The 56,667-nt window shown below is 46.5% G+C and carries 52 protein-coding genes and 2 pseudogenes; 17 read left to right on the forward strand and 37 right to left on the reverse strand.

Annotated elements, in window-relative coordinates:
- Positions 1-37: 37 nt before the first annotated feature.
- Both pafA and F7D20_RS03885 read right to left on the reverse strand, forming a co-directional pair.
- A complete protein-coding gene (gene pafA / locus F7D20_RS03880) occupies positions 38-1,513 on the reverse strand; it encodes an alkaline phosphatase PafA (protein ID WP_158462923.1) in 1,476 nt (491 codons plus the stop codon).
- Positions 1,514-1,804: 291 nt separating this feature from the next.
- Positions 1,805-2,908 (reverse strand): glycosyltransferase family 4 protein, encoded by a 1,104-nt coding sequence (locus F7D20_RS03885; RefSeq protein WP_158462924.1) that lies wholly within the window; start codon positions 2,906-2,908, stop codon positions 1,805-1,807.
- A gap of 72 nt (positions 2,909-2,980) precedes the next feature.
- On the opposite strand from F7D20_RS03885, the gene F7D20_RS03890 reads away from it, so the two are divergent.
- A complete protein-coding gene (locus F7D20_RS03890; RefSeq protein ID WP_158462925.1) occupies positions 2,981-4,420 on the forward strand; it encodes a lipopolysaccharide biosynthesis protein in 1,440 nt (479 codons plus the stop codon).
- A 202-nt stretch (positions 4,421-4,622) separates the two neighbouring features.
- On the opposite strand, the gene F7D20_RS03895 is transcribed toward F7D20_RS03890, so the two are convergent.
- From F7D20_RS03895 to F7D20_RS03950, 12 genes are all read right to left on the reverse strand, one after another.
- On the reverse strand, positions 4,623-5,585 hold the full coding sequence (locus tag F7D20_RS03895) for a glycosyltransferase family 2 protein (RefSeq protein ID WP_158462926.1): 963 nt from the start codon (positions 5,583-5,585) through the stop codon (positions 4,623-4,625).
- 31 nt (positions 5,586-5,616) lie between these two features.
- A complete protein-coding gene (locus tag F7D20_RS03900) occupies positions 5,617-6,957 on the reverse strand; it encodes a DUF6080 domain-containing protein (protein WP_158462927.1) in 1,341 nt (446 codons plus the stop codon).
- Between the two features lie 196 nt (positions 6,958-7,153).
- Complete coding sequence (locus F7D20_RS03905) at positions 7,154-8,590, reverse strand: DUF6080 domain-containing protein (protein ID WP_367383907.1); 1,437 nt, start codon at positions 8,588-8,590, stop codon at positions 7,154-7,156.
- Positions 8,591-8,644: 54 nt separating this feature from the next.
- Positions 8,645-9,088, reverse strand: coding sequence for a GtrA family protein (locus tag F7D20_RS03910; RefSeq protein WP_158462929.1), 444 nt, complete (start codon positions 9,086-9,088; stop codon positions 8,645-8,647).
- Between the two features lie 65 nt (positions 9,089-9,153).
- The gene (locus tag F7D20_RS03915) at positions 9,154-9,825 is read right to left on the reverse strand and encodes an HAD family hydrolase (protein ID WP_158462930.1); all 672 of its coding nucleotides are present in this window, start codon (positions 9,823-9,825) and stop codon (positions 9,154-9,156) included.
- A 1-nt stretch (position 9,826) separates the two neighbouring features.
- Positions 9,827-10,738, reverse strand: a complete 912-nt coding sequence (locus F7D20_RS03920; protein ID WP_228114096.1) for a decaprenyl-phosphate phosphoribosyltransferase — start codon at positions 10,736-10,738, stop codon at positions 9,827-9,829.
- 69 nt (positions 10,739-10,807) lie between these two features.
- Complete coding sequence (locus tag F7D20_RS03925) at positions 10,808-11,818, reverse strand: acyltransferase family protein (protein ID WP_158462931.1); 1,011 nt, start codon at positions 11,816-11,818, stop codon at positions 10,808-10,810.
- Positions 11,819-11,872: 54 nt separating this feature from the next.
- Positions 11,873-12,997 carry an acyltransferase family protein gene (locus F7D20_RS03930; RefSeq protein ID WP_158462932.1) on the reverse strand — a complete coding sequence of 375 codons (1,125 nt, stop codon included), beginning with the start codon at positions 12,995-12,997 and terminating at the stop codon, positions 11,873-11,875.
- A 4-nt stretch (positions 12,998-13,001) separates the two neighbouring features.
- On the reverse strand, positions 13,002-14,900 hold the full coding sequence (locus F7D20_RS03935) for a sulfatase-like hydrolase/transferase (RefSeq protein ID WP_158462933.1): 1,899 nt from the start codon (positions 14,898-14,900) through the stop codon (positions 13,002-13,004).
- Positions 14,901-14,915: 15 nt separating this feature from the next.
- Positions 14,916-15,500 (reverse strand): nicotinate (nicotinamide) nucleotide adenylyltransferase, encoded by a 585-nt coding sequence (gene nadD / locus F7D20_RS03940; protein WP_158462934.1) that lies wholly within the window; start codon positions 15,498-15,500, stop codon positions 14,916-14,918.
- Positions 15,501-15,988: 488 nt separating this feature from the next.
- Positions 15,989-16,564: a guanylate kinase gene (gene gmk / locus F7D20_RS03945; protein WP_158462935.1), complete on the reverse strand. Its 576-nt coding sequence runs from the start codon at positions 16,562-16,564 to the stop codon at positions 15,989-15,991.
- 315 nt (positions 16,565-16,879) lie between these two features.
- Positions 16,880-17,758 carry a YicC/YloC family endoribonuclease gene (locus F7D20_RS03950; protein ID WP_158462936.1) on the reverse strand — a complete coding sequence of 293 codons (879 nt, stop codon included), beginning with the start codon at positions 17,756-17,758 and terminating at the stop codon, positions 16,880-16,882.
- 89 nt (positions 17,759-17,847) lie between these two features.
- On the opposite strand from F7D20_RS03950, the gene tsaB reads away from it, so the two are divergent.
- The 9 genes from tsaB to F7D20_RS03995 all read left to right on the forward strand — a co-directional run bounded on the left by tsaB (position 17,848) and on the right by F7D20_RS03995 (position 25,532).
- The gene (tsaB, locus tag F7D20_RS03955) at positions 17,848-18,540 is read left to right on the forward strand and encodes a tRNA (adenosine(37)-N6)-threonylcarbamoyltransferase complex dimerization subunit type 1 TsaB (RefSeq protein ID WP_022252827.1); all 693 of its coding nucleotides are present in this window, start codon (positions 17,848-17,850) and stop codon (positions 18,538-18,540) included.
- 29 nt (positions 18,541-18,569) lie between these two features.
- The gene (locus F7D20_RS03960; protein WP_158462937.1) at positions 18,570-19,175 is read left to right on the forward strand and encodes a DUF4290 domain-containing protein; all 606 of its coding nucleotides are present in this window, start codon (positions 18,570-18,572) and stop codon (positions 19,173-19,175) included.
- Positions 19,176-19,217: 42 nt separating this feature from the next.
- Positions 19,218-20,528, forward strand: coding sequence for a UDP-N-acetylglucosamine 1-carboxyvinyltransferase (gene murA / locus F7D20_RS03965; RefSeq protein WP_022252829.1), 1,311 nt, complete (start codon positions 19,218-19,220; stop codon positions 20,526-20,528).
- Positions 20,529-20,598: 70 nt separating this feature from the next.
- Positions 20,599-21,123: a ribosome maturation factor RimM gene (gene rimM / locus F7D20_RS03970; RefSeq protein ID WP_022252830.1), complete on the forward strand. Its 525-nt coding sequence runs from the start codon at positions 20,599-20,601 to the stop codon at positions 21,121-21,123.
- Positions 21,124-21,174: 51 nt separating this feature from the next.
- Positions 21,175-22,341, forward strand: coding sequence for a 1-deoxy-D-xylulose-5-phosphate reductoisomerase (locus F7D20_RS03975; RefSeq protein WP_022252831.1), 1,167 nt, complete (start codon positions 21,175-21,177; stop codon positions 22,339-22,341).
- A gap of 156 nt (positions 22,342-22,497) precedes the next feature.
- Complete coding sequence (rseP, locus tag F7D20_RS03980) at positions 22,498-23,880, forward strand: RIP metalloprotease RseP (RefSeq protein WP_158462938.1); 1,383 nt, start codon at positions 22,498-22,500, stop codon at positions 23,878-23,880.
- A 309-nt stretch (positions 23,881-24,189) separates the two neighbouring features.
- Positions 24,190-24,615: a hypothetical protein gene (locus F7D20_RS03985; protein ID WP_158462939.1), complete on the forward strand. Its 426-nt coding sequence runs from the start codon at positions 24,190-24,192 to the stop codon at positions 24,613-24,615.
- Between the two features lie 9 nt (positions 24,616-24,624).
- On the forward strand, positions 24,625-25,101 hold the full coding sequence (locus tag F7D20_RS03990) for an RNA polymerase sigma factor (protein ID WP_158462940.1): 477 nt from the start codon (positions 24,625-24,627) through the stop codon (positions 25,099-25,101).
- Entirely contained in the window at positions 25,098-25,532 is a 435-nt protein-coding gene (locus F7D20_RS03995) for a hypothetical protein (protein ID WP_158462941.1), read from the forward strand. Before F7D20_RS03990 ends, F7D20_RS03995 begins: the two co-directional genes overlap by 4 nt.
- Before the next feature lie 1,061 nt (positions 25,533-26,593).
- Here F7D20_RS03995 and F7D20_RS04005 read toward each other — a convergent pair.
- From F7D20_RS04005 to F7D20_RS04025, 5 genes are read right to left on the reverse strand one after another with little or no spacing between them, the layout of a single operon-like run.
- Complete coding sequence (locus F7D20_RS04005) at positions 26,594-28,765, reverse strand: peptidase domain-containing ABC transporter (protein WP_158462943.1); 2,172 nt, start codon at positions 28,763-28,765, stop codon at positions 26,594-26,596.
- Positions 28,766-28,771: 6 nt separating this feature from the next.
- Positions 28,772-29,926: an HlyD family secretion protein gene (locus F7D20_RS04010; protein WP_158462944.1), complete on the reverse strand. Its 1,155-nt coding sequence runs from the start codon at positions 29,924-29,926 to the stop codon at positions 28,772-28,774.
- A gap of 60 nt (positions 29,927-29,986) precedes the next feature.
- On the reverse strand, positions 29,987-30,157 hold the full coding sequence (locus F7D20_RS04015; protein ID WP_158462945.1) for a hypothetical protein: 171 nt from the start codon (positions 30,155-30,157) through the stop codon (positions 29,987-29,989).
- 2 nt (positions 30,158-30,159) lie between these two features.
- Positions 30,160-30,324, reverse strand: coding sequence for a hypothetical protein (locus tag F7D20_RS04020; protein ID WP_158462946.1), 165 nt, complete (start codon positions 30,322-30,324; stop codon positions 30,160-30,162).
- Entirely contained in the window at positions 30,278-31,078 is an 801-nt protein-coding gene (locus F7D20_RS04025) for a CPBP family intramembrane glutamic endopeptidase (RefSeq protein WP_158462947.1), read from the reverse strand. Before F7D20_RS04025 ends, F7D20_RS04020 begins: the two co-directional genes overlap by 47 nt.
- A gap of 409 nt (positions 31,079-31,487) precedes the next feature.
- On the opposite strand from F7D20_RS04025, the gene F7D20_RS04030 reads away from it, so the two are divergent.
- Positions 31,488-31,652 carry a hypothetical protein gene (locus F7D20_RS04030; RefSeq protein ID WP_158462948.1) on the forward strand — a complete coding sequence of 55 codons (165 nt, stop codon included), beginning with the start codon at positions 31,488-31,490 and terminating at the stop codon, positions 31,650-31,652.
- 34 nt (positions 31,653-31,686) lie between these two features.
- Here F7D20_RS04030 and F7D20_RS04035 read toward each other — a convergent pair whose 3' ends face one another.
- The 3 genes from F7D20_RS04035 to F7D20_RS13145 are packed head-to-tail and all read right to left on the reverse strand — an operon-like array spanning position 31,687 to position 33,350.
- Positions 31,687-33,024 (reverse strand): radical SAM/SPASM domain-containing protein, encoded by a 1,338-nt coding sequence (locus tag F7D20_RS04035; RefSeq protein WP_158462949.1) that lies wholly within the window; start codon positions 33,022-33,024, stop codon positions 31,687-31,689.
- On the reverse strand, positions 33,002-33,178 hold the full coding sequence (locus F7D20_RS04040; protein ID WP_158462950.1) for a hypothetical protein: 177 nt from the start codon (positions 33,176-33,178) through the stop codon (positions 33,002-33,004). Before F7D20_RS04040 ends, F7D20_RS04035 begins: the two co-directional genes overlap by 23 nt.
- Positions 33,179-33,221: 43 nt before the next feature.
- Positions 33,222-33,350, reverse strand: coding sequence for a hypothetical protein (locus F7D20_RS13145; protein ID WP_262884592.1), 129 nt, complete (start codon positions 33,348-33,350; stop codon positions 33,222-33,224).
- A 109-nt stretch (positions 33,351-33,459) separates the two neighbouring features.
- On the opposite strand from F7D20_RS13145, the gene F7D20_RS04045 reads away from it, so the two are divergent.
- On the forward strand, positions 33,460-34,809 hold the full coding sequence (locus tag F7D20_RS04045; protein WP_158462951.1) for a sensor histidine kinase: 1,350 nt from the start codon (positions 33,460-33,462) through the stop codon (positions 34,807-34,809).
- Here the strand turns inward: F7D20_RS04045 and F7D20_RS04050 are convergent.
- The 7 genes from F7D20_RS04050 to F7D20_RS04080 form a co-directional block, all read right to left on the reverse strand.
- Positions 34,789-35,499: a response regulator transcription factor gene (locus F7D20_RS04050; RefSeq protein ID WP_158462952.1), complete on the reverse strand. Its 711-nt coding sequence runs from the start codon at positions 35,497-35,499 to the stop codon at positions 34,789-34,791. The two genes, F7D20_RS04045 and F7D20_RS04050, sit on opposite strands and share 21 nt — an antisense overlap.
- 168 nt (positions 35,500-35,667) lie before the next feature.
- Positions 35,668-36,513, reverse strand: a complete 846-nt coding sequence (locus tag F7D20_RS04055) for a hypothetical protein (protein ID WP_158462953.1) — start codon at positions 36,511-36,513, stop codon at positions 35,668-35,670.
- A 328-nt stretch (positions 36,514-36,841) separates the two neighbouring features.
- The gene (locus F7D20_RS04060; RefSeq protein ID WP_158462954.1) at positions 36,842-37,789 is read right to left on the reverse strand and encodes a M23 family metallopeptidase; all 948 of its coding nucleotides are present in this window, start codon (positions 37,787-37,789) and stop codon (positions 36,842-36,844) included.
- A gap of 335 nt (positions 37,790-38,124) precedes the next feature.
- The gene (locus tag F7D20_RS04065; protein ID WP_158462955.1) at positions 38,125-38,526 is read right to left on the reverse strand and encodes a hypothetical protein; all 402 of its coding nucleotides are present in this window, start codon (positions 38,524-38,526) and stop codon (positions 38,125-38,127) included.
- A 59-nt stretch (positions 38,527-38,585) separates the two neighbouring features.
- Complete coding sequence (gene recG / locus F7D20_RS04070) at positions 38,586-40,682, reverse strand: ATP-dependent DNA helicase RecG (protein WP_158462956.1); 2,097 nt, start codon at positions 40,680-40,682, stop codon at positions 38,586-38,588.
- 76 nt (positions 40,683-40,758) lie between these two features.
- Positions 40,759-41,430 (reverse strand): 2-C-methyl-D-erythritol 4-phosphate cytidylyltransferase, encoded by a 672-nt coding sequence (locus F7D20_RS04075; protein ID WP_158462957.1) that lies wholly within the window; start codon positions 41,428-41,430, stop codon positions 40,759-40,761.
- Between the two features lie 22 nt (positions 41,431-41,452).
- Positions 41,453-42,025 (reverse strand): DJ-1 family glyoxalase III, encoded by a 573-nt coding sequence (locus F7D20_RS04080; protein ID WP_158462958.1) that lies wholly within the window; start codon positions 42,023-42,025, stop codon positions 41,453-41,455.
- 84 nt (positions 42,026-42,109) lie between these two features.
- On the opposite strand from F7D20_RS04080, the gene F7D20_RS04085 reads away from it, so the two are divergent.
- Both F7D20_RS04085 and F7D20_RS04090 read left to right on the forward strand, forming a co-directional pair.
- Positions 42,110-43,000, forward strand: coding sequence for an NAD kinase (locus F7D20_RS04085; RefSeq protein WP_022252140.1), 891 nt, complete (start codon positions 42,110-42,112; stop codon positions 42,998-43,000).
- 52 nt (positions 43,001-43,052) lie between these two features.
- Positions 43,053-44,750 (forward strand): ABC transporter ATP-binding protein, encoded by a 1,698-nt coding sequence (locus tag F7D20_RS04090; RefSeq protein ID WP_158462959.1) that lies wholly within the window; start codon positions 43,053-43,055, stop codon positions 44,748-44,750.
- Between the two features lie 11 nt (positions 44,751-44,761).
- Here the strand turns inward: F7D20_RS04090 and F7D20_RS04095 are convergent, their stop codons facing one another.
- Positions 44,762-45,709, reverse strand: a complete 948-nt coding sequence (locus F7D20_RS04095) for an Rpn family recombination-promoting nuclease/putative transposase (protein ID WP_158462960.1) — start codon at positions 45,707-45,709, stop codon at positions 44,762-44,764.
- Between the two features lie 707 nt (positions 45,710-46,416).
- Between F7D20_RS04095 and F7D20_RS13205 the strand changes: the two are divergent.
- Positions 46,417-46,599, forward strand: a pseudogene (locus F7D20_RS13205) (hypothetical protein); the annotation flags it as partial.
- On the opposite strand, the pseudogene F7D20_RS04100 reads toward F7D20_RS13205, so the two are convergent.
- Positions 46,558-48,000 (reverse strand): annotated as a pseudogene (locus F7D20_RS04100) (alpha-amylase family glycosyl hydrolase); the annotation flags it as partial. The pseudogenes F7D20_RS13205 and F7D20_RS04100 overlap by 42 nt on opposite strands.
- Before the next feature lie 463 nt (positions 48,001-48,463).
- Between F7D20_RS04100 and F7D20_RS04105 the strand changes: the two are divergent.
- Positions 48,464-48,700 carry a hypothetical protein gene (locus F7D20_RS04105; RefSeq protein ID WP_022252115.1) on the forward strand — a complete coding sequence of 79 codons (237 nt, stop codon included), beginning with the start codon at positions 48,464-48,466 and terminating at the stop codon, positions 48,698-48,700.
- A gap of 79 nt (positions 48,701-48,779) precedes the next feature.
- Positions 48,780-49,904, forward strand: a complete 1,125-nt coding sequence (locus tag F7D20_RS04110; RefSeq protein WP_158462962.1) for an AAA family ATPase — start codon at positions 48,780-48,782, stop codon at positions 49,902-49,904.
- Positions 49,905-50,029: 125 nt separating this feature from the next.
- Here F7D20_RS04110 and F7D20_RS04115 read toward each other — a convergent pair whose 3' ends face one another.
- From F7D20_RS04115 to susD, 6 genes are all read right to left on the reverse strand, one after another.
- A complete protein-coding gene (locus F7D20_RS04115; protein WP_158462963.1) occupies positions 50,030-51,145 on the reverse strand; it encodes a PDDEXK nuclease domain-containing protein in 1,116 nt (371 codons plus the stop codon).
- A gap of 191 nt (positions 51,146-51,336) precedes the next feature.
- Entirely contained in the window at positions 51,337-51,549 is a 213-nt protein-coding gene (locus F7D20_RS04120; protein WP_158462964.1) for a hypothetical protein, read from the reverse strand.
- Between the two features lie 25 nt (positions 51,550-51,574).
- Complete coding sequence (locus F7D20_RS04125) at positions 51,575-52,135, reverse strand: ORF6N domain-containing protein (protein ID WP_158462965.1); 561 nt, start codon at positions 52,133-52,135, stop codon at positions 51,575-51,577.
- Positions 52,136-52,300: 165 nt separating this feature from the next.
- On the reverse strand, positions 52,301-53,668 hold the full coding sequence (locus F7D20_RS04130) for an Outer membrane protein SusF domain-containing protein (protein ID WP_158462966.1): 1,368 nt from the start codon (positions 53,666-53,668) through the stop codon (positions 52,301-52,303).
- Positions 53,669-53,685: 17 nt separating this feature from the next.
- On the reverse strand, positions 53,686-54,879 hold the full coding sequence (locus F7D20_RS04135) for a SusF/SusE family outer membrane protein (protein ID WP_158462967.1): 1,194 nt from the start codon (positions 54,877-54,879) through the stop codon (positions 53,686-53,688).
- A 37-nt stretch (positions 54,880-54,916) separates the two neighbouring features.
- Positions 54,917-56,596 (reverse strand): starch-binding outer membrane lipoprotein SusD, encoded by a 1,680-nt coding sequence (gene susD / locus F7D20_RS04140; protein ID WP_158462968.1) that lies wholly within the window; start codon positions 56,594-56,596, stop codon positions 54,917-54,919.
- Positions 56,597-56,667: the final 71 nt, after the last annotated feature.

A 56,667-nucleotide genomic window follows, 5' to 3' on the forward strand; every position in this document is an offset into this window, starting at 1 on the left:
ATATTTGTGAGACTACCAACTTTTTTATGAACTATTCTTATCCCGAACTGGGGTAAGGATTCCAAGCGCCGTGGCTGGTACCCTTCGCTACATCGTACTCATAATGGGCAGGCTTCAGAACAATCTGCACGCCTCCGCTGCGCTCGCGGTTGTAGCCGTTGATGGCACGGAACTTCAACTGCTCGGGAATGCTTTCGGTCGAGGTCTTCTCCATGTCGAAGGCATAGTGCACAATCTTCTCTTTCTTCAGACGGTTGACTACCACCTGCTTTACGGCAGCATAGTCGAGACCAGCCTCCTCGATGGTGGCGGTGTTGAAGAACACCTGATAGTTCATGATTGTCATCACGAGGTCTTTGTCGGTGTTGAACTTAGCCTTGAGCTCTTGGTTAAGTTCCTTGACCATAGATTTTCCGTTCCAGATGCCGGCAGGTATGCGCTGGTCTTGCAGGAAGGCGGCATTGTTGACAGCACCATGGTCGGCAGTGAGGAAGGTGAGATAGTTGCCCTTGCCGATGGTCTTGTCGAGATAGGCGAAGAAGTCGGCAAGTGCCTGGTCGAGGCGCAGATAGCAGTCTTCGGTCTCAACGGCGTTGACTCCCACCTGATGGCCGATGTAGTCGGTGCTCGAGCAGCTGATGGTGAGCAGGTCGGTGTCGGTGTTTTTGCCTAAGTTCTCGCCCTCGATGGCAGCCTTGGCAATATCGAAGGTGAGGTTGCAGCCGAAGGGCGTGTTGCGGATGATCTTGTAGCCATGCTTCTTGTAGAGAGCAGCGAGGTCGAGAGGCAACTGTGCCTTCTCGCCGTCGACGATGCCGTTCTCGTAGTTGTTGGCGTCGGCTGTGCTCTGCTGATAGGTGTCGATAGGGTAGAGGGTTTCCCACTTCTGCGAGAGATATTTCTCTGCCAGCTTACGCTTGTTGAACTTGTTGACCCACTCGGGCAGTTTGTCCATATAGAAGGTGCTGGTGATGAATCGTCCTGCCTTGTCGTCGAACCAATAGGCACCGTTGGCATGATGTCCGGCAGGAAGGATGGCGGCGCGGTCTTTCAGCGCCACGCCAACGACCTTGGAGCGGTTGTTGGTGGCAAGGCGCAGCTCGTCGCCGATGGTTGTCACCCACAGATTGCGTGGCGACATGTAGCCTGCCTTTCCATCGGAGCCTACGGGTTTCACGGTGTTGTCGCCCACGCAGTTGACAATCTTTCCGTCTTTCACAAAGGCGTTGCCGGCAATGCCGTGTATTGAGGGCACGGAGCCTGTCCAGACGCAAGAGTGTCCGATGGCAGTAACGGATGGGATGTAAGGTATCTGGCAGTTTTCTACGCTGAAGCCTTCGCCGAGCATTCGCTTGAATCCGCCCTCACCATAGCGCGCATAATAACGATAGAGATAGTCCCATCTCATCTGGTCGATCACAATGCCCACCACGAGCTTGGGGCGTTCGGGTTGTGCCTGAGCTATTCCGCAGAAGGCACAGAGAATGAAAATCAGTCGATAAATTCTGTTCATGTTTTATAGGGTTACTGGTTAATCTTCTGCAAAGATTGTACAAACGAGCGCAATGAAAACTTGTTTTCAAATTGCCGAGTGCAGTCAATCTTCTGCAAAGATTGTACAAACGAGCGTAATGAAAACTTGTTTTCAAATTGCCGAGTGCAGTCAATCTTCTGCAAAGTTACATAAAAAAACTGATTAAGCGAAGAGAATGATTTTTTATTTCTAAAATCGAAGGCTATCCCAAAGAAAATGCGTAATTTTGTTGCCGAAACTAATTTAACTCCAGAAACAGCGGATAAATCCTCAATCTTCTCCCCGGTAAACTCTTTCGTAAGCCTCTTGCATCTGTTGCAGCGAAAAGTGGCTCATGGCATACTGTCGGGCTTGTTCTGCCCAAAGAGCTCTCTCGCCTTGAGGAATGGTATGGGTGAAGAGGCGCATGTAGGCATCGATGTCGTTGTGCTCCACCTTGAGCGGCCAGTCGGTGGGCAGCGTGTCGGAGAGCCCCTTGGCATCATTGATGATGACGGGCGTGCCCTCCATGCTTGCCTCGATGGACAGCAGCGCCAGACCCTCGTGCTCTGAAGGCATGAGCAGATAGTCGAACGAACCGAGATAAGCCGACAGGCCGAAGAGTGGCGGATGGATGCTGGCATTGGGCGCATCGCCTATTCTGTGGATGAGCATGTCCTTGAGTCTGCCGTTGCCGAAGATGTGGAAGAAGTAGCGGTCGTTGCAGCTCAGCCTCTCCACGATGTCGGCCAGATGGCTGATGCCTTTCTGCTCCTCCATGCGTCCGGCAAAGAGGATGTTGACTTTTCCCTCCATAAGCCCGGGATACGTCTTCCGCTCCTGGCAGGGCGCAATGCCATTATATATAATAGGTGGCAGGGCGTGGTAAGCTTTCTGATAAGTATCGAGCACCGAGGTGGAGATGGCGATGTTGGCATTCTTCGACTGCAGCCAAGCTTCCACCTTGCTGCCCGTCTTCTGCATGCCGTGCCACAGAGACGTGTTGTGAATGGTGCGCACCACGCGGCAATGGCGGGCGAGACGGGGAAAGAGATGGAAAAACCGATAGACCGCCCATTCGGGAATCTCGCTGTGGCAGTGGACGACTGTAGGACGATACTTCAGGAAGAGGAATACAAACCACAACGGAAACAGCAGCGCTGCCGTCTTCTCGAAGAGGTAGTGAAACGGCACTGCGGGAACGGGTGAGCGGTGGAAGGCGATGTGAACCGCTTTCATCTCGCCGATAAACTGCCGTGTGAAGGGCGAACGGCCTCTCACGACCTCGACAATATGATACTCGAAGTCGGGATTCTCGGACAGAGCAATGTTGAGTGCCACGCGCTCGGCTCCGCCCATGTCGAAGTGGGATATGATATGGAATATTCGTTTCATACGACAAAAATAAGCAAAATGTTTTGAACTTCAAACAAATAGTGCTAATTTTGCAGAAAATATAATAGAAAAATGGCAGAAACATTAAAGGAGAAAACGGCTAAAGGATTGTTTTGGGGAGCTATGAACAGTGGCTCCACACAGGTGCTCAACATCTTGTTCGGCATCTTCCTGGCACGCTTGCTCTCGCCTGCCGACTATGGAATCATCGGCATACTCACCATCTTTACACTCATTGCTGGCAACCTGCAGAGCAGCGGATTCACGCAGGCTTTGGTCAACCTGAAACATCCCACCGACCGCGACTACAACTCGGTGTTCTGGTTCAATGTCATCGTGAGTTTTGCGCTCTATGTGGTGCTCTTCTTCAGCGCTCCGCTGATAGCGGCTTTTTTCCATCAGCCCTGCCTTGTATGGCTGTCGCGCTTCGTGTTTCTGGCTTTTTTCATCTCCTCGTTTGGCATCGTGCAGAATGCCTACATGACCAAGAATATGATGAACAAGGAGATAGCCATCGTGAGCTTCGTGGCGCTCATATCATCGAATGTGGTGGGCGTGTGCCTCGCCTTCAGCGGCATGGCCTACTGGAGCCTCGCATGGCAGCAGGTAATTTTTATTACGGTGCTCAACTTTGGCAGATTCTATTACACAGGCTGGCGGCCACAGCTGCATATCGACTTCGGACCGGTGAGGCAGATGTTCGCCTTCAGCGTGAAGCTGCTCATCACCAATATCATCAACACTGTGAGCAACAATGTGCTGACCTTTATCTTCGGTCGTTTCTATCCTATTGACGATGTGGGCAACTACTCGCAGGCTTACAACTGGAACACCAAGGCCAATTCGTTTATCTCCAACACGGTGGGGCAGATAGCGCAGCCCGTGCTCTCGTCGGTGAAAGACGACCGGGGCAAGGAACAGCAGGTGTTTCGCAAGATGTTCCGCTTCACCTCCTTTCTCTCCTTCCCGCTGATGTTCGGACTGGCACTGGTCTCGCACGAGTTCATCCTCATCACCATCAGCGACAAGTGGATAGCGAGTGTGCCCCTGCTGCAGATTCTCAGCGTGAGCGGAGCCTTCGTTCCGCTGTACACACTCTATCAGAACCTCGCCATCAGCAACGGACGCTCGGATGTTTACATGTGGTGCAATCTGGGGCAGGTGGTAGGATTGCTGGCGTTGGTGCTTTGCTGTCACAGCTACGGCATCTACTGGATGGTTGTGGCTTACACAGCCTTTATGATATTGTGGCTGTTGGTGTGGCAGGGCGCCATCAGACACATCACAGGCTTGCGCTTCAGGGATGTCTGTCTCGACACACTTCCCTTCCTGTTCTGTGCGGCAGGCTGTATGGTGGCAACTTATTATCTCACCTGCTGGCTGTCGAACATCTACCTGCTCTTGCTGGTAAGAATCATCCTGGCTTCTTCGTTCTATTTTGCAGTCATGAAGCTTCTTCGCGTCAAGATACTCGAAGAATGTCTCACATTCATGAAGAAAAAGAAAAAATAGTGTGCAGAAATCTCCGTTCCGTAGTTCGGAATGTCCGTTCCGTGATTCGGAATGGCCGTTCCGTGATTTGGAATGTCCGTTCCGTGATTTGGAACGGAGAATTTGATAAGTGAGAAGAAACAATTCACTCACTTCCTCCCAACATTCCCTTAACTTTCTCCCAAACTTTTCTTAACTTTCTCCCAAACTTTTCTTAACTTCTCTACCTTCTGAATATCTGTAAATTATAAATTCTTCTGAACAACAGATACAAGAGATTGACGTGTTTCACCTTCCAGCCACGGCGCAGCAGGGCGATACAGAGGCGGCAGACGGGATGGGTGACGCGATAGGTGCAGATGCTGTCTACCTTTTCGAGAGGCAGATGCTGTTCGGCTGCTACGCGATAGGCATTCACCATGCCGATGTCGGTGGCTGTGCGGTAAATACCCTTGTTGTCATGCTGCTCGATGAACGATGCCACAAGCTGGCAGGCCTTGAAGTGCGAGGTGAGGTTTTTCTCCGAGATGTCGTGGGTGTAGGAGGTGATGTTGTCTTTGCGATAATAGTACACCACATCGTCGATGAAATAGCGCTTGGCAAAGTACATGACTCGTGCCACCACGGCGTAGTCCTCGCTGTAGTCTATGCCCTCGACGCTGTATATGCCGTGGTTTTCGAGCAGATCCCTGCGATAGATTCTTCCCCAGATGCGGTTGGAGGTGATGTTCTGGCAGAGCAGTTTGCGCTGATAGGTGCGATGGCTGTCATGGGCGGCAGGATGAAACAGAGTGGCTTGTCCGTTCTCCCAGTCGGCAAAGCCTCCGTCTACGATGTCGGCACCGCTCTTCTCGGCAGCTTTTACCAGCTTTTCCACTGCATCGAGTGGCAGAAGATCGTCGCTGTCCACATGCATGATGTATCGGCCTCGCGAGGCAGCGAAAGCTGTATGGCGTGCGCCTCCCAAACCCTTGTTGTGCTCGTGCTGAATCAGTTTCACCTGTGACTTTCGCTCAGGAAACCGGTCGATAGTCTGTTGCAGTATTTCCACACTTCTGTCCTTGGTACAGTCGTTTACAAATACATACTCTATGTCGGCAAAAGACTGCTGGAACAGAGTCTCGGCACATTGTTCTATGTATTTCTCTACACCGTAGATGGGGACGAGGATGGATACTGTGGGCATGATGGTGAAAGGTTTGGATGGGTGAAGTAATTTACAATAGATACTGGGCAATGAGCAGCCCGTTGTAGAAGAATAGGAATACAGCAAGCACCATGACGATGAGGCGCAGATGTGACTGGTTCCTGGCGCTGAGACCTTTGAGCAGATAGCCTATGGCGATGGGGATGATGAAAGCCCAGTGGGCTGTCATGATGTACACCTCGTTGAGGCCGAAGCCCAATCCTAAGTGTATGAATGCGTCGAACGCCACCCATGCACCTATCATCCACAGGAACTTCGACCTGCGTCCCATCCACAGACCTGCGGCAAAGAGCACCACGAGGATGGCTTCGAGAACATAGGGCAGAGGCGTGCGGTAACGTACAAAAATGGGGCGGCGGGTGCCGACGTCCTGCAGCAGATGATCTTTGTGAAGGATGAGCGATTCGCCAAAGACATTCTCTACCAGCGACTGTGGACGCGACACGCTAAGGTCGGCCCAAGAGAGGATGCCTTTCTCCTTGATGGCGGTTCCGTGAATCTCTCGCTTGCGCTTCTGGTCGGCTTCCACCTGTGCCTTGAACACGCTGTCGCGCTGTTCGCGTGCATGCAGAATGCGGAGTCCTTCCTGGCGGTGAGGAATGATGAAAGCCTCGTTCTGCCAGATGGCAGCTGCGATGATGAACAGCGAGGGAATGACGATGCCCATCAGCAGGTGGCGCCATCTGAAGATGTCCTTGCCGTTGGCAAAGAGGGCAGAGAGGAACACCTTGGCTCCGTTGGTGATGGTAATGCCTGCCGTGAAGACGAAGAGCGTGGCTGTCTGCCAGGCCGGCATCTTCTCACGGTTCACGATGTGCTTGCCTGCCACATAGAACGTGAGGGTGAGCATGAACATCGACAGACCGAAATGGTCGGGCACGAAGCTGGAGAGCATGATGTAGGCAAAGGAGAAGAAAAGGGCCGACAGCAGGTTGGAGTCGAGTTTGTCAAGCTGCAGTATCTCACGGAAGGTGCGGCGGATGAAGACAAACGAGTAGGTGGAGAGAATCGTCATCACCACAGCCACGAGGATGATGGCAATGTTCTTGCCCGTGAGCTGCATCTGCCAGTAGTTGAGCAGATAGAACGGATACCAGAGGAATGGCAGCAACGGATGACGGAACTCGGTGTAGTAGGCGTTCCACTTCGACACGGTGAGATAGGTGAACACGTCGAAGCCCGACAGCTGATAGTATCGGGTGAAGAGACTCCAGTAGCCTATGTGGTTTCCGCCCTTGGTAAAGGGTGTGAAGTGATAGCACACCATGAGTGTGTTGAGTGCTGCGAATACAAGGAGCGCCACGATGACTGCCCACTTCTCTTCTTTTCTTATCTTGAAAATATGGTTCATATTTGTTGCTTAATATATTGTTTCTCTTTTACGTCATGGAGGAGTTTCGCTGGGGAGTTAAAGGAGTTAAGAAGTTATCGCTTCCTTCGGTCGCTGAGGAGTTAAGACAACATCCTTGGAGGAAATGTTTAGTGTTTAATTTCAAGTCCACAAAAGCTATTGTCTTAACTCCTTAACTCCTTAACTTCTTAATACCTTAACTCAGCATATAGCGGAAGAGCAGCGCTCCGTTGTAAGTGATGAGATAGAAGGTGAGTCCTATCAGGACAGAACGGCAGAGCGAGAGGCTCTTTCCTCGCAGGTGGCGCAAGAGGAAGGCGATGGCGATGGGCACAAAGAACATGTAGTGTGCCGTCATGATGTAAATCTCGTTGATGCCGAATCCCAAACCGATGTGCAGGGCAATGTCGAAGAGGAAGAAAAGCATCGACAGACAGAAGAACTTAGAGCGCACGCCGAAGAAAATGCCCAAAGCGAAGAGCAGCAGAATGATGCCCTCTACGATGTAGTTGATGGCCGAGTCGTAGCCCACGATGACAGGACGGCTTCGCAGCACGTCCTCCAACAGGTGCTGGCGATGCAGCTGGATGGCTTCGCCAAAGAGGTTTTCCAAAGCCGTCTCTGTGCGCGAGGTCGTGATGTCGGTCCAGCCCATAAACTCGCCTTTGGCAATGGGCTTGCCCGTGTTTCTGTTCCATATCTGCTTATGGTCTCTCACGTACTTCGCCTGTGCCTTCTTCTGTATGATGGCTTTCACGGCAGCCTCTACCTGTGCCGAGTCTTTCACCTGTGCCGTATCGCGATACTGCTTGTAAATCAGCTTTTTGGCCTCTTCGCTCTTCTTCATTCTCATCTCGTGGCGTGCCATCTCCTTGGGCCATACAAAGGTGCGGTATTCCACACGTGCCACAGCCCACATCAGGGCGGCTGGCAGGATGATGCCCAAGAGCAGATACTTGGGACGGAAGAATTTCCGGCCGTTGGTAAACAGGGCTGCGAGGAATGTCTTCAGTCCGTTGTTGAGCGATACGCCTGCTGTAAGCACAAAGAGCACTACGGTCTGCCAGGTGGTGAGCCGGCGTCCTTTCTGCATGCAGATGCCGCTGATGTAGAGTGTCATGAGCAGCAGCATCATCGACATGATGAAATGGTCGGGCACCATGGCTGAAACCATCACATAGGCAAAGGAGAAGTAGAAAGCCGACAGCAGGGTGGCATCGCAGTTCTTCAAGCCTATCACTTCGCGGAAGATACGGTAGAGGAAGATGAACGAATAGAAGGAGCAGAACACGAGGATAATGGCCACGATGTACTGCACGCAGTTGATGCCTGTAAGGGCAATGAGTGCCTGGTTGATCAGGTTGGGAATGTACATAAAGAAAGCCAGCAGAGGATGGCGATACACGTTGTACTCTGTGTCCCAACAGGAAACGACAGCATAGGTAAGCGGGTCGAAACCTGCCACATGGAAGGTTTTGACAAAGAGTTTGTGATAGTTGTCGCTGAGCTGTGTGAACTGGCTATTGTACTTGATGATGGTCAGCGCATTGAGCACGATGAACAGGAGCAGTGCCACGAGAGCCTGCCATCTCTCCTCGCGCTTGATCTTGAATATCTCGAAAGCTTTTTTTATCATGATGTTTGCTTTTGATTTTCTTGCTTGTTTGGGAAGACAGATCTTCATCCTTCACTTCTTCAGGAAGAATCTTACTAAGAGGAAGTTGACGGGAATGCAGACACAGAGTGTGGGCAACATGGCTATCTGCTTGGTCAGTCCCATGCCCACGAAGAGATTCAGACAGACCGTCTGCAGGGTATAGTTGATGATGTGAGAGAACGTAAAGCCGGCTCCTCGCTTGGCATTGGCCTTGACACGGAAGGTGTAGCGTGTGCTGGCAATGAAATTGAACACGAAACTGGCGATATAGGCAATGGTGTTGGCCGTGGTGGCCAGTACATGGTCGTTGGCGCCTAACTGGGGAAGACCCCAGGCAAGGCAGGGAATCATGACGAGATAGATGACGTACTGCAGGATGGTGGCTGCCACACCTACGATGCCAAACCTCACCACCTCGCCCAACTTCTCGCGTTTCGAGTCGTCCATCTGCTGTATTCTTTGCTTGATGTTCATGTCTTTGTTAATGATTAGCATGCAAAATTAATCATTTTCCCTTTATCCCGCAAATCTTTCTGCAACTATTCGCTTTTATGGCTGTTTACCAAATGCCCTTCGTCGGCAAAGGCAAGCATTTCCTTGTCGCCACGACTGTCGCCGTAGGCGGTAATGTGGTAACGGCTTCGGTCGAAGGAGAGAGCCGGCTTTTTTGCTTCGCCTGATGGCTTTTCTTCATCTGATTTCGACGAGAGAGCCTTGCTGATACGTCTTACTTTCTCTACGCCATAACAGTTGGCTGTGCTGAAGCACCCGGTCAGACAGCCGTCTTTCTCTTCTACTTTTGTTCCCAACACCTCGACTTCCCCAATGCCCTGTGTGGCGAAGAAGGGGCGAACCCAGTTGTCGATGCTGGCACTCACTATGAAGACTTTCTTTTTGTCCTCGACGGCCCGGCCGACAAGGGCAATCATATCAGGACGAAGAAGGTTGCTGCGTTCTTTGGCGAAGTCCTGGCACAGCAGATTGAAGGCGCGTGTGCTCATGCCGCCGAAGAAATGGGTGAAGATGAGCTGCTTCGCTTTCCAGTTGGGATAGAGGTGAAGTTTCATCAACACCAGGATGGGGCTGTAGAGCAGAAAGCCCCACAGCAGGCGCCATGTGCCAGCTTTGTAACGGATAATCTCCAGGAGCGTGTCCTTGGTGGTGAGTGTTCCGTCGAAGTCGAAACAATATATTCTTTCTTTTTCCTCCATCTTATATAATGTATATAATAATCAGGAATGAGAGGAGCCAGGCCAGGATGATGAACTGTGTGATGTGGTCGTGGAGCATGATACGGGTTGGGTCGCCGCTCTGTTGGTCTACCACAGCTATCTGTATGTAGCGCAGCAATCCTACCAGCACGAAGACACTTGTGAGATAGAGATGCTCGGTGTTGAAATGCTCTATCACCTCCGGACTTACCGTGTACATGATGTAGCACACAAGCGTTACCGAGGCAGTGATGGTGATGGCCTGGTTGATGAAGGTAAGGTTGTAGCGGCTCGTATTCTTGCGTGGCGCCTCGCCCGTCTTCTCCATTCTCAGCACATCGTCGCGTCGCTTGGCAAAACTCATGAAGAGCGTGATGAGGAAAGTCATCAGCACAATCCACTTGCTCAGAGCAATATCGGTGGCCACACCGCCTGCCAACAGGCGAAGCACAAAGCCGAAGGCAACGATGCAGACGTCGATGATGGCGTATTGCTTTAGTTTGGCGCAATAGCAGAGATTGAGCAGCCAATAGAAAAGGATGATTCCCATGGCCTTCCATGAATCGAGTGCAGCGCTGATGACGATAGAAAGGATGAGCATCAGAATCATCAGACAATACGCCGCCTTGACAGAAACGGCTCCCGAGGCAATGGGTCGGTGGCACTTTACGGGATGGCGCCTGTCGGCTTCTGCATCGAAAATGTCGTTGAAGCAATAGATACTCGATGCGGCAAAGCTATAGGCAAAGAAAGTGATGACACCAGCCAGAAGAGCGTCGGTGTGAAACAAAGCTCCGCCAAAGAACAGCGGTACAAAGACGAATCCGTTCTTGATCCATTGTTTGGGGCGTATGAGTCGCATCAGCGCAGAGAAGCCCCGGCTTTCGTTCATTCTATAATCTATTTTTTTCATGATTCTCTGTTTTCTTTAATATTCTCTTGAACTCCCTCCCCCTGCGAAAGTTGAGTATTCTCAATATTCTCAGTATTTGATGATTTTGGATATTTGTCGGCTGATCCATCCTGCTGTCTTGCTGAGAAGCCAGGCTGCAGGAAGCGTGATGGCTATGCAGACGAGGAAGGTGGGCCAGTAGCCCCAGTGATATTTCTCTATGTAGTGGAGCACGAAGTGAATGTGGATGAGGTAAGCCTCTAAGCTCAGCGCTCCTACAAAGATGAAGCCTCGGTTGAACCATTGGGGAGTGCGGCGGAAGATACGGTTGAGCAGCAGAATGCTCGTAATGGTAAGGGGAATATAGAGCATGCGCTCTAAGAAGAGAGGAAACATGCCGTGGCGTTCCTGTTCGAGGAAGATGCTCGAGGTGAGCGTCATCAGAAACATGATCCATATCATCCAGATGCTGGTGCCGTCGAGGCTTTGCCGTTGTCTTACCATCTCGCCCATGTTGATGCCGATGAAGAAGATTGGCACGCGGCTCCAGAAAATCTCCAGATGGCCTACGGCATGGTGGATGGGAGTGACATACTGTACAAGGATGCACCACATGATCATGACCACAGGCAACCAGCGATAGATGGGGTGGCGCTTGATAAGCTCCATGTAGCCTGGTGCAAAGAGATAGAGCATCATGGTGGCGGGAATGTACCAGAAGTTCAACTCGTCGTGAAGCCAGAAATCCCAGTTGATGCTGATGTCGCCCACGAGGTCGACCCATGCCCAGAGGTCTCCTCCCTCAAAACGCGGAATGTAGAACAGGCAGGCTATGATGAGCCAGGCGGGATAGATGCGCAGATAACGGCGCATGAAGAAGTGGCGCACGTCAGGATTCTTAGTCCACGAGAACCACAGACCTATACCGCTGAGGAAGAGAAACATGTCTACTCCCACATTGCCCATGCGACGAAGTCCGAAGAAAGCATCCTCGCGTGGCAGCGCCACATGAAAGAGGATGATGAAAAGCATGGCAGCTCCCATCAGTTCGCCTCTGAATCGGCTTATATTGGCAAGTTCTATATCTTTGATTTTTATCATAATGAAAGGGGTTGAATTGTCTTCACTTTCGAAACTCACACTCTTTACTTCATCTTACTTCATCTTTGGACTCGGAATCTTCTTCATCAGTTCAGAGAAGAGCCATGCTAAGCAGATGCTCGATATGATGTAGAGCAGCAGTCCGGCGTACATGTCGCCCCAACGGCTGATGGGGATGAATATTTTGCGGGTGATAGGATGGCAGACGAAGAGTGCTGCCGATATTCCGCCCATCCAGTCGAGAAATCTGTATGCTCCCTGCAGCCATTTCACTCCGCTCAGCACCTTTGCTACCAGGACGCAGAACAGACAGACGAAGAGAGGCACGAAGGTCCAGCCCAACATGCTTCCGCTGAGACTGTAGATGATGGCTCCGCAGAAGATAATGCCAAAGGCGTTGGTTGTGTTGTGATGGAAAGTCATGAGAATCTTCTCGCCATAGCGGGCATAAAGAATGCCGATGCCGAATGGCAACATGCCGCCCATGAAGTTGTAGCGATAGCGGTTCATCGCCTCACCGTCGGGCGAGAGACACAGTTGAAGCGCCAGGCAGACCACCATCAGCACTATGGTGAAAGCCCAGTGGCGACGGTAGATGAAGAGGCGGTAAATGATGTAGAGCTGCATCATCAGACCGAAGAACCAGAATGGACCGGGCCAGATGATGCGGTCGGGATTGGGCAATACGTTGTTGAACATGCCCAGCATGGCGATGATGTCGAGCGACTGATAGTGATGAGGCCCGGGAGTGAGGTAGTCGAGCATGGTAAATGCGACGAACCCCACAATCATCATCTTGAAGAGCTTGAGGTAGTGATAGCGTACGAATCGCAGTCCTTCACCCAGATTGGGCAGGTGACGGCCTGTGATGCTGAATCGCTCTGCGCCCTGTGTGAGGCGTGGACCAGACTCGTATTTCAGCACCAGTCCGTAGGCGCTGAGGAAGAGAAATACGGGCACTCCATAATGTCCGAAGAATGACAGCAGATGCATGGGCAGCCAGCCGTCGGGCGACGCCATTACCTGGTGCAGCCAGTCTACGTTGCGCTGTATGTACTGGTATTCGTTCTCCTTGACGATGGGGCCCAGCCAGTGGCAGTAGTTGTGCAGAAAGATGCCGATGATGGCAAGTCCTCTCAGGGCGTTGCACTCTGTTCGGTTTAGTGTGGGTGTACTCATAATCTTATTTTCCTTTCTTCTTCTCGTTAGCTTTCTTCTCTTTTGCTATATGTTCATCTCTCAGCTTGTCGTAGTCGGCAGAGTTTTTCAGGATGCGTGGCCGCATCTCGTCGTACTCAGGGCTGAGGATGTTGTATTTGGCCTGGTAGGTTGGCGTTTCGATGCCAGCCAGATAGAGCAGCAGATGGGGCAGGGCGTCGGTCATGTAGCGTCGGTCCTTGGCCTTGCGTATCTGCTTGTAGATGTCGCGATGCTTGCGTATGTATTTGCGCGAGCAGTAAATCCAGAAGGGAATCTCGAACTCGTAGTGGGCAAGGGGCCAGTCGATGGCTGCCGAATGGTTGCGGCAGATAAAGCCTCGGTTCTCCTCGTAGCATTCTTCTCCGTGGTCGGGCATGTAGATGATGATGGCGTCTTCCTTCTCGAATCGCTTCACTATCTGTGCCACGATGGAGTCGTTGTAGAGGGTGGCATTGTCGTAGTGGCTCAACATCTTGCGCTGCTTGGCGTTCAGCTCGGGGCGCTTGTCCTCGTAGTTGCCTGCCCAGAACTCGGTTTGCTCCTTGCGGTAGCGCGACTTGTAGTCTACGTGCTGACCCATGAGGTGGAAGATGATGAGGTTGTGCTCGCCCTGCTTTTGTTTCAGGTGGTTGTCGTAGTCGTCGAGCAGTCCGTCGTCGAGCGGATGAAGCTCGGTGTTGCGGTTGTCAAACTGCAGCTTGCTGAGCTCTGGGTTGTTGAGGAAGAAGCCTCCGCTGAAGTCGTAGACTGCTTCCTTGGCTTGTGGCAGGAACTCGTTGGTGATGAAGGTGACTTGATAGCCTGCCTTGCGGAAGAGCTCGGGGAAGAGCGGATAGTCGCACCAGTCGCCTTTCTCGCCCACAACGTGTGTCGAGAAGACGTTCTTGAAGACGAAGCTGGTGAGGTTCCAACAAGTCACGACATCGGTAAACTTGGTGAGCTTGCGCGACTTTTCGAGCGCTGCCTGGCGTGGTGTCGTCTTCATGAAGTAGCCATACTGCTGGGAGTGATGTCGGCCGTAGCTCTCGCCTATGATGAGCACGATGTTCGACGAGCGGTAGCTGCAACTGTCTACCCGTACGTCTTTGGCGGCATGTATGAGCTGTGTGATCTGTTTGGCGGCCAGCTTGTTGGCGTAGATGCTGAAAGCCAGTCGGTTGATAGGAATATAGAGTTCGGCGTGTCCCTTATTGGTGAGCTCGTGCTCCACTTCGCCTATGTTCTTGCCTCCGAAGAGCTTGAATGTCGCCATCTTGTTGTGCCAAGAGGTGCAGGCTCCTGTGATGAAGATGATGATGCCTATCACGGTCAGGGCGTAGGGTGTGGCACGGGTAACGCGCGTCACCCAGTTCCATCTCTTCTTGAGCGACAGCAGCTCGATGAAGGTAACGGCAAAGCCCAGACTCTTGATGATGGGCTTGCGGAAGGCTGCCACAAAGGCCTGTACGAGGATGAGCAGCAGAATCCATCCCACGGCGCTGAAGATGACGGTAGGCGAGAGGCAGGCTGATATGAAGTTGCTTGCCTCGTCGGGATTGGTCTCACCCACGAGCATCAGCATCGAGGGGTTGAGCGTGGAGTCGAAGTTGACGAAGCAGTAGGTGTCGGCAAGTGCTGTGACATATAATATAATGTACAGCAGGCTCCTTACGCAGAAGCGTATCTTCCGCTTCTTGGGCACGAGCATCAGCAGGGCGCAAACCACGTAGACGTCGACAAACAGTTCCAGCGCCAGGTTGTCGTACACGACTCCCCAGCGTGGAGTTGTCACTACGGCACAGATAATGCCGAGCAGATACATAAAGATGAAGAAGTTGGCGTTGCCGCGGATGGGGGCGAAGGCTAACTTCAGAAAACTCTTGGTCTTTGTTTTCCAGTTCATTTGTTGTTGCTCTTGTTAGGGGTGTTGGTTGGAGTAGTATTGCATGACCAGTGGCTCTATGCAGTCGGGCACCATGCCGTGTATGCTTTTGCCTTCCTTGATGCGTTGACGGATCTCGGTGCTGCTGATGTTGAGCAGAGGCGTTTCCACTATGGTTACGCCCGATGGCACTTTTCCTATGTCGCACCCTTTTCGCGGATAGACGACGATGGGGTAGTGGCTCAGGATGTCTTCGTGGTGAAACCATTTGTCGAAGGAAGCCCAGTTGTCGCCTCCTATGAGGAGGGTGAAGCTGACGTGGGGGAAGTCTTGGCTCAGCGCCTGCAGCGTGTGCCAGGTGTAGGAAGGCTTGGGCATGTGGAACTCATAGTCGCATGCCTTGAGTTTTGGCTCGTCGGCAATGGCTTGTTCTGCCATCTCGAGCCGCAGTTTGTCTGTCAGTAGGTCGGTGGCTTCTTTCTTGAATGGGTTCATGGGCGAAACCATCAGCCACACTTCATCCAGCCCTGCCTGCTGGCAGAGGCTCTTGGCAAGGGCGATGTGCCCTGTGTGTATGGGGTTGAAACTCCCGCCGAATATGCCCACTTTCTTCTTTTGCATCTTTCGCTCTTGTTTTATGTTTGACTTGAGGCATCTGTGACGGCTTTGTTCGGTTGTCTATTGTGACCAAGCCCGGTCGTCTATTGTGACCAAGTCCGGTCGTCTATTATGACCAAGTCCGGTCGTCTATTGTGACTAACTCTACTTTCGCCAGTATGTTCCACACGCCCTGAAGGGGCAGAAGCTCTTAGCCCAGGGCAACGCCCTGGGTTATTTTGGACGCAAACCTGTCGCCCTGTAAGGGCAAAAGCTTTAAAACTCCTGGCAATTTATAAAGCTGTTGCCCCTACAGGGCGCCTTGCTGATTGCCATTATACCCAGGGCGTTGCCCTGGGCTAAGAGCTTCTGCCCTTTCAGGGCGTGCTGCTTATAGGAGCTTCTGGGCCTTCAGCCCGTACTTGAACCACTTGTGAAACTTCAATGACTAATTCCTGCCTTATCCGACGACTCGACCCGGACTTTTCCTTGAAACCTCAGCCCGGCTTGTCTTACTCTTGATTCAGAAAGTCGGAAACGAGCTTGTAAACTTCCTGTTCAGCCTTCTCCAGCTTGTCGTTCACCACGATGTGGTCGAACTGTGGAGCGAAGGTCAGCTCGTAGTTAGCCTTTGCCAGTCGCTGTTCGATAACTTCGGGAGCATCGGTGCCACGACCGTTCAGACGGCGGCGAAGCTCTTCTACCGATGGCGGCTGTACGAAGATGCTGAGGGCGCGCCCGCCATAGAACTTCTTGATGTTGACGCCTCCTTTCACGTCTACATCGAAGACTACAGAGTCGCCAGCCTCAAGCTGGTTTTCCACTTGCGATTTCAGCGTGCCGTAGAATCGGTCTTGGTACACTTCCTCGTATTCCAGGAATTCGTCGGCTTCTATCTTGGCTTTGAATTCCTCGGGTGTGAGGAAGAAGTATTCCACTCCGTTCTGTTCGGTTCCACGTGGTGCACGCGATGTGCAGCTGATGGAGAAAGCCAGTTTCAGTTCGGGGTGTTCCTTCATCAGCCAGTTTACGATGGTGCTTTTTCCGCTGCCCGATGGGGCGCTGAATATTAACAGTCCATTCTTCATTTTGCTTTGAATATTATACATTGAATTGAACTTTCGCAAGACGCCCTGAAAGGGCAGAAGCTCTTAGCCCAGGGCAGCGCCCTGGGTAATCAAGGACGCAAGTTTGTCGCCCTGTAAGGGCAAAAGCCTCAAAAGAATCAGGCAATTTACAAAGCTTTTGCCCTTACAGGGCGCCTTGTTGACTGCCATTATACCCAGGGCGCTGCCCTGGGCTATGAGCTTCTGCCCTTTCAGGGCGTGTGGAGCTTACATGCGAAACTTCAGCATTGAACTTTATGATTAGTAAAGCCGTTGAATTCTTCGTTCTTCACTCTATTACAGAGCATTGAGCACTTGTTCCTTGATCTGCTCCAGCTCGTCCTTCATCTTCACCACGATGTTCTGCATCTCAGCCTGGTTGCTCTTCGAGCCAGTGGTGTTGATTTCGCGTCCCATTTCCTGTGCGATGAAGCCCAGCTTTTTGCCCACGCCGTGTCCTTCCTCGTTCATTGTCTCGCGGAAGTACTTCAGGTGATTGCTGAGTCGCTGCTTCTCCTCGCTGATGTCGAGTTTCTCGATGTAGTAGATCAGTTCCTGCTCCAGTCTGTTCTTGTCGTATTCGACATTAGGAATCTGCTGCAGTCCGTTCACGATGTTGGTCTTGATCTTCTCCACGCGCGATTTCTCGTAAGGCTCTATGCTGGCGAGCAATGCCTGGATGTTGTCCACTTTCTCGGTGAACTTCTTCTGCAGTGCAGCTCCCTCCTGGCGGCGGAACTCGATGAGGTGGTTCACAGCCTCGTCGATGGCTTGCTGTGCAGCCTTCCATTCCTCGTCGGTCAGTTCTTCCACATCGGTCTTGGTCGTCACGTCGGGCAGGCGCAACAGCGTAGCATACCAGTCGGCAGGCTCAGGAATGCCTGTCTGTGCCGAAATCTTCTTGATTTGCTGGTAATAGTTCTCCACCAGCGCCATGTTGATGGGCGTGGCGTCAGCCACAACGTCCTTTTCTATCCAGATAGAGAAATCAATCTTGCCTCTTTCCAGATTCTTGGCGATGAACTGACGTATCTCCATTTCCTTCTCTCTATACAGAGGAGTAATACGTGTGGAGAGGTCGAGAGCCTTGCTGTTCAGCGACTTAACCTCTACGTTGATCTTCTTTTCTTTGTAGGCTACGGTAGCTTTTCCGAAGCCTGTCATTGACTGTATCATATATTCTTCACGTTAAATTTCTGCAAAAGTACAAAAAAATGCGAGAAAAAGCGTAAATTTGCACCTTATTTAAGAATATATTTATTTTTATGGCTTGTATTTTAAGTATTGAGACGAGTACCGACGTGTGCTCGGTGGCAGTTAGTGATAATGGAGCCGTGATTTTCAACAAGGAAGATCACAGCGGTCCCAACCATGCAGTTAAGTTGGGCGTGTTCGTCGATGAGGCTATCAGTTACATTGATTCCCGCAATATTCCGCTCGAGGCTGTGGCAGTAAGTTGCGGTCCTGGTTCTTATACGGGTCTTCGCATAGGAGTGAGTATGGCCAAGGGCCTTTGCTATGGCCGTGGCGCAAAGCTCATCGCCGTGCCTACACTCGAGTTGCTGGCTGTGCCCGTGCTCCTTGGCGAGCATCCTGCCGAGGAAGATGCGCTCATTGTGCCTATGCTCGACGCCCGCCGAATGGAAGTGTATGCGCAGGTCTTCGACCGCGCCCTCCGCGAGGTGCGCCCTATACAGGCCGACATTGTGGACGCAGAAACCTACAAGGAGTATCTCGACCGTGGTGCTGTCTATTTCTTCGGAAACGGAGCAGCCAAGTGTATGGAAGTCATCAATCATCCCAACGCCCATCTCGTGAAGAACATCGAGCCGCTGGCAAAGAATATGGCGCCATTGGCCGAGAAGCGCTTCGTGGAAGGCAAGTTTGAGGATGTGGCTTACTTCGTGCCTTTCTATCTGAAGGACTTCGTGGCCAAGATGCCTAAGAAACTTATTTGATATTTACACCTATTATTATATATATATTAATGAACATAGACGGATTAGACTATAACACCCAGCGAGAGCAGATCGTGCTGCCTGAGTATGGACGAGAGATACAGCAGATGGTTGACTATGCAGTCGGCCTGCCCGACCGTGAGGAGCGTCAGCGATGCGCCAGGGCCATCATTGCCATCATGGACCGAATGTTCCCCGAGAGCAAGAATGTGGAGGGACATGAGCGCAAGCTCTGGGATCAGCTCGCCATCATGAGCCGTTTCCAGCTCGACATCGACTATCCTTTCGATGTGACAAGTGCCTCGCAGATAGCACAGAAGCCCGAGCCCATGCCTTATCCGATGAAGAAGATTCCCGTGCGCCACTATGGTGCCATGCTCTTCGAGGCTTTCGAGATTCTGAAGACCATGGAGCCTGGCAGGGAGCGCGACGAACTGGTGAAACTCACTGCCAACCAGATGCATCGCAACCTGATGCAGTGGAGCCATGGTTCGAGCGACGGCGAGAAGGTGGCTTCCGACCTGGCCCGCTTTACCGACGGAAAGATTCAGCTCGACTTGAACACTTTCAAGTTCGAGAGAATTGTAGACCGTGAGCAGTCGCAAGGACGCAATGGCAAGAAAAAGAACAAGTAACTTATATTCCCCTTATCATTCATAAACCCCAAAGAATAGTCTATGGAGTCATTTATCATAGAAGGCGGTCATCCGCTCACAGGAACCATCATTCCGCAGGGTGCCAAGAACGAGGCACTCGAAGTGATTTGCACTACTATCCTTACCGACGAGCCTGTGCGCATCAAGAATGTGCCAGACATCCTCGACGTGAACAACCTCATCAAGTTGCTCAGGGAGATAGGCGTGAAGGTAACTCAGAACAGTCGCAACGACTATACATTCCAGAGCGACGAGCTGAAGCTCGACTATCTCGACAGCCTGGAGTTTGTGGCTAAGTGCTCCTCGCTGCGTGGAAGCGTGCTGATGATTGGTCCGCTGTTGGGACGCTGTGGCAAGGCAACCATCGCCAAGCCGGGTGGCGACAAGATAGGCCGCCGTCGTCTCGACACCCACTTCCTGGGATTCAAGTATCTGGGTGCCAAGTTCGTGCACGACGACGAGCGCAATGTCTATCAGATAGAAGCCAGAAAACTGAAGGGCTGCTATATGTTGCTCGATGAGGCTTCGGTTACGGGTACTGCCAACATCATCATGGCTTCGGTGCTTGCCGAGGGAACCACCACCATCTATAATGCAGCCTGCGAGCCTTATATCCAGCAGCTCTGCCATCTGCTCAACGCCATGGGCGCTCAGATCAGCGGCATAGGCAGCAACCTTCTTACTATCGTGGGCGTGAAGTCGCTTCACGGAGCCGAGCATCGCATCCTGCCCGATATGATCGAGGTGGGCTCGTTCATCGGTATGGCTGCCATGTGTGGAGCCGGTGTACGCATCAAGGACGTGTCGGTCCGCAACCTGGGAATCATTCCCGAGGCTTTCCGCCGACTGGGTGTGAAGATAAAGATTGAGGGCGACGACCTCTTTATTCCTGAACAGAAGCACTACGTCATAGATTCCTTTATCGATGGAACCATCATGACGCTTGCCGATGCCCCATGGCCAGGACTTACCCCCGACCTCCTGTCGGTTCTCCTCGTTGTGGCGACACAGGCACGTGGCAGCGTGCTCTTCCATCAGAAGATGTTCGAGAGCCGACTGTTCTTCGTCGACAAGCTCATCGATATGGGTGCACAGATTATTCTCTGCGACCCGCACCGTGCTGTGGTGGTGGGCCACGACCATAAGATCCGACTCCGTGCCGGCAGAATGACAAGTCCTGATATCCGTGCCGGTATTGCCCTGCTCATTGCAGCGATGAGTGCCAACGGTACAAGCCGTATAGAGAATATCGCACAGATCGACCGTGGCTACGAGGACATAGAGTTCCGACTCAATCAGCTCGGAGCCAAGATTACGCGTGTCACGGATTGAGTAAGCGAAGAGTGAAGAGTGAAGAATTCAATGGCTTTACTGATCATGATTTTCAAAGATTCTATGCGATATGATAAGACGAGACGACGTTTATAAGATAGGCAAGTTGGGAAAGCCCCACGGCGTGAAGGGAGAAATCACCTTTGCCATTACCGACGATGTGTTCGACCGTGTGGATGCCGATTATCTCATTCTCGACATTGACGGCATCCTGGTGCCTTTCTATATAGAGGAATACCGGTTTAAGAACGACGAGAATGTGCTGGTGAAGTTCGAGGACATCGATACGCAGGAACAGGTGCGTGCCTATACGGGCTGCGAGGTGTTCTTTCCCCGTCATCTCTCCGACAGCGATGAGGAGAATATGTCGTGGGCAGAAATTATCGGCTTCCAGCTTGTTGATGCCACTACCGGTCTGGTGATAGGCACGATCGACCATGTGGACGACAGCACCATCAACTTGCTCTTCGAGATAACGACACCTGCGGGAAAGGAACTGCTGATTCCTGCCAGCAACGACTTCATTCACGAGGTGGATGCCGGGCAGCGTGTCATCAAGATGCAGTTGCCCGAGGGAATCCTCGAGTTGGATTAAATGGCGGCGAAAAGTTGCGAAGGCTTGCAAATTAGAATAAGATAAGAGAAAATGAAGAAACAACAAATATGTATCCTTGGCTCCACGGGAAGCATCGGCACACAGGCGCTCGACGTGATAGAGCAGCACAGCGACTTGTATGAGGTGTACTGTCTTACAGCCAACAACCGTGTAAAGGAGCTGGCACAGCAGGCTCGTAAGTTCAAGCCTGCTGCCGTGGTGATAGCCAACGAGGCACATTATGACGAGTTGAAAAACCTGTTGAGCGATGAGCCAGACATCAAAGTCTATGCCGGTGCTCAGGCGCTTTGCGACATCGTGGAGGCCGACCCTATCGACATGGTGCTTGCCTCTATGGTGGGCTTCTCAGGACTTGAGCCGACAATCCATGCCATCAAGGCCCGCAAGAAGATCTGTCTTGCCAACAAGGAGACCCTCGTCGTGGCTGGCGAACTGATATGCGGTTTGGCCCAGCAGTATCATGCGCCCATCCTGCCGGTCGACAGCGAGCACAGTGCCATCTTCCAGAGTCTGGTGGGCGAGGACGACAACGAGATAGACAAGATATTACTCACCTGCTCGGGCGGACCTTTCCGCCATCACACCATGGAGCAGTTGGCTAAGGTGACTGCTGCTGATGCGCTCCGCCATCCTACATGGGACATGGGAGCCAAGATCACCATCGACTCGGCTTCGCTCATGAACAAGGGTTTCGAGGTGACTGAGGCCAAATGGCTCTTCGGCGTTCCTGCCGACAAGATAGAGGTGCTCATCCATCCGCAGAGTGTCGTGCACAGCGCAGTGCAGTTTGTCGATGGAGCAGTGAAGGCTCAGTTGGGTGTGCCCGATATGCGTCTGCCCATACAGTATGCCTTCTCCTTCCCCAAGCGCCTGCCTCTGCAGGGCGACCGTCTCGACTTGTTCAAGACCAAGGACTTGCAGTTCTTTGAGCCCGACTACGAGAAGTTCAAATGTCTGCGCTTGGCTTTCGAGGCTATCAGGAAAGGTGGCAACATGTCGTGCATCGTCAATGCAGCCAACGAGGTGGTCAATGCCGGCTTCCGCCGTGGCGAGTGTGGATTCTTGCAGATGGGCGACATCATAGAGCAGGTAATGGCGAAAGCCACCTTCGACAGTCAGCCCGATCTCGACGTCTATCTGCAGACCGATGCCGAGGCCCGACGCATCGCTGCAGAACTGATGAAGAGTGCGTCATAATATAATGAAGGTGTGAGAGACGCTATATATATAATAAGGTGTGCACACTGTCAATCACGAATTATCAATAAAGTTTATCAATCATAATCATGGTGAACGGCGGGAGGAGCCTCACAAAAGTCTCAGTTTTCTGCCTTCACAGTTCAAAGTAAAACAATGGAAATATTCTTGATCAAGGCGCTTCAGCTCATGTTGGCGCTTTCCATATTGGTGTTGCTCCACGAGGGCGGTCACTTTTTCTTCTCCAAGCTCTTCGGAGTTAGGGTAGAGAAGTTCTATCTCTTCTTCGACCCTTGGTTCCATCTCTTCGAGTTCAAGCCCAAGAATTCGGACACTACCTACGGAATGGGTTGGTTGCCATTAGGCGGTTACTGCAAGATTTCGGGTATGATCGACGAGAGTTTCGATACCGAGCAGATGAAACAGCCCGAGCAACCCTGGGAGTTCCGTTCCAAGCCTGCCTGGCAGCGACTGCTCATCATGATAGGTGGTGTGCTGGTCAACTTCGTGCTGGCGCTCTTCATCTACTCGATGATTCTCTTCCACTGGGGCGACGACTACGTGGCTACCAAGGACATGAAGCAGGGCATGGCGTTCAACAGCGAGGCCAAGGCCTTGGGTTTCCAGGATCATGACATCCTTGTAGGTACTGAGGAAGGTGCTTTCAAGACCTACGATGGCGATATGTTCCGTGCGCTCTCTACTGCCCACAGAGTCGACATTATCCGTAATGGCAAGCCTATGAGCCTGCAGTTGCCCGGCGACATCAACATGCTGAGCATGTTCAAGGCTACTCCCCGTTTTGTGGAAATCTATCAGCCTCTTCGTATCGACAGTGTGGCAAAGGGCACACCTGCCGCCAAGATTGGTCTTACTCCTGCCGATAAGATTCTGAGCATCAACGGTCAGAAGGTGGAGACTTTCAATGCCTTCACCAACGAGATGGGCCGCATCGACGACCAGCTGGCTGCTGCCACTACTGCCAAGGACAGCGCAGCCATCCTCAATGCCCAGTTGACGGTGCTGAAAGCCAATGGCGACACGCTTACCACATCTGTTCAGCTCGATGCCTCAGCGGGATACACCCGCATGGGATTCGTCAACTACAATATTGTACGCGACTATAAGGTGACTCACATCCGTTACGGATTCTTCGAGAGCTTCCCTGCCGGCATCAAGTATGGCTGGAATGTCTTGTCGGGCTATGTGGGCGACATGAAATACGTCTTCTCCAAGGAGGGAGCCAAGAGTCTGGGTGGCTTTGGCGCACTGGGAAGCCTCTTCCCACCCATGTGGGACTGGCACGCTTTCTGGTTGATGACAGCCTTCCTGAGCATCATCCTTGCCTTCATGAACATCCTGCCCATCCCCGCACTCGATGGCGGACACGTGTTCTTCCTCCTCTACGAGATGATAACAGGACGCAAGCCTGGCGACAAGTTCCTTACTTATGCTGAGTATGCGGGCTTCACCATCCTCTTGCTCCTTCTCATCGTTGCCAACCTCAACGACGTGTTGCGTCTCTTCGGCATCATTTAAGGAATAATCCGTAAATTAGCTGAGTCCACTTAAAAAAATACCCTTATGTTTTGATGGTTCTTTTTTAAGTGGACTCTTAAATTATAGTGTTGCGGAATTAAGGTTAAACAATTTCAAAATACTCCTTACTACAAGAATCAGCGCTGTTTTCAAATAAAATCAATTATTTTTGTTCCAGCAATGTCACCTTTCGCCCGTGCCGCTTGTTATATAAATGAACTGGTTCTGCAAGAAGCAACAAACGCACCGCTTCTGCACACAACGATGTGACAAACAACAAGTATAACAATTTAAAAACGAAAGAAAAATATGGATAATTTAGTAGAAATCTTGGTTCCGTTAGGAGTGGCAGTAGTGCTCCCTATCACTATTGTAGCAATCGTGTTCAAGAGTGCTTTGGCATCTGAGCGCAACCGCAAGGAGATAATCCTCGCTGCGTTAGAGAAGAACCCCAACCTCGACGTCGAAGACCTCGTGAAGCGCATGAAGAAGTCGGAGAAGCTTATCAAGGAGAAGCTGCTCGCCAGACTTGAGCGCGGCTGCCTCTGCTGTCTTATGGGCGTGGCGTTCATATTGCTCTACTTCTTCTGCGAAGTGATCAGAACAGATATGCTCCTTATCGTAGGTGTAGCGCTGATACCTATCGGCATCGCCTTCCTCATAAGCTACTTCGTAGGTCGCCGTATGCTCGCCAAGGAGATGGAGGCAGAGCAGCAGAACATGAACAAAGAGTAAAAACAGCGTATGACGAGAGAACAATTCATAGCACTTGTGAAGAGCGAGCAGGAGGCATTGCGAGGCTTTCTGCTCGCCCTCTGCTGCGGTAAGCGCGACGATGCCGACGACATAGCTCAGGAGACGCTGGTGAAGGCTTACCTCTCTTCGTCGGCCTATCGAGACAAGGGCAAGTTTCGCGCGTGGCTGTTCACGATAGCACGCAACACCTTCCTCAACCACAAGGCAAGCAAGCGCACGTTCGACGACATCTCTGCAGCGCGCAGCGTGGCGTCAGCAACGTCAGCCGACTCCGCCTTCCGCCATCAGGAGCTGTACATGGCGCTCGCCACACTCTCGCCCAAGGAGCGCTCTGCAGTGGTGATGTTCTACATGAGCGGCTACTCGGTGAAGGAGATAGCCGACATCACCGACTGCACCATAGACGCCGTGAAGAAGCAACTCTCGCGCGGCAGAGACAACCTTAAAACAATATTGAACGTATGAAGAAAGATAAAGCACTTGAGGAACTCTTCCTCGCAGCCCGACCCACCTTTGACGATGGCGACGCATTCATTGCCAGACTCGAGAAACGCCTCGACGCCGTTGAGTATCTGAAGCAGCACGAAGAAGCCTGCCTCAGACGCTACCGCTATGCCATGCTCGCAGCCTTCGTGCTTGGAGTTATCTTGGGAGGAGGCGTCATAGCCGTTATGCTCGCCATGCCAGCCGAACAGCCACTCTTTTCGTTCGGCGTGGAGAACGCCCTGCTCGTAACGCTCGGACGGTATTCGCGATATGCAGTGCTCGTGCTCGTCTCGGGCCTTGTATGCTTCACAATAGTTAGTATAGTGAACATCGTAGTAGATTTGTTGAGTCTGCGCGACCAAACACGGGGTAATTACTCAGCACCCTATTGTCATGAGTTGTTACGTTAATGTGAGTCAACGTGTATTATCAATAAAACTTAAAGTGGTCAACTAAAATCGTTAAACCACAATTATGCACTTTGCCCAATACGATGGGCAAGTTTACCCACAGCATTGGGCAAGTTTGCCCATCCTTATGGGCAAAGTTGCCCAACGCCTTGGGCAGATGTTAACAACGCCCTTTGTTGACTTTTCTTGATGGTAAGCTTTAACTGCTTACGAAGCCGCTTTCATTGCTCTACGAAATAGGCTTCATTGACTATCGAAGCCGCTTTCATATTTCGACTTTTCTATTCAAGGGATGCTGAGTTGTTACTTCTATATGGATGCTGAGTAGTTACGTTTTTAGTTAATTTGAAAAAACGATCAGGACTTGAAACACGCTCTCATTTTTATACTATAAAAGAATATATGTAACTCCATTCAGTAATATGTGTGCGAATATACTTGCGTAAATTCCCAAGTTCAACCTGAAATAAGTAAACAATATTCCAGCACTAAATTGTGGCAAACAAGCAATGATGAGATAAGGTAAGTAATACATTTCTACATTGTAATTATTTATATGCATTAGGGAAAACCATAAGATAGAAAACCAGATGAATGATCTATATAGATATTTATTACTTTTGATACTATCATACCTTGCTTGCGGTATCTTGTAAAAAAGATATCCCATCACAAATGCAATTGCTAACTTTGTAAGAATTCTAATATATTTGTCGTCTATGTGATATAATTCTCCTAAAATGAAAAAAGAGATACAAGTTACACTGATAATGATTTCTGTCTTGTGGAATGACAACCATAGTCTGTGTATTGTTTCTTCTATGATCGGCCCAATTACTATTAACATTAGTATTGTGTCTTTTGTCATATTTTCTTTTGGCTTAAGTTCATGAGGCCATCCTATATGATGTGCATAGCTGATAACAAGAATAGAGACTATTAATAAAATAAGATAAATAACAGCCCCCTTTATAAGTATCACTATCGGTTTCTCTCCTTTATTCTTATCAGAAAGATAATGATTAATATCTAAATTTAATTTCATCTGAATATTCATGTTTTTACAAATCAATTTCATCAAATTGTTCTTTCCATAGTCTATGGTAGATTCCATTTTTAGATAGAAGGGACTGATGATTGCCTGATTCTGCCACTTTGCCTTGGTCTAAAACCACAATGTTGTCCGCCGTTTTTACCGTACTGAGACGATGGGCGATAACAATGATGGTTTTGCCTTGCTTTGAAAGAGAATCAAGCGCCTTTTTAACATATCGCTCGGAGATAGAGTCGAGCGAAGAGGTAGCTTCGTCAAAGATAAGAATCATCGGGTCTTTGTACATCATTCTTGCAATGGCAATACGTTGACGCTCTCCACCCGAAAGACTGGTGCCATGCTCACCAATTATAGTATTGTATCCATTAGGCAACCTATCGATGAACTCTTTTAGTCCTAATTGCTCTATGATGTTTGTTATCTTTTGCATATCTGGATTAAAGTCTCCCAAAGCAATATTCTCTATGATTGTACCGGCAAACAGTTCTATCTGTTGTGGAACAGAACCTACATAACGGCGCAAGCTTCTATTACTCAGATTCTTTATCTGATAACTGCCTATACGTATTTCTCCATCTTGTATTGGATAGATATGCTGCAGCAGGGATACCAATGTTGTTTTGCCCGACCCACTTTCTCCCACAATAGCTGTTGTTTTTCCTGTCTCTATTTTCAAGTTAAGTTTCTCAAAGACTTGCTTTCTCGAACCATATCTGAAATATACATTTTCAAAGACAATACCATTTATCATATCAGGCTCAAGGTCGAAGCACAACATACTCTCTTCCTCTACCTCCAAATCCATGATTTGGAATAGGCGGTCGGCAGCTATAAGTGCATCTTGTATGGTCTGGTTTGAGGTTATTATCGAACCGATAGGAGAAATGACATATCCTACCAACGAGTAGAACAGCATCAGAGTACCAGGTGTAATGGATTTGTCGATGACCAAGGTACTACCAACCCATAATACCACAATGGTTATACCTGTAGATATGAATTGCACTCCGTTATTTGCCAAGATAGATCCATAGATGCTGCGAAAAGTATTCTTCAATAATACCACAAATCGATTTTCTGTTTTCAGATTGGCAAAATCTTCCACACCAAATCTCTTGATGGTGGCAATAGAGTTAAGAGACTCTACAAGCTGCGACTCCAAGTCGGCACTGCTCTCCATGATTTTTCGTTGATACTTACGATTCAGTTTATTGAATCCCCAGAATACCAACAAGAACAATGGAGCCGAAGCAAGCGTTATCAGAGCTAACTCCCAAGAGTAAACAAACATAAGGAACACGGAGAATATCAATATCATCATGTTTACTATCAAGTCGAGAGAAACATTATTGATAAAGTTTCTTATCTTGACAGCATCATTGACACGAGAGATAATCTCACCCACACGCATGGTATCAAAGAATTGTTGTGGCAAATGCAGCAAATGTTTGTAATAACCAAGGATAAGGGCTGCGTCAATACGTTGGCCTGTTTTTAGGGCAAGAATACTCTTCATCGAACCGATGAAAGTGCGCAATACGAGTAACACAATCATTATGACACTCATCAGATTGAGTAAGTTGAGATTTTCATCGACCAACACATAGTCGGTTATCTTGCCTACATATACTGATACAGAAAGTCCTAATACACTATATATCAAAGCCCCAAACAAAGCCTGCGTCATCATGCTTTTATGTGGAGCAAGTAGTTGTAAGAACTTCATGGTCATACTAACTTTTTCGTTGCCTTTCTCGAAAGTTTCGTTTGGCTCCAATATAACCAGAATCCCAGTCCACATTTTCTCAAATTCTTGCCTTGTTGCCTTATGCATTTCTCCATCAGCAGGATCCATGTAGACAACCCCCTTCTTACTTATCTTGTAGAGCACGACAAAATGGTGAAGTACTTCTTTTATCACCACATGAGCAATAGCTGGGATAGGTATCATGCAGAGTGCGTCATACACGCCTCTTACACCTTTGGCAGAAAAGCCTAATTTCTGTGCAGCCTCCACCATGCCCAGAATGTTGGTACCCTTCTGGTCGGTATAGGCATATTGGCGTATTCTGGCCACAGGCACTTTAAGCCCGTAGTGTGCGCATACCGAGGCGAGACATGCAGCCCCGCAATCTGTCACATCGTGTTGTTTTATCTTAATGCTTCTTTTCATCATCATTACTGTTTATTCGGTAATATATTGGGTAGGATTAATCCATTCGTCTATATTTTGATATAGAATGTCAAACAGTGAGCGCTTGGTTATCATAAATCTCACATTTGCCACCATTCCTTTTTTGAGGTATCCTTTCATGCCAGTTTTCTTCATGACGAGAAACTTTTGTTGCAATTTGCATTTTACTTTAAAGTAAGTATTTCCTTTTTCATCCGACATATAATCGGACGACACATAAATGACAGAACCCATGACCGTGCCCCACTCATTATAATTGAATGAGGTGATTTGGACCTTGACAGGCATACCTACAGAGATATAGCCAATATCATTGGGCGACACGTATGCCTCTACATATATAGTGGAATCAGGACTGACGCCACAGATAGATTGCCCTGTCTGTACGCTGCTTCCACGATAGATTCCTGAAAATTGCTCTATGGTGCCATCTACCGGGCTACGCAATTCATACATATTTTTAACCTCAGCCTTTTCTTGATTTTGGGCGGATTGCATTTCCTTAAATTGGTTTTGATAATTGTTCAGTTCCGTTTGCCAAGTGCTTAACTGAGACTCTATAAGAGATGACAATTCCTCCTTTTTGCTTTGATAAGTAAAGAGATACTTTTCATATTCTTCCTCGGAGACAAGAAACTTGTCGAAGAGTATCTTTTCTCTGTTATATTCTCTTTTGGCTTGTTCTATAGCTACCTGTAATTCTTGTTTTTTGCTAACATACAGTTGGTATTCCTGTAGGCGAGTTGGTGATCGAAAAACAGAAGGCTTACCACCAATAGATAAGGTCTTCAAGTCAGATATATGGTCTTCAAAATCTTTTAACCGATTGTCTTGATAGGCTATTTTTTCATGAGAAGAAGAGGCTCGAAAGCGAAGAAGGATATCTCCTTTCTTCACTTTCTGCCCTTCATAAACATATACATCATTTATTATTCCAGAGATCGTTGCTTTGATGTCAGTTTTCTCAATGGCTGGTCTTACCACACCATTACTTAGGATGGAAATATCAACATATACGAATGGCAACAGTACGAATGCCAGAACTATGGTTGCCAATACCACCCAATAAATGACTTGAGACTTTGTCGTGTGCTGATAGATGTAGGTCTCAATACTATTCTCTATCCAAGCAGGAGGTAAAATCATTGAAGATGACTTGTTTTTTACAAGGTCAAGATTAGTTGATAATCTTGACCTTGCTGTAAATTAATGCAAAGACATAACTAAGGCGTCACCGAAACCGGGATTGTGCTGATGTGTATACACTAATTCACCAGCAATTCTTCCTAACCAATAAAGCAATGAGCCTTTTTCACCTGCGTTGATAGACTTGAGCTCTTGCTCATCTAACTCTTTTAAATAATTGTTACATTTCATAGTTATTTTCTTTTTAATCCGTCATTATAACCTTGCTTAAGATCGTCAGGAGTACCAACTAAATAATCTGCAAGCAAACCAAAGAGATATTTAACAATTTTATCTTTCATTCCTCCTCCATTAATTTCCATTAGTTGAGAAGCTGACAATTCTATGATCTTTTCCATATTTATTTCTTTTGAATATAACACATATTTTTTTTATTGTAAGTGATAGTACGACAATACATATTATGACTAAAAGTATATGAATAATCAATAATTGTTCTTTTGTCATCCCATATGTGATTGTTGAAAGAGATGTAAAACTCCATACACAACATGATAGATTGTTCGTAGTATGGATGATGATAGAAGGCCATAGACTTCTTGTTTTATAGAATAACCATCCCGCAATCATACTAAATATAGCAGCACCTATCATTTGGGTGAGATTTAAGTGAATAATGCTAAATATAAAAGTCGAGATTCCTATTGCAATCCATGGATTAGTCTTCCCTTTTAACAAACATCCTAAAACAACGCCCCTAAACAACATTTCTTCTGCCACAGGTTGTAGCAAACCTATAGTTATTGTACACAGCAGAGTATTTTGCGTAATGGAGGTTAATGCATTCTCAAACAAATTTGGTATATATATATATGTACCAAAAACAGAGAGCAATACCAAATTCGAAATAGCGATAATAGGACAATATAAAGCAATTTTTATTGGACATTTCTTTAGATAGTTCTTTATGGAATATCTATATAAAATCCATGTGATAATTGCAATGACAAAAACAGAATGAGAAAGCACGTAATTGTTTCTATTTGCAAAATTACCAATGGCTGAGAATAATTGGAATATACAAACTACAGCCATAGCAACCATCAAAGTAGTTACCAGTCCTTTCGTTCCTGCTAATAGTTCTTTCTTCATATTACTTGTGATTATATTGTTTCTAACCTTCTAATTTTGTGATGTTCTCTGTAAGTGAGCCAGGGCCATCCCTTATATATGCCGATTTCCTCTTCTGTAAGAGTGGCAAGATAAGCCTTAAGTTTATCTTGTAATCATATTTGTTGGATGATTTACAAGTTGGCTTACAGCCGTTGGTTGTAAACTTGTTCATACTTGCTTATTAAAAACTTTATGTGAACCTCTAATATTTAATAAGTTACTCATGTCAAAATACCTGAGTAACATGAAAGGTTAATCACTAAGTTTCTAATTTAAATTCATCGTTTTAACGACAAAATATTTTTCTAAACTTTTTCATTTTTCAAATAATTTAAAATATAAACAATATAAGAAAAAACAAATTAACCCTCCTATTAGAATCATTGCTATGAAACTAATTGCAGAGGTTAAAAACTGCAAGGCGAATAATGATACAAAAGTATCGATGATAAGCAATGCTGTAATTAACCACCATTTCGGAGTTGTTGATTTCAAAGGTGCCCAAAAAGATGCCATAATTAAATATTATATTTTGTATTTAGAATCTCCATAAGTGGTAGATTAAACCACATAAAAAGAAGTCTTTTTCAGAATTTCTTTATTTTAATGTATGCCGCTAATATTTGTTCCCATTCTAAAAGATGAATTTTGCAATGCATCATAAATGAAGGAGCATTATGAATGCGTTCTGTTTGACAACCGCCACCACAAAGATAACGAGCCCAGCATTGCTGGCATTTTTCTAAGTTCAAAATGAACTGGGACTTGTAGATGTCTTGCTTTGATAATAAGATACCTCTTTCGATATCTCCTATGGTAATTTGGTATGGCAACATATTTTGACATGCGAAATATCGTCCTTGCTCATCTACAAGAAAGTTTGCTCTGCCAGCTTCACATCCATGCATCCTTATCGTCTTTTGAGACAGGGTAGATAGCTTCTGCTTGAAGTCCATACAGAACACTTCCTCCTTACGAAGAAGTTTATCTGTTAGGAAATTGAATACTTGCAGATAATCCACTTGCATTCTTTCCCAAGTTCTTTTGTCTATCTTTGTTTCTGACTCATCCTTTTCATTAGCACTTATGGTAAAGGCGTAGGCATAAGGAATTGCGAGGTTTTCAAAGAACTGAAACGTACCAAGTAAGTTCTGGTTTCTTGGGCTTATTGTAGCTCTGAGATTAAACTTAATGTTTGCCTGTCTCAATAGTTCTATGTTTGCCATTATTCGTTTAAATGAGCCTTGACCAGAAACCAACAAACGATTTTGGTCATTTACTTCTTGTGGCCCATCAAGACTTATAGTAATGGTAAAGTCTTTTTCCTTGAAAAGCGCTAACAAGTCTTTGTCATTGAGTAGTAATCCATTTGTATTGAGCAGAAACGCAAAATCTTTGCCTGGATACTCCTTAAACCTTTCCTCTATTCTTCTTACAGTTTCTCTTATGAAGTCCTTACATAATAAGGGCTCTCCACCAAAGAAATAGAAGAGATAACGTTTGGTATTTGGAAAATCCTTCAACAAGTTTTTTGTCGCCTTTTCTGCAACGTGGATAGACATCGGCTCAATATGCTTTTCCTTCGTAAAAGCAAAACAATATCGACAAGCCATGTTGCAAGCATGAGTCGTATTGAATGTCAACATCACCTGTTGTGGAACAGTTTCGGTTTCTTCTCGAATATGCACATTATCTCTCATTGCGATAAGAGCAGAGGTAAGCTTATCGAACTTCTCCTCATGTGTGGCATTCTCATTCCAACTACAAGTCGAGTCAAAGTATTCTTCCAATAAAGGATTTTGGATTTCCAACACTTCTTGACTTCCTGTTAGGAATACGTATTGTTTATCCTTAACTTTGACCAACTTGTAGTCTTTTGTTTCCAACTTTTTCATTAATAGATTAGCCAATACCAAATATTCCATCCCCAGGTAATTTCACAGGAGGAATATTGATGCAACATACGATGACATCGTCAGCCGTAATACCCTTGAAGACAGGCTTGTCATTGCCACCATCGTGTTCAACACACTCTTTCTTGTTTAAAGGGACAAGTCCCATTTCTTCCAACTTCTTCATAATTTTAAGTTTTTAATTTAATTATTACATTAATAGTATACATTTAATCATGGTAATAAAATGGATAAAGTTTTCCATTTATTAACTTATAGTATACTTTTCTCTCACCACCAGCACCACCAAGTGAAGATAAACACTCTTCTATGGTCAAATTTCTTATTTCTGTTCTCATTATTTTTGTTGTTTGTTATTTTCGATTGCAAATGTATAAAGTTTTAAAAATATTAAATGTTAGATGTTTCTTAGGTTTATGTTAGATTTTATTTGTATTTTTGCAAAAAATGAAAGTTGACGGCTATAAAAATATTACTATTGCCACTATATTTGCTGTGTTTTTATTGCAAACGATATGGTTGTATAATTCTTTCAGTGTGGCTGTAAATAAGTTGACAGCGGATGTAAACGCTTTTTTTATTCAATGTCTCTTTAAGGAGTTAGACGGCAGATTTGCAAATATCCCACCAGATGCTCAAATTCAAGGTTCTAATAACCCGAATCCGAAATACGATAATTATGAATACATCAATAATGGCATATTCAACTTGTGCCATAAAGATGTCAATTTTCATCAATTAACAAAGATACTCAGTCGAAATATCAAGCAAACTAACATGCCTAATACTTATATACTATATAAAGTAACTAATAAGAAAAAGTCAATAGTATATAAAAATAATAGCTTTTATACAACTAAGATTGGAGCTATAAAATCAGAAATTATCCCGACAAGGATAGATGGTTCACAAGGCATTCAAATAGAATTTGCAAATCCTATTTCCTTATACTTTCATGAACTTGGACTTCTAATTTTTATAAGCTTCATTCTCTGCATTTTAGCATTTACATGTATTATGAAGCAAGTTGCAATTATTCGAACCCAACAAAAAAATGCAAGAATACAAAAGGATTTTAGTTATGCTATGATACATGATATGAAAACTCCATTGTCAACTATTAGTATGGGGATTAATACTCTTACTGTTCCTTCTGTTGGAGAAAATAAAAAGTTGAGAACAAAATATCTAACAGTTATAAGAAATGAGAATAAACATTTGTATCAATTAATAAATAGAATCCTTACTATTTCTAAGTTTGAATCAGGAAAACTTATATTAAATAAGACTATTATAAACTTAGAACAACTATTAAATAATATAGAAGGAAATTTTGAAGTAAACTCACAGAAAAATATTACATTCAAAAATATTATAAATGAATCACTGGTGTTTGCAGACGAAGAATATTTAAATGAAGTCTTTTATAACCTAATAGACAACTCTATAAAATATTCTAAAAGCACAGTTTATATAGAAATTACTTCTTATAGAGTAGAAAATGGTGTAAATATCCGGGTGAAGGATAATGGCATGGGCATATCCAGAGAAGACCAACAAATTATCTTTGATAAATTTGAACGAGCTTCCGCTTCTAAACGCACATTTACTAAAGGTGGTGCTTCTGGATTTGGGTTAGGTCTAAACTATGTTCTTCATGTATTAGAGGCACATCACGGTATGGTAACTGTAGATAGTGAACTCGGAAAATATACCGAGTTCACCATATTCTTGCCAGATCAAGATGCAAGCAATGGGGGGGGTGAAGAAGAAGGATTAGATGGACTCTATCAATGAAAAGCCTACACCACGTGTGGTCTCTATTTGCACAAACGGGTCTATTTGAAGATCTTTTCGAAGGTTTGTTATGACAACATCAAGTCGTCGGGCAAGATAGAATTCTTTCTCGTCACTTCCCCAAAGGATATTCTGTATGGTCTCCCGCTTGATGATTGCATTTTTGTTCTTGGCAAGAAGTTCTAATGTCTTTGATTCTTGTCGTCCCAATTTCAAGCAGATTTTTCCATCTTCATCCTTTAAACATGTGTGTTCTGGATCCAATATGTGTTTGCCAATCTTGACGCAATTCGAGACGTTGCGCCTTTCTATTCCTCCTTTGAGTTTTAGCAATGCCTTGACATGACAATCAAGTTCCTCTGGCACAAAAGGTTTCTTGATATATTCATCAACACCAACATTATACCCTTCTTTCAGTTTGGACGGCGAAGTGAGGTTGGTGGTAAACATAATGATGGTCTCGCCATCTAATTCACGGATATGCTTTACCATGTCAATGCCGTTCATGATAGGCATGTCAATATCTGAGATGATAACATCAGGCTTGAATGTTTCCCAAGCCTTGATACCATCTTTACCGTTGCAGGCAGTTATAATCTCGTAACCACCAACGACATCTTCCAACGTATTTTTCTCGACAAATGCGAGATTCCCGTCATCTTCCACCAGAAGTAATTTTATGTCTGCCATTTGTTAGTCTTTCTATTTGATTGATGATGCCAAAGATACGAAAATAAATCCTGATAGCGGCATCAATCAGAGATTATTTTCGTGAAATATAAGCATTTAAAAACAGACCTTACTTTAAAGTAGACTCTGTTTACGAACTATTGTCTAATCGTTGATAGTTTCTATTTCTTACAATTTGGCTGGGTCATAAAACTGTAGTTTCTTCATTTCTGCTTGTTCTTCGGACGGCAGGAGTGGCAATCCATGGACTGATATATAGTTTTCTATCGCTTGAGTAGCTTCTTGCGGTTGCAGATTAATGCCTGATTCTTTCTTCTTTTCATCTACATATTCTTGTTCCGTAATAAACAATTCTGTAACAACGTGAATTAACTGTTTATGAGAATCCTTTTTATGCCAATAATTGTAACTTTGATCAGTTTTCTGAAAGATCAAGTTTTTAAAGGAATAATAATCCTCATCACTTAATCGGTATGCCTCCGTGAATTTGTCACTTACTATTTCCTGCGAATAACCAAATATATTTTGAGAAAGCTTGTCATATGTAGGCACCATATCCATTTCTATCGTACAGCATTTACGGATAGAATCAGTTGTTATTCTTCCTATAGTTTGGCTCTTCTTTTTAATATATCCAACATTAGCAGAATCTTGAATAGTATACTTTTTACGACATTCCTCTATAAAAGTTGTTCCTTCTGGCCACGGACGAAATGTTGCTTGATCGCTAAGCATAAAGGCCCTTTTCTTATCTTTACTAATAAGCTCTTCATTTCTTAGATAACGACAGCCATATTTTCTTAAATATACTTTTTCATTTTTTAGATTGATATAGTATTCCACGATACCATCCACGTAATACTTAAGCAAAGAATCATTGTGTTGATAACTACGATAATATCCCTTTAATCTTACAAACTTAGGTTGTTTACCACTTATTGTGACATCTTGTAATTTTACCTGCCCTAATACCTTTAGCGGTAGAAGCAATAAAACTAAATACAAATATTTCATAATTTAATAATTGTTGAATTCCGTTGTCGCCTGCAAAGTTACAATAATTTGCGAATACCTTTTGTTAGCTAATTGTTAGATTTATGTTAATTGTGCACACTTTAAAAAGTCAGAACACAATCAATCTGAAGTTCAGAAGTTATAGAATTTAAAGAAGTTATCACTCCCTTCGGTCGTCGGTAAAAGTTATAGCCAATAGCCTTGGAGTGGGAATGTTTAGTGTACGAAAAAGCAGGAATTCCTATTGGGGAACTCCTGCTTTTGTATTTATTGTATGAAAGTTTATTTTGCTATGTTATGCCGGGCAGTCTGTCGGATGATGACAGAATTATGAATATCTGATAATCTGTCCAGGAGTAAGCTTCTTGTCCTTCTTGTAACCATTGAGGCGGCAGATCTTCTCAACACTTACGCCACGCTTCTCGGCAATAGAGTTGAGAGTCTCGCCGTACTTAACCTTGTGGTAAAGCTTCTCGCCACTTGCGCTGGCTTCGTATCTGCCCACAGAGCCTCCGTTGACTTGCTCGCGTGTGTAGCCACCGTTGCCCACTTTTCCACGAACCGAGTTGGCTGCAATGCCCTCGTGCTCGTATGTGTTACGGTTGAAGTCATAGTAGTCGCCCACTACGTCCTGGTTGCGGAAGTCGAACATCAAGGCAGGGTTCAGTGCTACGCCGCAAAGGCGAGTCTCAAAGTGGAGGTGCGAACCTGTGCTTCGACCGGTATTTCCACCGAGTCCTATCACTTCGCCGGCTCTTACGTCCTGATTCTCTTCTACGAGCTGTGCAGAAAGGTGACCGTAGATAGTCTCCAGTCCGTTGTTGTGACGAATAACGATGTATTTGCCGTATCCGCCTCTCTCATATCTTACGATACGTACTTTTCCTGAGAAGGCAGCACGTATGGTGTCGCCGATATATACTTTGATGTCCATACCCTTGTGGCTACGGCCAAATTGCGCACGATAACCGAAGTTGCTGGTTACCACGCGGCTCTGGGTAGGCATACAGAAATGACGAAGGTCTATACGGAAATGCTCAGGCAGCGATGTGGCTTTGTGAGCGTATTTATTGGAGAAATCTTCATAGAGTTCGCTGGCTGGGTTCTCACGCTCTTCCATCTGGCGATAATGAGAGATGGCTAAAGTGTCGAGCGACTTCATTCGATGATCTACCGGTGCCTGACGTGCCAGAAGGTCTTGAGCCTGAGTGGGCACGGCAGCGAGGGACAATAATACTCCTACAAAGATTTTACTTATCTTGCTTTTTAAACTCATAATTCTAAATTAATACTCTTTTAGGTTGGTCGTTTAGCATACAGAACAATAAGAATTCTGTACGGAAAATCGCAATGCAAAGTGCTCTAAGATGCGATTTTGTTATATAGACGTTGCAAATATAACAAAAATAATTCAAATAACCTAATGGATTAACATAAATTATTCGGTCTTTAACATGCTCGTTTTCACTCGGATAGCTTTCGAATGCAGTTTATATATAGGCGAATTGGCATAATTATTGCATGAAAAGTCGAAAGCAGAATTTAACATTTTTTCGGTTTCTCGTTTTTCCTTTTTTTTACTCTTGTTGGATATCGCTGTTCTTTTGTAATTTATCCATTTTTCAGATATCTGAGCAGAGCTACGGCAGGTGAATGTCCCATGAAGATGTACTTCTTTACCTCCGGACTTGTGAAGTGGTTGCACTGTGTATAGGCTTTATAGAGTTCATCGAGATTGATGGTAAATTCCTTGCCCGAGCTTTCTCTTATACCGATGATCATCTTGGCGGTGACGTGCAGTCGGATGTATCTGATGCCTGTTACGCTTTCTATCTCTTTGATGCCTATGAGCTTTTCTCTCATTTCCTCCTTGGTCAGGTCGGGCCGTGGCTCTGGCTCGCGAACCAGTGGTTTGCGACCACACTTCTTGGGTGTGGAGACAGGCACAGTGGCTGGCGTGGTGGGCATGTCGGGGAAGAGGTTTCCTTCAGATGTTTGTTCTTTTATTGCCATTTTTGCTTCTGTTTTACTTGATGTTGATAGCCTGTGTTGTCTGGTTGAGGGGGCTGCCGCTAACTGATGGCAGCCCAGTTGATGTTGGTTTTCTTCAGCTCTCTGAGCCTCGACCATAGTGGTGCGTACTGGGGAAGACTGCATTGCGGATCGGCCTCGATAACAGCTTGCGCCTCCTGTCTTGCCAGTTGCACAAGTTGACCATCGCGTGCTATGTTGGCTATCTTCAGGTCGAAGGCTATTCCGCTTTGCTGCGTTCCCTCCAGGTCGCCAGGGCCTCGAAGCTTCAGGTCGGCTTCAGCTATTCGGAATCCATCATTGGTGTCGCACATGATGTCGATTCGCTTTCTTGTATCCTCGCTCAACTTGTAGTTGGTTACCAGGATGCAGTAGCTTTGGTCGCTTCCTCGTCCTACTCGTCCTCTGAGCTGGTGTAGCTGAGAGAGTCCGAATCGCTGCGCATCCAGAATCACCATGACCGAGGCGTTGGGCACATTGACGCCTACCTCGATGACGGTTGTGGCAACGAGTATCTGGGTTTCGCCCTTCACAAACTTCTCCATCTCAGTTTCCTTCTCTGCAGGTTTCATCTTGCCGTGCACTTTGCTGAGGTTGTAGTCGGGGAAGGCTTCCTTGAGAGTCTCGAAGCCTTCTTCCAGGTTTTTCAGATCGCTCTTCTCGCTCTCTTTGATGAGCGGAAATACGATGTAGACCTGTCGCCCCATGTTGATCTGGCGTCTGATGCTCTGATAGAGAGAGGTCAGTTGGGTGTCGAACTTATGCAGCGTCTGTATGGGTTTTCTGCCAGGCGGCAGTTCGTCGATGACACTTACATCCAGGTCGCCGTATATAGTCATGGCAAGGGTGCGTGGTATAGGGGTTGCCGTCATGACCAATACATGCGGCGGATTCAGGCTCTTGCTCCATAGCTTGGCTCTTTGTGCCACACCGAAGCGATGCTGTTCGTCGATGACAGCCAGTCCTAAGTGTGCAAACTGCACGGTTTCTTCTATGATGGCATGAGTTCCCACCAATATCTGCACCTCTCCGCAAGCCAATGCGTCGAGTATGGCCTGTCGCTTTTTGCCTTTTACGATGCCCGTCAGCAGTTCCACCCTGATGTCCATCCCCTTCAGAAACTCCCTGATGGTTTGCAGATGCTGTTCTGCCAAGATTTCGGTAGGAGCCATCATGCAGGCCTGGAATCCATTGTCGAGTGCGATGAGCATGGTCATCAGTGCCACGAGTGTCTTGCCCGATCCTACATCTCCCTGCAGAAGTCTGTTCATCTGTTTGCCGCTGCACATGTCGGCGCGTATCTCATGCATCACCCGCTTTTGTGCTCCGGTAAGACTGAAAGGCAGGTTGTTCGCATAGAAACTGTTGAATATCTCTCCCACACGGTTGAACACGTATCCCCGGTATTTGCGTCGCTGGTCGCTCGCGTACCTTAATATATTGAGTTGCACGTAGAACAGCTCCTCAAACTTCAGCCGCACCTGTGCCTTCTGCAGTTCCTGATGAGAGTGTGGATAATGTATGTTGCGGAAGGCCTCGTCGCGTGAGACAAGGTGCAGACGATGGGTGATAAAGTCGGGCAGGGTTTCTGGCAGGGCAGGAAGCTTCTCTATCAGCGCCTTGGCTATCTTCTCTATGGCGCGCGATGTAAGCCCCATCTTTTTCATCTTTTCGGTGGTGCCATAGTAGGGCTGCATGCCCATGTCGGAGAGTTGCAGCGACTGTGCGTCGTCGATATCGGGGTGAGCAAACTGGAAACGTCCGCCATAAAGCGTTGGCTTGCCGAAAACAATGTATTCGGTATCGGTCTTGTAAGTCTTGTAGATGTATTGTGCGCCGCGAAACCAAACTAAGTCAGCTACTCCGAATCCGTCGGAGAAGTGGGCTACTACCCGTTTGTTGCGTTTTCCCATGTCGAATTCCTCGAAACAGAGAATCCTTCCCTTTATCTGTACAAAGGGCATTTCCGGTGTCAGCTCGCTGATGTGGAACACCTTGGTGCGGTCTACATATTTATAAGGATAGTATTCCAGCAAGTCACCATACGAGCAGATGCCGAGCTCCTTGCTCAGAATCTCTTTCTTCTTAGGACCTACGCCAGGCAGGTACATGATGTCTTGGTCTAAAATACTACTCATTTTTTTAAGTGAAGAGTGAAGAATGAAGAGTGAAGAATGAAGAGTGAAGAATGAAGAGTGAAGAATTCCCTTGTTCTTATTCTGCTAATAGGGCTTCTGCCACCTTGATGTCGAAGGGGGTTGTAATCTTGATATTTTCGCGGTTGCCTTCCACCATAGCTACCTGGCAACCTAAACTTTCCACCACCGAGGCATCGTCGGTAAACTGGGCCTTGTAACCCTGATTGAAGGCTTGCTTGGCAAGAGCAATGTCGAAAGTCTGAGGAGTCTGTACCACACGATAGTCGTCGCGCATCACGTTTTTGCCTCCTCCACGCTGGTCTATATAGCGCAGTGTGTCGGTCACAGCATATACGGGTATGGCGGCATATTCCTCGCGGGCGGTCTCGTAGCATTCGTCTATGACTGAGGTTGATACGAATGGGCGCACACCGTCGTGTATTCCCACCACTCCGTCGGCATCATCGGGAATAAGCGCCAGTCCGTTCTTTGATGACTGGAAGCGGGTGTCGCCACCATTGGCTATCTGGTGCTTGATGTCGAAATGATGCTCTTCGCAAAGCTGGTGCCAGTATTCCTGCTGGCTCTCGGGCAACACAAGGATGATGTTGATGTCGGGGTTGTATTCGTAGAAGCGCTCTATAGTGCGCATCAGTATGGGCTTGCCGGCTACTGGCAGAAACTGCTTGGGCGTCTCTGTTCCCATGCGCAGTCCTTTGCCTCCGGCAACAATGATTACGTAATCCATAATTTAAGTGAAGAGTTTTGAATTATTTGTTGCTCATCAAGTGTGTGTACCTCATGCCTTTCTGCAGTTCTGCCACAGCCTCGTCGCCTACGAAGTAGCTCAATATCTTGTAGGCATAGGGCAGGGTAGCAGCCGGACCTTCACCTGTTATCACGTTGCCGTCCTCCTCATACAGATGGCCAGTATACTCGGTGTCGGCAGCAAAGTATTGTTCAAAACCAGGATAGCAGGTAGCCTTCTTGCCGTTGAGGATGCCCGTGCTTGCCAATACCATAGGGGCAGCACAGATGGCACCTATGCGCTTGCCGGCCTTGTGATGAGCGATGAGCGCCTGTCTCACGCCCTCGTGCTCGTTGAGATGAGTGCTGCCTGGCATTCCTCCTGGCAGCAAGAGCATGTCGGCATCGCCGAAGTCCTTCACGTCCTCAAAGCGCATGTCGGCTTTCAGTGTTACGCCATGAGAAGTTTCTACCCATTCGCTGCCCGTAATGCTTACGGTCTTGATGTCTACACCACCTCTGCGAAGTATGTCTACCGGAGCCAAACCTTCGATTTCCTCGAAGCCATTGGCAAGAAATTCGTATACCTTTGCCATAATTTTATGTTCTTTTTGTCTGATTATTCGATTTATATTATTACCTTTGCAAAAGTAAGAATAATAATTGAAACAGCAAAATAAATGACACGACAACCATTGAAATTTGCGATATTTGGCAATGAGTACCAGGCCAAGAAGTCTACTTCGATAGAGAAGATCCTGGACTATTTAGCGCAGAAAGGCGCCGAAATCTATGTGGAGAATGCCTATTACGAGTTTCTCACCCGCAGTCAGCACATCGATGTGAAGGCGGCAGGAGTGTTCGAGGATTATAACTTCGATGTGGATTATGTCATCTCCATGGGAGGCGACGGCACCTTCCTCAAGGCTGCCAGCAGAGTGGGAGCCAAGGGAACACCCATCATCGGTGTCAATATGGGGCGACTGGGCTTCCTGGCAGATGTGTTGCCTGGCGAGGTGGAGGCAGCCTTGGACAGCTTGTATGCCGGTGAGTGCCAGATAGAGGAACATGTCGTCATTCAGGTAGAGGCAGAGGGAGGTGTCTTGGCAGGCAATCCTTTTGCCCTTAACGATATTGCCGTGCTGAAGCGTGACGATGCGTCCATGATTTCTATTCGCACGCAGGTGGATGGAGAGTTTCTGGTTAACTACCAGGCTGACGGACTGATCGTGACCACTTCTACGGGCTCTACAGCCTACAACCTGTCGAATGGCGGACCTATCATCATTCCCCAGAGCAGCAGCCTGTGTCTCACGCCCGTGGCTCCTCATAGTTTAAATATTCGTCCCGTCGTCATTAATGACACGGCAGAGATAACACTCGATGTGGAGAGCCGTAGCCACAACTACCTTGTTGCCATCGACGGACGCAGTGAGCGAATGACTGAAGGCACACGTCTCGTTATCCGCAAGGCTGCCCATACCATTAAAATAGTAAAACAGCGCAACCAGCGATACTTCTCCACTCTGAGAGAGAAGTTGATGTGGGGTGCCGATCAGAGAGGAAGATGAATTTAAGTGAAGAGTGAAGAACGAAGCGTGAAAAAATCAAATGAAGAGATGGATGAAGATAATCAAGGTTCCCAAGTTCAAGTATGATGCCAAGACCCTGCTCAAGTGGCTTTGGCGTTCCTGGCGTGGCAACCGTCTGCAGGCTACGCTCAATGCTGTTGTCGGCTTGCTGTCTGTTGCTGTCAGTTTAGGACAGGTGTGGGCGGTGAAGCATGCCATCGATGTGGCTTCGCATGCCGTGCAGGGCAATATCTATTGGGCTGTGGCATTGATGGGTGGACTGATATTATGCGATTTCGCACTCAACATCTCTGGCATCTGGATAAGAAACCTCCTGGGCATCAAGGCGCAGAACCGTATGCAGCAACGTATGCTCGACCGCATCCTTCGCTCGGAGTGGCAGGGCAGGGAGCGCCTTCATTCGGGTGATGTGCTCAACAGGCTTGAGGGGGATGTGTCGCAAGTGGTAGGCTTCCTTACCGAGACTATTCCAAGTACCTTGAGCGTCCTGGCGCTTTTCCTCAGCGCCTTCTTCTATCTCTTCTCCATGGATAAGCTCTTGTCGGTAGTCATCGTCGTTATGATTCCCATCTTCCTGGCTTTCAGCAAGGTGTATATGGGCAAGATGCGATTCCTGACCCGTCAGGTGCGCGATACCGACAGTAAGGTTCAGAGTGTGCTGCAGGAAACCATCCAGCACCGCATGCTTATCAAGACCTTGGAGAGTAACAGCGTCATGGTGGAACGGTTGGAGAACACCCAGTGCGAGCTTCGCTCCAAAGTGGTGCGTAAGACCATATTCAGCGTGTTCAGCAACTTGGTTCTTAACTTTGGCTTTGCCTTGGGCTATCTGGTGGCATTCCTTTGGGCTGCCGTGCGCATGAGTGCAGGCTCGCTTACCTTTGGCGGCATGACTGCCTTTCTGCAGCTTGTCAACAAAATACAGGGTCCGGCACGCAACCTTGCCAAGCTGGTTCCTGCCTTTGTGGGGGTGTTTACTGCTGCCGAACGACTCATGGAGTTGGAGGAAAATCCATTGGAGGAACAGGGTGAGCCAATAGAGATAGACTCGCCTTGCGGCATTCGCCTTGAGGGAGTGAGTTATGCCTATAAGGAAGAGCAGTCTGAGGACGATTCAGCTTCCGATGCCCGCAATGTCATTCATCAGCTCGATTTCGATTTCACACCAGGCAGCTGTACTGCTATCTTGGGTGAGACAGGTGCCGGCAAGACAACTCTTGTTCGCCTTATCCTGGCTCTGCTTCGTCCGCAGCAAGGTCAGCTCTCTATATATAATAAGGTGAAGAGTCAGACGCTCACTCCGCTTCATCGATGCAACTTTGTTTATGTGCCTCAGGGCAACACGCTGATGAGCGGAACTATCCGCGACAATCTGCGGTTGGGTAAGCTCGATGCTACTGATGAGGAGATGGTGGAGGCTCTGCATAAGAGTTGCGCCGACTTTGTGATGGAGTTGCCTGCAGGGTTGGATACTCTTTGCAGCGAACAGGGAGGAGGACTGAGTGAAGGACAGGCGCAGCGTATTGCCATAGCCCGCAGTCTGTTGCGCAATCGCAGCATCATGCTCTTCGATGAGGCTACGAGTGCCCTTGACCCAGAAACCGAGCGCCAGCTGTTGCAGAACATCCTGTCTTCTCACGACAAGACCATTATCTTCATTACCCATCGTCCTGCTGTGGTCGACTATTGCGACCAGGTGCTCAGAATAGAGCGCACCAACAACAGTTGAATATTTCCTCTTCAAGAGTGAGGGTGACATAACCGAATGTCTTCTATGCTCAGTCCTGTGGCTTGGGAAATAATTTCCAAAGGAATGTTCTGTGAAAGCAGGTTGCGGGCTATTGCTTTTTTCTCTTCAGCTCTTCCCTCAGCTCTTCCTTCAACTCTTCCTTCAGCTCTTCCTTCAGCTCTTCCTTCAGCTCTTCCTTCAGCTCTTCCCTCAGCCAATCCTTCTAATTTAGCATTGCCAAGTACGTCATTCTGAATCATGATGGCATTGATATGCTCGTCGTATGCGTGACGTTCTGCATCCGACATCTCGTAGTATTTTAGCTTCTCGCGAGCCTCTTGCAGACCTGGAGCTTTAGTGTCTGGAGAGATAACGCCATTCTTCAGATAGTTTACCCATTCTTCCAATGGTGATTTTGCCACTTTATTGAACTCGTTGACACGCACAAGGATATAGGTAGGGAAAATCTCAGAAGGTGATTTTCTTACGATATTGTTCTTTTCCTTGGCACTTATCACGAGCTGGTCTTTCGTGTGCAGACCTGTAAAATTGTTCTGTCCGATATAGATGTAGTCAGAACCTTTTCCGAGATCGAAGTACAAGATGCTGATAGAATATACCTTTTTCACCTCTTTATAGCTGTTGCCGAGGTTGATATGCTCAGTAATAGCTTTTGCTACTCCATAAAGAACTCGCTCTAAGTAGTACAGCTCACTTGTGTTTTGTATTTCCACAATGATAATTTCTCCCTTGCTGTTTCTGGCTTTTATATCAACGCGGTTGAACTTATCATCTTCTTTCTGCTGATTACTTTCACTTTCCAGTATTTCTATGATTTTTACTTCTTCATTCAGAAATACGGTAAGGAATCCTTCCAAAACGTCAAAATTAGCTTTCTGACGGAGTAATCTTTTGATTGCCCAGTCGAAACGGATGTATCTATCTCTCAGTTCTGCCATAATAAAACCTCCTTTTTGTTTAAATGATAATTGCCGAGTGCAGGATATCTTATGCAAAGATAGCACCAACGAGCGCATTGAAAACTTGTTTTCAGATTGCCGAGTGCAGGATATCTTATGCAAAGATACATTTTTTCTCTTTTGCTTCCAAATGTTTTACCGAAAAAATGATATTTCTTCTTTTTCGGCTATTTTACTCTATACGAAAAACTGGCGACCCTCGCATAACGTGAGCCGCCAGTTGAATAGATGAATTATATGTTAGGTTTTTTTATTTACTTGATAACTACCTTTTTGCCATGGTGGATATAGATGCCAGCCTGGTTAGGTTTCTGGTTCATTTTCATACCGCTGAGAGTGTACCAAGCATTATTGACGTTTTTGCCTGTATTCTCGGTTATAGGCAAGTCGATACCTGTATCTATGTCTTTAGTAACATCCGTAACGATATACTGACCTTTACTATTCTTGTTAGGACCCACTTTGACAAAAATAGTTGAGTTGACTCCAATAAAGTCGACTGACTGAGTTTTCGCAGCCGTTCCTGCAGCATTAGGCTCGCAGAATACAAAGTTTATCAATCCGCCTTTCTGGGTGATGGTAAATTCTTTATAGTACCAATTCTTGTTGTCGATCGTCTTGGTCTGTGTGATGTTTACACCAGGCCACTCTGTACCCTCTGTAAAGTCTGTCATGCTGCTCCAGATGTGGAAGTTTACCTTTTTCCAGTTGGTGTCATCCGTATTAACATATACGGTAATGTTGTAAGGCTCGAAAGACTTGATGCTATAGTTGTAAGTGCGAATACCGCTTACAGTACCATTGATGAGCAGACCCACCTTCAGTGTGCAAGAACTGTTGATGTTGATAGATGTACCGCTTGCTACCTGTGCGCTTTTAGCTGTAGGGTCGATGCCATTGGTGGTGTAAACCAACTTAGCTGCGCTGTTCTGGCTTACTGCAGTGAGAGTCACTTTGAAGCCCTCCTCATATTCGCCTGAAGCCTTGTCTGCCCATGCTGTCTCTGAGTTGTTTGACAGATAGTACATGTAGTTTTTGCCAGAAAGGATGCGGGTGTATTCTGTTTTTGATGGTGTTGCCATCATGCTTGGAATACCTACAACAACCAACAATTTGCGACCATTAGTACCAGATACTGCATTAGCAAAATACTGTGCGTTGTTAGTATAATTGTTATAAGAACTTGTGTTGGTGATGCCTACTAATTTGCGGGCTTCTATCATGCTCTTCAGTTCATGCTCGTATGCTCTCCAGTGAGGCTGGAAGATACAAGGCGTACCAGGCATGGCAATAAGGAATGCGTTGGCAGCAGGAATATATGCTGTAGGGATAGGGTCTGGATTGTTGCTCTTGTCTTCACGTACCTGGATATCGTGGTTTTCTACGAAGGTAACAGCATACTGACGATAAGAAGGATCAGACATCAGACTGCTGTTGTTCAGTTTTCTCCAGTCGTTGTATTTGATAGCATCGGTCATGTTGTAATGGAATTGGAAGTCGAAGGCACCGCTCTTCTTGCCTGTTTTGTTGATCCAGTTCTTGATATTGCCTACACCATCCCAATACTCGCCTACGGAGTACTGAATACCTGTTGCTGTGTTGTAGTCGCCCACATGGCTTGCGTTGAAACCTTTTACCATGTCGTAGCGGAAGCCGATGTAGCCCAAGTCTTCTTTCAAGAATTTCAGATAAGCCTTAACTACTTTCTGTACGTTTGCGCTCTTGTGGTCCAAGTCACGGCAGTCTCCGAAGTCAGAGCCTTCATCGTTGTTGTTGCTGAGGCTGACACCTTCTTTTTGAGCTTGTGTTGCCGTTTTGCCACCATCGTCGTTTTTGCAGATGTCGGTAGGCAGCATCTGGTAGGTCACACCCTTGTATGTTTCAGCAGGGAAAGTGAACCAACCCTCTGTATTCCGGTGGTTGACAACCACGTCGGCAATGGTTCCGATACCATTATCCTTAAATGTCTTGATCATGGAACGCAACTCGTCTTCTGTTCCGAAACTGGAGTTGTGATTGAAATAGTAATAAGGCTTATAGCCCATTACCTGTACGGTTTCAGCACATTTTCCGCTCTGAGGAACCCATACGAGGTCGATGAATCCTTTCAACTCTGAAGTTTGAGCTTCAAGGGTCTTCCATTGTGCATAGTCGTATGCATTCCAAGAGAATCCCTGTAGCATCACTCCTTTGTAGTTTGCCGGCCATCCCTGTGCCGAAGCACTGATTACTGCCAATAGTGCAATAAGTGTCAAGTAAACTTTCTTCATATTCTTCTTGTTTTTTTGTTTTCGGTGGTAAAGTTATGATTTTCTTTTGTAGTGGCAATCTTTTCTTGACCTAAATCAAGCAAACGACTTGCGCAAACGTTTGCATTTTCTGTGCAAATTCATAGTATCTGTCATGACCTCAGTTCAGAATTATGTTGTTTCAGGAGGCGAAAAGCGATAAGCTCCTATTATTGGCGTATTGCTTTTTTACTTAAATTTTGCCCCACACACCCTACCCTTCAGGGCGTGCCAACCGTACAGGTCGAAAGAATGCAGGGCATACAAAAAAGCGGTCTCTGAATAGAAACCGCCTTTTCCTCGTAACCACCAAATGATGGTGCAGAATATGAACAATTAACAGCCAAATCGAGCGTTTTTCCTCCGATTTGGCTAAAGAATCGCTTGCGTTCTCAAATATTTTCCTTAAATTTGCAACACAATAAACAGCTAAAGAATATCAGTTATGGAGCAAATAGTAGGCAGAAAGACAGAAATCACACAGTTGACAGAATATTTTAATTCTGGCAAAGCAGAGTTTGTAGCAGTATATGGAAGAAGACGTGATTTTGTAGAAGAGACTGGTGTTCGGCATGGCATCTTGCCTACACTAATAACTACATTCGGCATCCGCCCCAATGCCCATTCAGCAATTGCACAAGTGCAACTGACAATGGATGACTTGTTTGATGATATGGGATAATTGTTAAAAAACTTGAAAACATTTGGTTGTCTCGATAATTATTGCGTAATTTGCGCAACGTAAAAAGCGCAATAAGATTATGGCAACAATTAACAACCCTTTCGTGATGTATGGATACAAAGGAGCAGAGTACTTTTGTGACCGTGAGAAAGAAACTGAGAAGATGATGACTTCGCTCCATAACGAGCGAAATATCACGCTTGTCGCACCTCGCCGTATGGGCAAAACTGGATTAATCCATCATGTCTTCCAACAGTTGGAAAAGCAATATGATGATGTGAAATGCTTCTACTTAGACATATTTGCCACCAAGAACTTGGAGCAGATGGTGCAACTCATGGCTTCGGAAATCATTGGGAAATTAGATACAATCTCTCAATCCGCCTTGCGTAAAGTACAGGAGTTCTTCAGCAGTTGGCGACCAACGCTAACAATTGACGAACTGACAGGCATTCCAACATTTTCTTTGGATTTGAAACCAAACGAGGGACGAGAAAGCTTGAAGCGAATCTTCGAGTACATGAAGCAATCTGGAAAGCGATGCTACGTGGCAATAGATGAGTTTCAACAAATCATGAACTATCCAGAGGATGGAGTGGAAGCATTGATACGTTCCTACATCCAATTCCTGCCCAATGTATATTTCGTATTTTCTGGCAGTCAACTGCACATGATGGAAGAGATGTTTTTGTCGGCGAATCGCCCATTCTTCCAGAGTTCTCTTGTCATGTCACTACCATGTATCGCCGAGTCAAGATATCTATCATTTGCCAATCGTCTTTTGTCATCACAAAAACGAGAGGTAGATGTAGACACATTCACCTATATCTACTCGCAAGCCGACAGCGTAACTTGGTATGTACAAGCCATCCTACATGGTATTTACGAACATCGTGATGAGCAGATCAATAAGGACTTAGTGGATGAAGTGATTCAAGAGTTGATAGAGGAGCAAGCCATGGCATACCAAAACTATTGTGCATGGCTGACCGAAAACCAGCAGTTACTCTTGTTAGCAATTGCTAAGGAGCAAATAGTTTCCTCCCCACTTAGCCAACAGTTCATCATCACCCACCACCTACCTGCCACCAGCAGCGTAAAGACTGCCCTGAAGGCTCTTGTGGACAAGCAACTGATCAGCAAGACCCCAAAAGGCTTCTTTGTCAGCGACCGCTTCTTTGCGAAATGGCTGGCAAAAGGATAATAAAGCAAAAAATGAGGGTTTCCACAGAACATATAGTTCTTTCTGCCGATGGTTTACGATGAAATACTGGAGGAGAAAACGAAAATAGGCGGCTCCCGATATGTTCGAGAACCGTCTATTGGATGTTATTCTTGATTCCATTCGTTGAGTCCCTTTTCGATTTCTTCAATGGAAGGAAGGTTGCTGCGAAAATCTTTCGGCAGAGCTTGACCTAATTCATAGTCGGATACACCAATTGGCTTATGTATATCACGAAGTGCATATTCTGCTTTTATTCTGTCTTTGGTCTTGCAGAGAAGCAGGCCGATAGTTTTGTTGTCGCCTTCTCTGCAAAGCGTGTCATCTATGGCAGAGCAATAGAAATTGAGCTTACCGATGTATTCGGGCATGAAGTCAGTGGCTTTCAATTCTATAACTAAATACCTGTGCATAAAGGTGTTATACATCAGCATATCGATATAATAGTCATCACCTGAGACCTCAATGTGATATTGTCTTCCCATAAAAGCGAAGCCAGCTCCCATTTCGACCAAGAATTTTTCGATATGTTTGATGAGCCCAATTTCGATGTCTCTTTCGTCATATTGGTCGGTGAAAGTGAGCATGTCGAAAATATAAGGGTCTTTCAACAATGATTTTACCTCTATTGCTTCTGTAGCAGGGAGCGTTGTGTCGAAGTTATTGGCGAGAGCGCCATGCTTGCCATAATAATCGAGCTTGATGGCCTCAGCAAGATAGTCTTTGCTCCAATGCCCTGTAATGCATTGTACCATATACCAATAGCGAGCTTTGAGGTCTTTAACTCGTTGGAGTAAAATTATGTTATGAGTCCAATTTAAGTGCTTGATGGGTAATGTGTTTACATTATTTTTCAATTGCGCAACCGCTGGTTGCGCAATTGAAAAATATCCAACTTTAACCATGGTCAACTCCTTGTTGTACTCATTGTAAAACTGCATCATGCACTGCATGTTTCTTATGGAGAATCCTTTCCTCTCAGGATACTCATTCTTTAGATCTATAGATAGGCGCTGTAGAGTCTTCTTGCCCCAACCATCAGTCTCTTGGCTTTTGGTAAGCATTTCACCGATGTCCCAATTCATACGGAGCAACTCCTCGTTTGCTGCGTACATGGCTTTCTGTTGGGCAAAAGAAACACGATGCTTGATTTGTCTCAACAAAGATGGATAACCTTGGAAGTTTCCCATGCCTAATTCTTTTTGTTCAATTTCTTGTTTCATATAGAAGATTGTTTGTTCCAATCTGCAAAGAAAATGCAAACGAGCGCAAAGAAAGCTTGCTTTCAATTTGCCGAGTGCAGCTTTTCTTCTGCAAAGATATGATTTTTCCTCGTAACTTCCATGGTTTTTGGGGAAAATGTAGAGATGATGATAAAGAAAAATAGGCGGCTCCCAATATGTTTGAGAACCGCTTAGTAATCTCTTCTTATTCCTTCATTTTCTGAATTTCCTCCAGTGGAAGCTCTGTGGCCGTTGCCACTTGCATATATATCACGCATATTCTTGATGTCCTCGTCATAAAGCTCAAGTTCCTCTCGGGAAAGCTTGCGGAGGTCGCCTATCTCTGCCAATTTGCGGAAGACTGGATACTTCTCGCTGAATGGCATCTGCTCAAACATGTTCATATTCATTTCCTCCTTTTTATTTGTTTTATTCTTTAGATTCTCTTGTGGTTTCTATAGAAAATTTCAGAACTCCTAAATTAACCCCAAAAGTCAATTTGCGCATTTTTAATGGCAGATTGTCTACGAAGACTTCGTTCATCGCAGCTTGTATTTTTCCTTCTGTTTCTTTGTTTGGTAAAATACCATGCTCCTCTGCATCCGCATTCACTTTATCTATCGTTCTTGCCAATTTGCGAAGCTTAGTGAAAGTATCAATGATGGCAATGGTGGTGCTGATGGCTAAATCACCTTTCAGAATGGTGGCAAGCATATAAAGTCCTTGCTCGGTAAAAGCATGTGGAGCAACAGTGGAATGCTTGATTTTATTGAACCGATCAAAATTTTTGATCAGTTCATCTTTCTCTCTGTTATTCAACTCAATAACATAGCCTGGAGGAAACTTTTTAGGGTTGTTCCTTAGTGCTTGGTTGATTTCTCTTGTTTCTACTCCATACAATTCAGCAACATCTCTGTCAAGGATGACTTGCGTATCCCTGATGACAATGATTTTACTTTCAGTTTTTACAATATCTTCTTGATGTCCCATAATTCCTTTTTTAGAGCTATTTATGGGCAAAGATACGACTTTTCCTTGTAACTTCCAAAGTTTTAGAGAAAAATGTAGGGATGGGGATAAAGAAAAAAATGAGGGTGCGTCACAGACTTATGACACACCCTCATTGATATTTAGTTTATTTGATGAAGCAAATGTTTACTTCTTTGTCATCTCACACTTTGCTGTTCCTTCTGCCCAATTAACCTCAAGCTTAATGTCATAAGTACCAGCTGCTACAGCGATGTTATCTCCATCATGAACCAAGGCGTCAAGTGGACCACCCCAGTTGAGATTCCAATCGTTTGTGTGACGGAACTTCATTTCGCCATCAGTCAATTCGACGTTCTTAAGTTCCCAACAGCGCTCTTCCGGATTGTATGTCATATCAGTATCGCTATCCCAACCAGAAGGAGTTGCGTTACCAATGATACCAATGCTAAAAGGAGTCAGTGTGTAAGTCTTCGCAGACAAGTCAACATCCACCTGATAGAAACCTGCTTCTTGTGTCATCATGATGTTGTCTTCTGACTCACCGAAGAATGCTCCACCATAGTTGGTACCATCCCAGTCTTTCTGAGTGCAGAACTTGAAACCATTCTGGTTCAGGTACATGTAACCTGTGAAGTGAACACCATCCTCACTTGAGAGGTAGTCAATCTGTTTCCAGCCATTAGCATCGCCAGCCATATAGAGGACAGGCTTGCCTACTGAGTAGGTCAAGTTGTTCATATCGAGAGTTACAATCCATGTACCAGCACCAGGGATAACCAATGTTTGGAGTTCACCCCATTTATCACCAGTATAATAGATGTAGCCAGAAGCATCTTCACAACCATTATCCTTACATCCTAAGGCACCACTATTAATGGCATCCCAATCACCGCTAACAAACTTGCTGCCTTCGTAGAACTTGAACCAATTCTTATCTTTCTCTGTAGTGACTTTGAGCTGGTAAACACCATCAGACACTTTGGTCATCCATTCAGGATTAGTGTTGTCCCATCCATTTCCGTTTATCTCGCCGAGCAAGTAGCCATTCGGGTCGATAGCAGGAGTTGGTGTTGGCTTAAGTTTTGCTGTAGTCGTACCTACGGTGTTGATAGCGACAGCATCGCCTGATGCCAGATTGACAGAAACCTTGGACTCAACGTTGATGTCACGAGCTACGCTTGCGCGTGAATTGTTCTGTTTGCAGAGAATCTTCTCCAATTCGACTGCATTTACCTGAATGTTGTTGCCGACGGCTTCGCCTTTGATAGCCTCACCATTCACTTTCAAGTCTTTCAGTGTATAGCCTTCAACATTGGCATCTGTCGAGTTGACTGTGACGAGATTGATGACTCCATCTTCGTCAGGCATATTACATTCTGCTTCAGGACCCGCTGTAAAGGTGATACCATATTTGGCAGCTGAGGCTTCCTGTGGATTGTGCTGTGGTTGAGCCCAATCATCGTAGTCGCCGTTGCAGCTGGCAAGTGATACACTTGCCAAGACTGCTAAGCTATATAAAAATGTCTTTTTCATTTTGCTTTCATCTTAAATTATCTAACTTCTGCTTTATTTGTATCAAAGTTGACATACAACTTCGTGCCAACGGCAGGCTTAACAGAGTAAGCTTCACCCATGGTCTCAGCCCAGTTGTTTGGCATATTATATTTACGCCAGAACACTTCGCCATTGTAAACAGTGAACTCTGTGCGATACCAGTCGATGTCACCGACCTTGACTGCAACACGAAGTTCTTCGCTGGCAGTGAATGCAGGAGAAACCCATTCGCCACTTGGATCGTCTGGAGCTGTCAGAGCAGTATCGTCAGCAAAGCCCCAAGCGGTTTGACCAATACAAGTACCAATCAGGCAAACCTGAGTCTTGTAAACAGTCAGTGTCCAGTCGATGTTCTTCTTGTCTTCGGTAATCTTACCCTTGAAGTGGAGAGTGTACCAGCCAGCGTTGGCTACCTTGATGGTTTGATTCTCACCTGCAGAGATACCTGCACCATCTACATCGTTGATTTCCTTAAGACGGTTGATGCCGCGGTAGTCATTGTTCTCGGTACCCCACTTGAATTCGCCACCTGCTGGCACGTAGATGATACCATAGTAATTGCCATCCAAGCCTTGTACCTGTGGAATAGGCTTCCAACTCTGCCATGGAGTCTGGATAGAGCTTCCAATCAAGAAGAGGTTGTCGGTGAACTTAGCGTCAGGAGCCTCGTAGGTAGCCTTCACAGAAGGCAAGGTGATAACATTTGAATAGGTCTCGCCCAAGGTTTGATTCAAAGTACCGCCAATGACTGCACGAAGGCGGATATAAATAGGCATCTCCTCTGGAACACTTGTATCAGGATTGGCTGCCTGGAAGAGAGATACCACAGCATCGTTTACTTCGGATGCATTAAATTCCAAACTGCTTGCATTGTCTGCGTATGTCGCCAACTCTACATGAGTGGCAGCAGGATCGCTGACGAATGTAGGGTCGATAGATACCTGCGCATAATACTTCACTGCGTAGGGTACATTACCATAATTTGGCTGAGAGCATGTCAGTACCAAGTTTTTTGCACTGTTGAGGTCGTATGTATTGTTTTCTGCAAGAGCAGGAGTGTTCAATACAAATCCCTCTGCAAGATGACTCAGGTCCAATGTAGGGTTGCTGTCTCTGTCTTCATCACAGGATGTAAAGAGCAAAGGGAGTACCAATGCTGGCAGCAACATGAATTTGAATATCTTTTTCATAATTGATTTCTTTTAATTAAATCTGGTTTCCAAACAATTAATATTTGGGGTTCTGTGTCATGTTAGGATTGTTCTTAATCTCATTGTATGGAATAGGATAGACGTCGTAGTATGATGGAATACCAGTACCATTTTCCACACCACCCTTGAAACTCCAGAGATACTTGGAACCTGAAAACAAGCCAAAGCGAACCAAGTCGGAACGACGGCGGCCTTCCATATAGAACTCACGGCACCATTCATCGATAAGAGTCTGATCATCTACTGATGTAGCTTTCAAATCACGATTGGCACGGCCCTGAACCTCCAGGATGTCAGCCAAACCTTCCTGACTGCCGTTGAGGCGATACTTAGCCTCTGCACGGGTCAGATAGATTTCTGCCAAGCGGAACACAGGAAAGTCGGTATCAGAATAGTTCTGATCGTGCTGTGCTGTACCGTCTGCGTGGAGATTGCTCCACTTTACAAAAGACGCACCATTCAGAGGACCTGTGATGTTCTCACCAGGATTGATCGTACGAACTTTGCCTGTTTCGCAGCCACCTACACCCATATAGAACAGGGCACGGTCGTCCTTAGCCTTTGCTACGACATCGGCTGTACTGATACCCTTCTCATTATCTTTTGCTATAATCTTCTCTTGTGTTGCATTTTCAGGGATATCTTCTTTAGCAGCCATAGGGATGTCTTTGTTTGGGAAGAACTTCTCAACCATGTTCTCGCGGGCAAAAAAACATTTCCATGGGTCACCCGTGCTTGCATAAGGCATACCGGCGATAGTGGCTGCCGCTACGAGGTAAGTGGTACCTGCATACGCACGCGCCTTCAAACCATCCTGACGGATAGGGAAGATGATTTCCTTCATGGCCTCTGGGTTGCAGTCATTGTCGCCCATAAACAACTGCTGATAACCGCTATAGCCATTCTTTTTTTCACGACAAAGATCATATTTACCGCTGGTGATAATCTTGTCGCAATAATCAATAGCCTTCTGGTAGTCCTTCACCTGACCATCGGTATAAACTTCAGAGTTTAGAGCCAAACGAGCATGAAGTGCGTATGCTGCACCACGGTCGGCACGTCCGAAATTCTGACTGTTATTATAAGCGCCCACCTCAGCCATCAGAGGCTCGATGGTAGTCAACTCATTATCCAACCACTCGTAGAGATCCTTGCCACTTTTCTCGGTAGGGAGACTATCGTCGAAAGTGAGCTTGAAAGGAGCCTTGCGATACAGGTCGAGGAAATAATAGTAGTTCAGTGCACGGAGGAAGCGAACTTCTGCAATCTTATCTTCGCTCAGGCTGCCTGACTGCTCGGTAATAAACTGGTTGTACAGGGTAATGTCGAAAATGAGACGCTGGTATGCCCAGTTTACACGGCCATTACTGCTTTTCCAACTTAAATTTGTGATAGGAGCGATGTCAGGATCATTCTGATATGCCCATGCTGTCTCGTCAGTCATCAACTCTTGCAGGTTGAAAATGGTACGGATGAATCCGCTCTCACCCTCGTCGCAACTCAAGTCTGCTGAACCAGCAGGACCTTTCTGACCAGTAAGGCCAAGAGTAGCATACTGCTTGGCCAAGAGACCCTCTACTGAATATGTTGGGGTGGACTGTGGGTCAATGGACTTGATATTCAGTTCGTCTGCGCAAGAGACAAAGCCCATGCACAACATGCTTGCCATTGCAGTCTTTAAAAATATTTTTTTCATAATTGTCTCCTTTTTTTATTTTAGAAGTTAAGATTCAAACCAAGTTGGAAGCTTATTGGACGTGGGTAAGG

The organism is Segatella copri, assembly GCF_009495355.1.
GTDB lineage: Bacteria > Bacteroidota > Bacteroidia > Bacteroidales > Bacteroidaceae > Prevotella.

Bases quoted from the DNA above. Each gene is read 5' to 3' on its own strand.
- nadD (WP_158462934.1), bottom strand. From the start codon at position 15,500: ATGCAAAAGAAGAAAGTGGGCATATTCGGCGGGAGTTTCAACCCCATA.
- F7D20_RS03920 (WP_228114096.1), bottom strand. From the start codon at position 10,738: ATGAAAAAAATAGATTATAGAATGAACGAAAGCCGGGGCTTCTCTGCG.
- tsaB (WP_022252827.1), top strand. From the start codon at position 17,848: ATGGCTTGTATTTTAAGTATTGAGACGAGTACCGACGTGTGCTCGGTG.
- F7D20_RS04005 (WP_158462943.1), bottom strand. From the start codon at position 28,765: ATGATGATGAAAAGAAGCATTAAGATAAAACAACACGATGTGACAGAT.
- F7D20_RS04090 (WP_158462959.1), top strand. From the start codon at position 43,053: ATGAAGATAATCAAGGTTCCCAAGTTCAAGTATGATGCCAAGACCCTG.
- F7D20_RS03900 (WP_158462927.1), bottom strand. From the start codon at position 6,957: ATGAACCATATTTTCAAGATAAGAAAAGAAGAGAAGTGGGCAGTCATC.
- F7D20_RS04055 (WP_158462953.1), bottom strand. From the start codon at position 36,513: ATGAAATATTTGTATTTAGTTTTATTGCTTCTACCGCTAAAGGTATTA.
- F7D20_RS03890 (WP_158462925.1), top strand. From the start codon at position 2,981: ATGGCAGAAACATTAAAGGAGAAAACGGCTAAAGGATTGTTTTGGGGA.
- F7D20_RS04115 (WP_158462963.1), bottom strand. From the start codon at position 51,145: ATGAAACAAGAAATTGAACAAAAAGAATTAGGCATGGGAAACTTCCAA.
- F7D20_RS04060 (WP_158462954.1), bottom strand. From the start codon at position 37,789: ATGAGTTTAAAAAGCAAGATAAGTAAAATCTTTGTAGGAGTATTATTG.
- F7D20_RS03915 (WP_158462930.1), bottom strand. From the start codon at position 9,825: ATGGAGGAAAAAGAAAGAATATATTGTTTCGACTTCGACGGAACACTC.
- F7D20_RS03950 (WP_158462936.1), bottom strand. From the start codon at position 17,758: ATGATACAGTCAATGACAGGCTTCGGAAAAGCTACCGTAGCCTACAAA.
- F7D20_RS03985 (WP_158462939.1), top strand. From the start codon at position 24,190: ATGGATAATTTAGTAGAAATCTTGGTTCCGTTAGGAGTGGCAGTAGTG.
- F7D20_RS04035 (WP_158462949.1), bottom strand. From the start codon at position 33,024: ATGGAATATTTGGTATTGGCTAATCTATTAATGAAAAAGTTGGAAACA.
- F7D20_RS04020 (WP_158462946.1), bottom strand. From the start codon at position 30,324: ATGGAAAAGATCATAGAATTGTCAGCTTCTCAACTAATGGAAATTAAT.
- F7D20_RS04045 (WP_158462951.1), top strand. From the start codon at position 33,460: ATGAAAGTTGACGGCTATAAAAATATTACTATTGCCACTATATTTGCT.
- F7D20_RS03995 (WP_158462941.1), top strand. From the start codon at position 25,098: ATGAAGAAAGATAAAGCACTTGAGGAACTCTTCCTCGCAGCCCGACCC.
- F7D20_RS03930 (WP_158462932.1), bottom strand. From the start codon at position 12,997: ATGAGTACACCCACACTAAACCGAACAGAGTGCAACGCCCTGAGAGGA.
- gmk (WP_158462935.1), bottom strand. From the start codon at position 16,564: ATGAAGAATGGACTGTTAATATTCAGCGCCCCATCGGGCAGCGGAAAA.
- F7D20_RS04030 (WP_158462948.1), top strand. From the start codon at position 31,488: ATGAAACTAATTGCAGAGGTTAAAAACTGCAAGGCGAATAATGATACA.
- F7D20_RS04025 (WP_158462947.1), bottom strand. From the start codon at position 31,078: ATGAAGAAAGAACTATTAGCAGGAACGAAAGGACTGGTAACTACTTTG.
- F7D20_RS03975 (WP_022252831.1), top strand. From the start codon at position 21,175: ATGAAGAAACAACAAATATGTATCCTTGGCTCCACGGGAAGCATCGGC.
- F7D20_RS04130 (WP_158462966.1), bottom strand. From the start codon at position 53,668: ATGAAAAAGACATTTTTATATAGCTTAGCAGTCTTGGCAAGTGTATCA.
- F7D20_RS04065 (WP_158462955.1), bottom strand. From the start codon at position 38,526: ATGGCAATAAAAGAACAAACATCTGAAGGAAACCTCTTCCCCGACATG.
- F7D20_RS04120 (WP_158462964.1), bottom strand. From the start codon at position 51,549: ATGAACATGTTTGAGCAGATGCCATTCAGCGAGAAGTATCCAGTCTTC.
- recG (WP_158462956.1), bottom strand. From the start codon at position 40,682: ATGAGTAGTATTTTAGACCAAGACATCATGTACCTGCCTGGCGTAGGT.
- F7D20_RS03885 (WP_158462924.1), bottom strand. From the start codon at position 2,908: ATGAAACGAATATTCCATATCATATCCCACTTCGACATGGGCGGAGCC.
- F7D20_RS03910 (WP_158462929.1), bottom strand. From the start codon at position 9,088: ATGAACATCAAGCAAAGAATACAGCAGATGGACGACTCGAAACGCGAG.
- rseP (WP_158462938.1), top strand. From the start codon at position 22,498: ATGGAAATATTCTTGATCAAGGCGCTTCAGCTCATGTTGGCGCTTTCC.
- F7D20_RS04085 (WP_022252140.1), top strand. From the start codon at position 42,110: ATGACACGACAACCATTGAAATTTGCGATATTTGGCAATGAGTACCAG.
- F7D20_RS04135 (WP_158462967.1), bottom strand. From the start codon at position 54,879: ATGAAAAAGATATTCAAATTCATGTTGCTGCCAGCATTGGTACTCCCT.
- F7D20_RS04050 (WP_158462952.1), bottom strand. From the start codon at position 35,499: ATGGCAGACATAAAATTACTTCTGGTGGAAGATGACGGGAATCTCGCA.
- susD (WP_158462968.1), bottom strand. From the start codon at position 56,596: ATGAAAAAAATATTTTTAAAGACTGCAATGGCAAGCATGTTGTGCATG.
- F7D20_RS04040 (WP_158462950.1), bottom strand. From the start codon at position 33,178: ATGAAGAAGTTGGAAGAAATGGGACTTGTCCCTTTAAACAAGAAAGAG.
- F7D20_RS04010 (WP_158462944.1), bottom strand. From the start codon at position 29,926: ATGATTTTACCTCCTGCTTGGATAGAGAATAGTATTGAGACCTACATC.
- F7D20_RS04095 (WP_158462960.1), bottom strand. From the start codon at position 45,709: ATGGCAGAACTGAGAGATAGATACATCCGTTTCGACTGGGCAATCAAA.
- murA (WP_022252829.1), top strand. From the start codon at position 19,218: ATGGAGTCATTTATCATAGAAGGCGGTCATCCGCTCACAGGAACCATC.
- F7D20_RS04080 (WP_158462958.1), bottom strand. From the start codon at position 42,025: ATGGCAAAGGTATACGAATTTCTTGCCAATGGCTTCGAGGAAATCGAA.
- F7D20_RS03895 (WP_158462926.1), bottom strand. From the start codon at position 5,585: ATGCCCACAGTATCCATCCTCGTCCCCATCTACGGTGTAGAGAAATAC.
- pafA (WP_158462923.1), bottom strand. From the start codon at position 1,513: ATGAACAGAATTTATCGACTGATTTTCATTCTCTGTGCCTTCTGCGGA.
- F7D20_RS04125 (WP_158462965.1), bottom strand. From the start codon at position 52,135: ATGGGACATCAAGAAGATATTGTAAAAACTGAAAGTAAAATCATTGTC.
- F7D20_RS03960 (WP_158462937.1), top strand. From the start codon at position 18,570: ATGAACATAGACGGATTAGACTATAACACCCAGCGAGAGCAGATCGTG.
- F7D20_RS04075 (WP_158462957.1), bottom strand. From the start codon at position 41,430: ATGGATTACGTAATCATTGTTGCCGGAGGCAAAGGACTGCGCATGGGA.
- F7D20_RS13145 (WP_262884592.1), bottom strand. From the start codon at position 33,350: ATGAGAACAGAAATAAGAAATTTGACCATAGAAGAGTGTTTATCTTCA.
- F7D20_RS04105 (WP_022252115.1), top strand. From the start codon at position 48,464: ATGGAGCAAATAGTAGGCAGAAAGACAGAAATCACACAGTTGACAGAA.
- F7D20_RS04015 (WP_158462945.1), bottom strand. From the start codon at position 30,157: ATGAAATGTAACAATTATTTAAAAGAGTTAGATGAGCAAGAGCTCAAG.
- rimM (WP_022252830.1), top strand. From the start codon at position 20,599: ATGATAAGACGAGACGACGTTTATAAGATAGGCAAGTTGGGAAAGCCC.
- F7D20_RS03990 (WP_158462940.1), top strand. From the start codon at position 24,625: ATGACGAGAGAACAATTCATAGCACTTGTGAAGAGCGAGCAGGAGGCA.
- F7D20_RS03935 (WP_158462933.1), bottom strand. From the start codon at position 14,900: ATGAACTGGAAAACAAAGACCAAGAGTTTTCTGAAGTTAGCCTTCGCC.
- F7D20_RS03925 (WP_158462931.1), bottom strand. From the start codon at position 11,818: ATGATAAAAATCAAAGATATAGAACTTGCCAATATAAGCCGATTCAGA.
- F7D20_RS04110 (WP_158462962.1), top strand. From the start codon at position 48,780: ATGGCAACAATTAACAACCCTTTCGTGATGTATGGATACAAAGGAGCA.